The organism is Pseudomonas sp. YL2 (assembly GCF_023063025.1).
Lineage (GTDB): Bacteria > Pseudomonadota > Gammaproteobacteria > Pseudomonadales > Pseudomonadaceae > Aquipseudomonas > Aquipseudomonas putida_A.
In genome coordinates this window covers 191,390-249,060 of record NZ_JAJSLU010000007.1, presented here as the reverse complement: position 1 = coordinate 249,060, position 57,671 = coordinate 191,390, and the positions used below count along the sequence as shown (strand labels likewise).

Annotated in this window: 43 protein-coding genes and 1 other RNA gene (1 of these 44 cut by a window edge); 25 read left to right on the top strand and 19 right to left on the bottom strand. The window is 61.3% G+C overall.

Annotated features, from left to right (window positions below; translation table 11 throughout):
- From ppsA to LVD08_RS13280, 8 genes are all read left to right on the top strand, one after another.
- A protein-coding gene (ppsA, locus tag LVD08_RS13315) for a phosphoenolpyruvate synthase (protein ID WP_096797095.1) crosses the window boundary here: on the top strand, nucleotides 1-163 show its 3' portion. Its footprint begins 2,213 nt before the window's first position; only the last 163 of its 2,376 coding nucleotides appear in the window; its start codon lies off the left edge, out of view; it ends in the stop codon at nucleotides 161-163.
- A 187-nt stretch (nucleotides 164-350) separates the two neighbouring features.
- Complete coding sequence (locus tag LVD08_RS13310; protein WP_027613293.1) at nucleotides 351-1,340, top strand: alpha/beta fold hydrolase; 990 nt, start codon at nucleotides 351-353, stop codon at nucleotides 1,338-1,340.
- Between the two features lie 226 nt (nucleotides 1,341-1,566).
- A complete protein-coding gene (gene rraA / locus LVD08_RS13305) occupies nucleotides 1,567-2,058 on the top strand; it encodes a ribonuclease E activity regulator RraA (protein ID WP_098967958.1) in 492 nt (163 codons plus the stop codon).
- A 22-nt stretch (nucleotides 2,059-2,080) separates the two neighbouring features.
- Nucleotides 2,081-3,076 carry a zinc transporter ZntB gene (locus tag LVD08_RS13300; protein WP_027613291.1) on the top strand — a complete coding sequence of 332 codons (996 nt, stop codon included), beginning with the start codon at nucleotides 2,081-2,083 and terminating at the stop codon, nucleotides 3,074-3,076.
- A 63-nt stretch (nucleotides 3,077-3,139) separates the two neighbouring features.
- A complete protein-coding gene (locus LVD08_RS13295) occupies nucleotides 3,140-3,388 on the top strand; it encodes a hypothetical protein (RefSeq protein ID WP_003223293.1) in 249 nt (82 codons plus the stop codon).
- A gap of 2 nt (nucleotides 3,389-3,390) precedes the next feature.
- Nucleotides 3,391-4,215 carry a mechanosensitive ion channel family protein gene (locus LVD08_RS13290; protein WP_007916401.1) on the top strand — a complete coding sequence of 275 codons (825 nt, stop codon included), beginning with the start codon at nucleotides 3,391-3,393 and terminating at the stop codon, nucleotides 4,213-4,215.
- Between the two features lie 87 nt (nucleotides 4,216-4,302).
- Nucleotides 4,303-4,893, top strand: coding sequence for an RNA polymerase sigma factor SigX (sigX, locus tag LVD08_RS13285; RefSeq protein ID WP_011333251.1), 591 nt, complete (start codon nucleotides 4,303-4,305; stop codon nucleotides 4,891-4,893).
- A 107-nt stretch (nucleotides 4,894-5,000) separates the two neighbouring features.
- The gene (locus LVD08_RS13280) at nucleotides 5,001-6,050 is read left to right on the top strand and encodes an OmpA family protein (protein WP_027613290.1); all 1,050 of its coding nucleotides are present in this window, start codon (nucleotides 5,001-5,003) and stop codon (nucleotides 6,048-6,050) included.
- Nucleotides 6,051-6,120: 70 nt separating this feature from the next.
- Here the strand turns inward: LVD08_RS13280 and cobA are convergent, their stop codons facing one another.
- From cobA to LVD08_RS13240, 8 genes are all read right to left on the bottom strand, one after another.
- Nucleotides 6,121-6,909 (bottom strand): uroporphyrinogen-III C-methyltransferase, encoded by a 789-nt coding sequence (cobA, locus tag LVD08_RS13275; protein ID WP_247268362.1) that lies wholly within the window; start codon nucleotides 6,907-6,909, stop codon nucleotides 6,121-6,123.
- A gap of 13 nt (nucleotides 6,910-6,922) precedes the next feature.
- Complete coding sequence (locus LVD08_RS13270; protein ID WP_247268361.1) at nucleotides 6,923-9,634, bottom strand: nitrate reductase; 2,712 nt, start codon at nucleotides 9,632-9,634, stop codon at nucleotides 6,923-6,925.
- Nucleotides 9,634-9,951 (bottom strand): nitrite reductase small subunit NirD, encoded by a 318-nt coding sequence (gene nirD, locus LVD08_RS13265; protein WP_027613287.1) that lies wholly within the window; start codon nucleotides 9,949-9,951, stop codon nucleotides 9,634-9,636. The genes LVD08_RS13270 and nirD overlap by 1 nt, the downstream gene beginning before the upstream one ends.
- Nucleotides 9,948-12,401, bottom strand: coding sequence for a nitrite reductase large subunit NirB (gene nirB, locus LVD08_RS13260; RefSeq protein WP_247268360.1), 2,454 nt, complete (start codon nucleotides 12,399-12,401; stop codon nucleotides 9,948-9,950). Before nirB ends, nirD begins: the two co-directional genes overlap by 4 nt.
- Nucleotides 12,402-12,820: 419 nt before the next feature.
- Nucleotides 12,821-14,491 (bottom strand): bifunctional protein-serine/threonine kinase/phosphatase, encoded by a 1,671-nt coding sequence (locus LVD08_RS13255; protein WP_247268359.1) that lies wholly within the window; start codon nucleotides 14,489-14,491, stop codon nucleotides 12,821-12,823.
- Between the two features lie 7 nt (nucleotides 14,492-14,498).
- Nucleotides 14,499-15,710, bottom strand: a complete 1,212-nt coding sequence (locus LVD08_RS13250; protein ID WP_027613284.1) for a nitrate/nitrite transporter — start codon at nucleotides 15,708-15,710, stop codon at nucleotides 14,499-14,501.
- 363 nt (nucleotides 15,711-16,073) lie between these two features.
- The gene (locus tag LVD08_RS13245) at nucleotides 16,074-16,649 is read right to left on the bottom strand and encodes an ANTAR domain-containing response regulator (protein ID WP_027613283.1); all 576 of its coding nucleotides are present in this window, start codon (nucleotides 16,647-16,649) and stop codon (nucleotides 16,074-16,076) included.
- A gap of 15 nt (nucleotides 16,650-16,664) precedes the next feature.
- Complete coding sequence (locus LVD08_RS13240) at nucleotides 16,665-17,876, bottom strand: CmpA/NrtA family ABC transporter substrate-binding protein (RefSeq protein ID WP_247268358.1); 1,212 nt, start codon at nucleotides 17,874-17,876, stop codon at nucleotides 16,665-16,667.
- Nucleotides 17,877-18,099: 223 nt separating this feature from the next.
- On the opposite strand from LVD08_RS13240, the gene LVD08_RS13235 reads away from it, so the two are divergent.
- On the top strand, nucleotides 18,100-19,119 hold the full coding sequence (locus tag LVD08_RS13235; RefSeq protein ID WP_064586767.1) for a quinone-dependent dihydroorotate dehydrogenase: 1,020 nt from the start codon (nucleotides 18,100-18,102) through the stop codon (nucleotides 19,117-19,119).
- 240 nt (nucleotides 19,120-19,359) lie between these two features.
- Here LVD08_RS13235 and rmf read toward each other — a convergent pair whose 3' ends face one another.
- Complete coding sequence (gene rmf / locus LVD08_RS13230; RefSeq protein WP_003223300.1) at nucleotides 19,360-19,575, bottom strand: ribosome modulation factor; 216 nt, start codon at nucleotides 19,573-19,575, stop codon at nucleotides 19,360-19,362.
- Nucleotides 19,576-20,107: 532 nt separating this feature from the next.
- On the opposite strand from rmf, the gene rlmKL reads away from it, so the two are divergent.
- On the top strand, nucleotides 20,108-22,378 hold the full coding sequence (gene rlmKL / locus LVD08_RS13225) for a bifunctional 23S rRNA (guanine(2069)-N(7))-methyltransferase RlmK/23S rRNA (guanine(2445)-N(2))-methyltransferase RlmL (protein WP_247268357.1): 2,271 nt from the start codon (nucleotides 20,108-20,110) through the stop codon (nucleotides 22,376-22,378).
- Nucleotides 22,379-22,526: 148 nt separating this feature from the next.
- Complete coding sequence (locus tag LVD08_RS13220; RefSeq protein ID WP_247268356.1) at nucleotides 22,527-24,914, top strand: sensor domain-containing diguanylate cyclase; 2,388 nt, start codon at nucleotides 22,527-22,529, stop codon at nucleotides 24,912-24,914.
- Nucleotides 24,915-25,039: 125 nt separating this feature from the next.
- On the opposite strand, the gene dacB is transcribed toward LVD08_RS13220, so the two are convergent.
- Entirely contained in the window at nucleotides 25,040-26,500 is a 1,461-nt protein-coding gene (dacB, locus tag LVD08_RS13215) for a D-alanyl-D-alanine carboxypeptidase/D-alanyl-D-alanine endopeptidase (protein ID WP_115990326.1), read from the bottom strand.
- Between the two features lie 235 nt (nucleotides 26,501-26,735).
- On the opposite strand from dacB, the gene LVD08_RS13210 reads away from it, so the two are divergent.
- Complete coding sequence (locus tag LVD08_RS13210; protein ID WP_003223308.1) at nucleotides 26,736-27,080, top strand: YggL family protein; 345 nt, start codon at nucleotides 26,736-26,738, stop codon at nucleotides 27,078-27,080.
- Nucleotides 27,081-27,117: 37 nt separating this feature from the next.
- On the opposite strand, the gene LVD08_RS13205 is transcribed toward LVD08_RS13210, so the two are convergent.
- Nucleotides 27,118-28,314: a benzoate/H(+) symporter BenE family transporter gene (locus LVD08_RS13205; protein ID WP_097087620.1), complete on the bottom strand. Its 1,197-nt coding sequence runs from the start codon at nucleotides 28,312-28,314 to the stop codon at nucleotides 27,118-27,120.
- 358 nt (nucleotides 28,315-28,672) lie between these two features.
- Between LVD08_RS13205 and LVD08_RS13200 the strand changes: the two genes are divergently transcribed.
- On the top strand, nucleotides 28,673-29,437 hold the full coding sequence (locus LVD08_RS13200; RefSeq protein ID WP_083366480.1) for a GntR family transcriptional regulator: 765 nt from the start codon (nucleotides 28,673-28,675) through the stop codon (nucleotides 29,435-29,437).
- A 157-nt stretch (nucleotides 29,438-29,594) separates the two neighbouring features.
- Here LVD08_RS13200 and guaD read toward each other — a convergent pair whose 3' ends face one another.
- The 4 genes from guaD to xdhA all read right to left on the bottom strand — a co-directional run bounded on the left by guaD (nucleotide 29,595) and on the right by xdhA (nucleotide 35,736).
- Entirely contained in the window at nucleotides 29,595-30,899 is a 1,305-nt protein-coding gene (guaD, locus tag LVD08_RS13195; RefSeq protein ID WP_247268355.1) for a guanine deaminase, read from the bottom strand.
- A 13-nt stretch (nucleotides 30,900-30,912) separates the two neighbouring features.
- A complete protein-coding gene (gene xdhC, locus LVD08_RS13190; protein WP_097087624.1) occupies nucleotides 30,913-31,770 on the bottom strand; it encodes a xanthine dehydrogenase accessory protein XdhC in 858 nt (285 codons plus the stop codon).
- Between the two features lie 119 nt (nucleotides 31,771-31,889).
- Entirely contained in the window at nucleotides 31,890-34,289 is a 2,400-nt protein-coding gene (gene xdhB / locus LVD08_RS13185) for a xanthine dehydrogenase molybdopterin binding subunit (protein WP_247268354.1), read from the bottom strand.
- A complete protein-coding gene (xdhA, locus tag LVD08_RS13180; RefSeq protein ID WP_247268353.1) occupies nucleotides 34,282-35,736 on the bottom strand; it encodes a xanthine dehydrogenase small subunit in 1,455 nt (484 codons plus the stop codon). Before xdhA ends, xdhB begins: the two co-directional genes overlap by 8 nt.
- Nucleotides 35,737-36,003: 267 nt before the next feature.
- On the opposite strand from xdhA, the gene LVD08_RS13175 reads away from it, so the two are divergent.
- The 7 genes from LVD08_RS13175 (at nucleotide 36,004) to LVD08_RS13145 (ending at nucleotide 47,624) form a co-directional block, all read left to right on the top strand.
- The gene (locus LVD08_RS13175; protein WP_007961062.1) at nucleotides 36,004-36,663 is read left to right on the top strand and encodes a GntR family transcriptional regulator; all 660 of its coding nucleotides are present in this window, start codon (nucleotides 36,004-36,006) and stop codon (nucleotides 36,661-36,663) included.
- A 2-nt stretch (nucleotides 36,664-36,665) separates the two neighbouring features.
- Complete coding sequence (gene smc, locus LVD08_RS13170) at nucleotides 36,666-40,154, top strand: chromosome segregation protein SMC (RefSeq protein WP_247268352.1); 3,489 nt, start codon at nucleotides 36,666-36,668, stop codon at nucleotides 40,152-40,154.
- 259 nt (nucleotides 40,155-40,413) lie between these two features.
- Nucleotides 40,414-41,277 (top strand): cell division protein ZipA, encoded by an 864-nt coding sequence (gene zipA, locus LVD08_RS13165; RefSeq protein WP_027613270.1) that lies wholly within the window; start codon nucleotides 40,414-40,416, stop codon nucleotides 41,275-41,277.
- Between the two features lie 184 nt (nucleotides 41,278-41,461).
- Nucleotides 41,462-43,819, top strand: coding sequence for an NAD-dependent DNA ligase LigA (gene ligA / locus LVD08_RS13160; RefSeq protein ID WP_247268351.1), 2,358 nt, complete (start codon nucleotides 41,462-41,464; stop codon nucleotides 43,817-43,819).
- A gap of 252 nt (nucleotides 43,820-44,071) precedes the next feature.
- The gene (locus LVD08_RS13155; RefSeq protein ID WP_247268350.1) at nucleotides 44,072-45,238 is read left to right on the top strand and encodes a zinc-binding metallopeptidase family protein; all 1,167 of its coding nucleotides are present in this window, start codon (nucleotides 44,072-44,074) and stop codon (nucleotides 45,236-45,238) included.
- A 111-nt stretch (nucleotides 45,239-45,349) separates the two neighbouring features.
- Nucleotides 45,350-45,446, top strand: an RNA gene (gene ffs, locus LVD08_RS13150) — signal recognition particle sRNA small type.
- 228 nt (nucleotides 45,447-45,674) lie between these two features.
- Nucleotides 45,675-47,624, top strand: coding sequence for a hypothetical protein (locus tag LVD08_RS13145; protein ID WP_247268349.1), 1,950 nt, complete (start codon nucleotides 45,675-45,677; stop codon nucleotides 47,622-47,624).
- A gap of 121 nt (nucleotides 47,625-47,745) precedes the next feature.
- Here LVD08_RS13145 and LVD08_RS13140 read toward each other — a convergent pair whose 3' ends face one another.
- Entirely contained in the window at nucleotides 47,746-48,495 is a 750-nt protein-coding gene (locus tag LVD08_RS13140; protein ID WP_027613266.1) for a substrate-binding periplasmic protein, read from the bottom strand.
- Between the two features lie 143 nt (nucleotides 48,496-48,638).
- Between LVD08_RS13140 and dnaX the strand changes: the two genes are divergently transcribed.
- The 5 genes from dnaX to LVD08_RS13115 all read left to right on the top strand — a co-directional run bounded on the left by dnaX (nucleotide 48,639) and on the right by LVD08_RS13115 (nucleotide 54,442).
- Complete coding sequence (gene dnaX / locus LVD08_RS13135) at nucleotides 48,639-50,726, top strand: DNA polymerase III subunit gamma/tau (protein WP_247268348.1); 2,088 nt, start codon at nucleotides 48,639-48,641, stop codon at nucleotides 50,724-50,726.
- A gap of 67 nt (nucleotides 50,727-50,793) precedes the next feature.
- Nucleotides 50,794-51,132, top strand: a complete 339-nt coding sequence (locus LVD08_RS13130) for a YbaB/EbfC family nucleoid-associated protein (RefSeq protein ID WP_003223337.1) — start codon at nucleotides 50,794-50,796, stop codon at nucleotides 51,130-51,132.
- Nucleotides 51,133-51,396: 264 nt separating this feature from the next.
- On the top strand, nucleotides 51,397-52,431 hold the full coding sequence (locus LVD08_RS13125; RefSeq protein ID WP_247268347.1) for an NADP-dependent oxidoreductase: 1,035 nt from the start codon (nucleotides 51,397-51,399) through the stop codon (nucleotides 52,429-52,431).
- Nucleotides 52,432-52,497: 66 nt separating this feature from the next.
- Nucleotides 52,498-53,100, top strand: a complete 603-nt coding sequence (gene recR, locus LVD08_RS13120) for a recombination mediator RecR (RefSeq protein WP_003223341.1) — start codon at nucleotides 52,498-52,500, stop codon at nucleotides 53,098-53,100.
- A gap of 193 nt (nucleotides 53,101-53,293) precedes the next feature.
- A complete protein-coding gene (locus LVD08_RS13115; protein ID WP_247268346.1) occupies nucleotides 53,294-54,442 on the top strand; it encodes an acyl-CoA dehydrogenase family protein in 1,149 nt (382 codons plus the stop codon).
- Nucleotides 54,443-54,552: 110 nt separating this feature from the next.
- Here LVD08_RS13115 and LVD08_RS13110 read toward each other — a convergent pair whose 3' ends face one another.
- The 3 genes from LVD08_RS13110 to hemN form a co-directional block, all read right to left on the bottom strand.
- Nucleotides 54,553-55,101 (bottom strand): adenine phosphoribosyltransferase, encoded by a 549-nt coding sequence (locus LVD08_RS13110; RefSeq protein ID WP_003223345.1) that lies wholly within the window; start codon nucleotides 55,099-55,101, stop codon nucleotides 54,553-54,555.
- A gap of 78 nt (nucleotides 55,102-55,179) precedes the next feature.
- The gene (gene fnr, locus LVD08_RS13105) at nucleotides 55,180-55,914 is read right to left on the bottom strand and encodes a fumarate/nitrate reduction transcriptional regulator Fnr (RefSeq protein ID WP_003223347.1); all 735 of its coding nucleotides are present in this window, start codon (nucleotides 55,912-55,914) and stop codon (nucleotides 55,180-55,182) included.
- 159 nt (nucleotides 55,915-56,073) lie between these two features.
- Nucleotides 56,074-57,456 carry an oxygen-independent coproporphyrinogen III oxidase gene (gene hemN, locus LVD08_RS13100; RefSeq protein WP_247268345.1) on the bottom strand — a complete coding sequence of 461 codons (1,383 nt, stop codon included), beginning with the start codon at nucleotides 57,454-57,456 and terminating at the stop codon, nucleotides 56,074-56,076.
- Between the last annotated feature and the right edge of the window lie 215 nt (nucleotides 57,457-57,671).

Below are 57,671 nucleotides of genomic sequence, written 5' to 3'. Positions count from 1 at the left end.
CAACAAGGCCGGCAAGTACATCGGCATCTGCGGTCAGGGCCCTTCGGACCACCCGGATCTGGCCAAGTGGCTGATGGAGCAGGGCATCGAAAGCGTGTCGCTGAACCCGGACTCCGTGCTGGAAACCTGGTTCTTCCTCGCCGAAGGTCAGGCCCAGGCTTGATCCATATGTGAACGGCCATCCTCCCCTGTGGGAGCGGGCTTGCTCGCGAAGACGGAATAAGATCCGCCACAAATGTTGGCTGATATACCGCTTTCGCGAGCAAGCCCGCTCCCACAAAGGTCGGGGGCTTTGAGATTGAAGTAGGGCGGGCTCCTGTAGATGCCGCCCTTTTTTGTGCAAGAGCATTATGCAAAGCAGCAGCAACCTGTTTCCTGTCGCCCTGATCAGCGCCGAACGACGCGGTGATCTGAGCGAAGACGTGTATCGACTCAAACCCGGCAACAGTCCCGACTGGTCCGTGGAAATCGCCGTTACCCGTTTGGGCATGGCCGACGATACGACACCACGCGGCGTGCCGGTGATTTTGCTGCACGGCAGCTTTTCCAACCGGCGCTTTTGGTTTTCCCCCAAGGGCCTGGGGCTGGGCGCGTACCTGACCCGTCTGGGCTTCGACGTGTGGATCCCGGAGATGCGCGGTCACGGCCTGTCGCAGCGCAACGAGGACTACCGGCGCAACCGCGTGGCCGACTACGCTCGTTACGATCTGCCGGCGATTGCCGCGTTCGTCCGCGAGCAGAGCGGGCAGGTGCCGCACTGGATCGGCCATTCGCTGGGCGGCATCACGCTGGCGGCGGCGCTGGGTGGCGAATACCTCGGCGAGCCGGCCGTGGCCTCGGCGGCGTTTTTCGGCACGCAGGTCAGCCGCACGTACTGGCCGCTGAAAATTCCACCGGTGGAGTGGAGCGGGCGCTTCATTCTCAAGCGTTTCGCGCAATTGTCCGGCTCACGCCTCAAGCGCGGCCCGGAAGACGAGCCGATCGGGCTGGCGCTGGAAAGCATGCGCTGGTACGGCTTGTTCGGGCGTTTTGGCGACAAGGACAAGGACTGGTGGGCCGGCCTGGCCGAGGTTCAGGTGCCGGTGCTGGCAGTGACCGCGGCGGGCGATCATCAGGATCCGGCATGGGCCTGTCGCAAACTGTTCGAGCAGATCGGCTCCGAGCACAAACAGTTCGTCAATCTGGGGCGCGAGCAGGGTTTCAGCGACAACTTCGGGCATGTCGAGATGTTGGTGAGCAAGGCGGCGCAGGCCGAGGTCTGGCCGCTAGTGGCGCGCTGGCTGAATGATCAGCAGACGCCGTTGCTCGGCGACAAGCCGGATCTTGCCGCTGCGGTCTGAGTCCGAGGCTCTGAAAAGGGCATTTCGTTCAGGTCGGCTTGCGGCTAAGATATGACGCATTGTGCGGTTCTGGTCATATTTGGTGGGTGTTTAGCTATTACGTTTCAGCGTTTGTTCAGGTTCGTTCAGCGACCATTGCATGAACTAAGGTAAACAGCGACCGCCGGGACTCGTTTCAAAAGAGTGCGACATCCTAGATCGTCTTCCTTTTTACAGGAGTTTTTCGATGAACCATTACCTCACGCCTGACCTGTGCGACGCCTATCCGGAGCTGGTGCAGGTGCTGGAACCGATGTTCAGCAATTTCGGCGGCCGTGATTCCTTCGGCGGCGAAATCGTGACCATCAAATGTTTCGAAGACAACTCGCTGGTCAAAGAGCAAGCCGAACTCAAGGGTAACGGCAAGGTGCTGGTGGTCGATGGCGGCGGTTCGCTGCGGCGCGCGCTGCTGGGCGACATGATCGCCGAGAAAGCCGCAAAAAACGGCTGGGAAGGGATGGTCATCTACGGTTGTATCCGTGACGTCGACGTTATTGCCCAGACCGATCTCGGCGTTCAGGCGTTGGCCAGCCATCCGATGAAAACCGAAAAGCGCGGTATCGGCGATCTCAACGTACCGGTGACTTTCGCCGGCGTGACGTTCCACCCGGGCCACTACATCTATGCGGACAACAACGGCGTGATCGTTTCGCCAAGTCCGCTGCAGATGCCTGAATAAGTTTTTCGACAAAGGGATGCGGATGTTCGAGGAAGAAAACGCGCAGTGGGGGCTGGTGCATGCCCTGGTGCTGGACGGTAAAGGCGGTGCGCGTTCGATTGCCCGGACTGAGCTCGACGATCTGCAACTGCAGGCCCATGAGAGCCTGTGGTTGCACTGGGATCGCAGCCATCCGCAAACCCAGACCTGGCTGCGCAAATCCAGCGGCCTGAATGAATTTGCCTGCGACCTGCTGCTGGAAGAAAACACTCGGCCGCGCCTGTTGCCGTTGCCGGATGCCGAACTGTTGCTGTTTCTGCGCGGGGTCAACCTCAACCCCGGCGCCGAGCCGGAAGACATGGTCTCGGTGCGGATTTTCGCGTCGGCGCAACGGGTCATCTCGCTGCGTTTGCGTCCGCTGCGTGCCACCGATGAGCTGCTGGCGCTGCTAAGCGAAGGCAAAGGCCCGAAAACCTCATCTGAACTGATCCTGTATCTGGCGCAATTCCTCACCAACAAGGTGCAGGATCTGGTCACCTGCCTGTCGGAACTGGTCGATGAAGAGGAAGAAAAACTGGATGCCGACGAACGGTATACCCCCGAGCATGGCTCGATTTTGCACATCCGCCGCCGGGCGGCCGGACTGAAGCGTTTTCTGGCACCGCAGCGGGATATTTTCGGACAACTGACCCGGATAAAACTGCCGTGGTTTGTCGACGATGACGCTGACTACTGGAACGAATTGAACAACAGCCTGACGCGCTATCTCGAAGAGCTGGAATTGACCCGAGAGCGCATGGGGCTTGTGCTGGAGGCCGAAGACCGGCGTTTGAACGTGCGCATGAATCGCACGATGTACCGCTTCGGCATCATCACCTGCATCTTTTTGCCGATGAGTTTTCTCACCGGCCTGCTGGGCATCAATGTGGGCGGCATTCCGTTCTCGAGCAGCCCTTATGGTTTCCTGATTGCCTGTCTGACGGTGCTGGCGATGGCCTTCGGTCAATGGTGGTTATTCCGCCGTTTGCGCTGGGTGTGAAGATGCAACATGTGACCCGACCAAATTTGCCCGCGTCTTTCACAGACATCACGAGAGGTGCGTATGCACGATCCGTTTGAACAGTCTTTGCGCGACATGCTCAACGCCTCGCCGTCCAGCCGTGACGACGATGCATGCCTGGGTCGCGTACTCAAAACCGCCAACCGCCAGGTGGGCGCCGGTGATCTGTTCAGCCTGCTGGGCCGCTGGCTGCCCGCGCTGATGATCGCCCTGAATAACGGATCGGCCCACGTCTCGCCGGTTTCCCGTCTTCGTAAAACTACTGCACGCACTGCTGATAAGGCTGATTGAATATGGAACTTGATCTCTGGACTCAGAGCCTCGTCACTGCAATGACTGCGTTGTGGACCAAAGTCGCCAACTTCATCCCGAACCTGTTCGGCGCACTGGTGGTGCTGCTGTTGGGTTTCGTGGTGGCCAAGCTGCTCGATACCTTGCTGTCCAAATTGCTCGCCAAACTGGGCCTTGATCGCCTGATGGGCGGCACCGGTCTGACCAAGTTGATGTCGCGGGCCGGCCTGCAAGTGCCGATCTCAACCTTGATCGGGAAGATTGTTTACTGGTTCGTTCTGCTGATTTTCCTGGTTTCTGCAGCAGAGTCCCTTGGACTTGAGCGAGTTTCAGCTACGCTGGACATGCTGGCGTTGTATTTGCCGAAAGTTTTCGGCGCCGCGCTGGTGTTGCTGGTCGGTGTTTTGCTCGCGCAATTGGCCAACGGCCTGGTGCGCGGAGCGGCAGAAGGCGTAGGGCTGGACTACGCTTCGGGTTTGGGCCGAATCGCCCAGGGGTTGGTGATCATCATCAGTATCTCGGTCGCGATCAGCCAGCTCGAGGTCAAGACTGACCTGCTGAACCATGTGATTGTCATCGTATTGATTACCGTTGGTCTGGCTGTTGCGCTGGCCATGGGTTTGGGAAGCCGGGAAATTGCCGGTCAGATTCTTGCGGGAATCTATGTGCGTGAGTTGTATCAGGTTGGGCAACAAGTGCGTGTTGGCGAGGTCGAAGGCCAGATCGAAGAGATCGGCACGGTTAAAACCACATTGCTGACCGATGAGGGTGAGCTAGTCTCACTCTCCAATCGGATCCTGCTGGAACAGCATGTGAGTAGCCGCTAACCCGGCAAACCCTGCTAATGTATGCCGCCGCAAAATGCCCTGAGAGGGGTGCGGCGGACATTGACCTGACTGTCGGCACGACTTGTTTTGAATAAAGCCCAAACGCTATCCACGCGCTATGACCCCCGTGAGCTCTCTGATGAGGAGTTGGTCGCGCGCTCGCATACCGAGCTGTTTCACGTGACGCGCGCCTATGAAGAGCTGATGCGGCGTTACCAGCGAACATTATTTAACGTTTGTGCGAGATATCTTGGGAACGATCGCGACGCAGACGATGTCTGTCAGGAAGTGATGCTTAAGGTGCTGTACGGCCTGAAGAACTTCGAGGGGAAATCGAAGTTCAAAACCTGGCTCTACAGCATCACGTATAACGAATGCATCACGCAGTATCGGAAGGAACGGCGAAAGCGTCGCTTGATGGACGCCTTGAGTCTGGACCCGCTGGAAGAAGCGTCGGAAGAAAAGGCGCCGAAACCCGAGGAGAAGGGCGGACTCGATCGCTGGCTGGTGTATGTGAACCCGATTGACCGTGAAATTCTGGTGCTACGATTTGTCGCAGAGCTGGAGTTTCAGGAGATCGCAGACATCATGCACATGGGTTTGAGTGCGACAAAAATGCGGTACAAACGTGCTCTAGACAAATTGCGTGAGAAATTTGCAGGCATTGCTGAAACTTAGTTCAGCGCAAATATCTCTTACGTGTAGGCAAGTTCTGATAGACTTGCCGCCGAGTTGTCCCCCGGTTTGCGGGACTGCTTCACAATCACCAGATGGGGATTTAACGGATGAAACTGAAAAACACCTTGGGCTTGGCCATTGGTTCTCTTATTGCCGCTACTTCGTTCGGCGCACTGGCACAAGGCCAAGGCGCAGTTGAAGGCGAGATCAACTACAAGAAGCAGTACAACGACAGCATTGATCATGTCGAAGACGGCTTCAACCCAGGCGCCAAAATCGGTTACTTCCTGACCGACGACGTCTCGATCAACTTCGGCTGGGATCGTAACAACCACACCCGTTCGAACGACGGTACCGGTAGCCAGAAACTGCGCGGTGACAACTTCGGTCTGACCGCTCAGTACCACTTCAACAACGCTGGCGACGCTCTGCGTCCTTACGTTGAAGGTGGTGTTAAGCACGGCAACCTGACCAACGTAGCTGCTGACGGCCACACCGGTCGCGACCAGTCGACTTTCCTGACTGCTGGCGCTGGCGTTAAGTACTACTTCGCTGAAAACTTCTTCGCCCGTGCTGGCGTAGAAGCTGACTACAAACTGGACAACGGCCGTTGGGACTACGCTCCATCGGTTGGTCTGGGTGTGAACTTCGGTGGCGGCGGCAAGCCAGCTGCTGCTCCAGTTCCAGCTCCGGCTGAAGTCTGCTCCGACAGCGACAACGATGGCGTTTGCGACAACGTTGACAAGTGCCCGGACACCCCAGCCAACGTAACTGTTGACGCTGATGGCTGCCCAGCAGTTGCTGAAGTTGTTCGTGTAGAGCTGGACGTGAAGTTCGACTTCGACAAGTCGGTCGTCAAGCCAAACAGCTACGCTGACATCAAGAACCTGGCTGACTTCATGAAGCAGTACCCAGCCACTCACACCACTGTTGAAGGTCACACTGACTCCGTCGGTCCTGACGCTTACAACCAGAAACTGTCCGAGCGTCGTGCAAACGCCGTTAAGCAGGTTCTGACCCAGCAGTACGGTGTTGAGTCGTCCCGCGTTCAGTCGATCGGCTACGGCGAATCCCGCCCAGTTGCTGACAACAAAACTGAAGCTGGTCGCGCTGTTAACCGTCGCGTAGAAGCGCAGGTTGAAGCTCAAGCTAAGTAATTAGCTGCCGCTACGAGAAAAGCCCGGCTCAGGCCGGGCTTTTCTTTGCCTGCGATTTGGCTTTGAAGCTCTAAAGATCGCAGCCTGCGGCAGCTCCTACACGCGGTCTGCTCCTGTAGGAGTTGCCGAAGGCTGCGATCTTTAGATTTTCTGCGACAGCCGCAACAACCCCAACCACCAGAATCGCCGGACTCTTCAAGCCAAACCCCACTGCATCCTCTTCCATGGCCATCAGATCACTACGGCACTCACGCTGTTCTGGCAGAGAGGCATTCTCGATCATCGCCACCGGCGTATCTGCCGCCATCCCGCCGGCCAATAGCTGATCGCGAATCTCGCCAAGCTTGGCCACCCCCATATAAATCACCAGTGTTGTCCCACCTCGCGCCAACGCCTGCCAGTTCAATTGACTGTCGTCCTGAGTGTGCGCGGTCACCAGCGTCACCCCGCGCGCCACCCCGCGCAACGTCAGCGGAATATCGCATTGCGTCGCGCCGGCGAGTCCGGCGGTAATACCGTTGACCAACTCGACCTCAATCCCACGTTCGCGTAACCACTGCGCCTCTTCGCCGCCACGACCGAAAATGCACGGGTCACCGCCCTTGAGCCGCACCACGCAGTTGCCTTGGCGCGCATAACGCAACATCAGCCGATGGATGAACGCCTGCGGTGTCGAGCGACAGCCGCCGCGTTTGCCCACGGCAATGATTCGCGCGGTGGGGCAATGCTCCAGCACCGCGGCATTGACCAGATCGTCAATCAACACCACCTGCGCTTCACGCAATGCGCGCACCGCTTTGAGCGTCAGCAGTTCGGGATCACCGGGACCTGCCCCCGCCAGCCAGACTTTTGCATTCATGGTGTTTTCCTTATCAGCTGGATACCGGCTGCAGATCGGCCGCCAGCAATCGTTTGATTTCCGGGACGCACGAACCGCATTGCGTGCCGCATCCCAGTTGTTGTTTGAGGCCTTGCAGATCGAGACCCTGGCGAATCCCGGCACATACCGCGCTGTGGCTGACGTTTTGGCAGTTGCATAGGGTTTTTCCCGGATTGGCCTGCAAACTGGCACTGCCCGGCGGCGCACTCATCGGCGCCAGCAGCCAGCGTCGCAGTTGTTCATCGGCGCGGCCCTCCAGCCATAGCCCCTGCAGCCAATGCCGGGCCAGGGTTTCGCCGGCCAAGCGGATCGCGGTGATGCGGCCGTTTTCGATGCGTACCCGTTTGCCGATGGCGCGACGCGCGTCGTCGTAGGCCAGTACCGGCCCGTCGAGCAGCGCCAGACACTGATCGATATCGCGCAGCAGTTGCGGCTCCGGCGCCGTGGCGCTGGCAGCGCGTATCAGCAGCGCGGGCCGTTCACGTCCGGCAAGGCTGAGGCTGACGTAGGAAAACGCCTCACACAGGGGTCGTAGTGTCTCGAAATGCCGTTGAACATCGCCCTCGATGAGTGCAAACAAGTGCCATGGCAGATTCACCGGTTCCAGACGCACGCCGCTGTGCTTGAGTTCGGGCTGCTTTGACAAAGGATCGAAAGCCGGCAAGGTCAGCCTGTTAACCCCGCCCTTGAGAAAACGCTCGCCCCAGTGCATCGGCAAAAAAGCCTGACCCGGACGCACGCCGTCGTCGCTGCCGACAGCCACAATCACCGCACCGCGTCGACTCTTCAGATTGACCAGATCTCCCGGCTGCAAACGATGACGGCGCATTTCGTCCGGATGCAGGCTCAACAGCGCTTCGCTGACATGCCCGAACAATTGCGCTGCGGTGCCGGTGCGGCTCATGCCGTGCCATTGATCGCGCAGACGGCCGGTGATCAGGGTCAGCGGAAACCGTGCATCGCGTTGTTCTTTGGCCGCGCGATAAGGATCGGCAACGAATTGCGCACGACCGTTGGCCGTGGGAAAAATCCCGTCGCCATACAAACGCGCGGTGCCTTGTCGGGCGCCGGTGGGGAAGGGCCACTGCTGCGGTCCCAGTTCATCGATCAATTGATGGCTGATGCCCGACAGGTCCAGATCGCGTCCACGGGTCAGTTGTTTGTATTCGTCGAACAACTGCGCCGGATGCTCGAAAGCAAACAGGCTTGGTTGTTGCGGACGCAGACGTTGCTCCAGCCGTTGTGCGAAATCCACGGTGATCGCCCAGTCCGGCCGCGCTTCACCGGGTGGGAGAATGGCCTGGCGCACGTGGGAAATGCGCCTTTCGGAGTTGGTCACCGAGCCTTCCTTTTCGCCCCAGCTGGCAGCGGGTAACAACAGGTCGGCGAAGGCGGCGGTTTCGGTGGTGCGGAAGGCTTCTTGCAACACCACGAACGGGCAGGCCTGCAGCGCCTCGCGAACCGCGTTTTGATCGGGCATGGACTGTGCGGGGTTGGTGCAGGCAATCCACAGCGCCTTGATCTGGCCGCTGCGCATCCGCTCGAACAGCTCGATGGCGCTCAGTCCAATGTTTTCAGGCAGTTGATCGACGCCCCAATAGGCTGCCACTTCGGCGCGGTGTTCGGGGTTGGCTGCCTCCCGGTGACCGGGCAGCAAATTGGACAGGCTGCCGGTTTCCCGCCCGCCCATGGCATTTGGCTGACCGGTCAGCGAGAAAGGTCCTGCGCCTGGCCGGCCGATCTGCCCGGTGGCCAGGTGCAGATTGATCAGCGCGCTGTTTTTCGCGCTGCCAGCGGTGGACTGATTCAGGCCCATGCACCAAAGCGACAGGAAACTTGGCGCCGTGCCCACCCATTCCGCGCACTGCTGCAATTGCTCGACACTGATCCCGCACAGTTGCGCGACCATTTGCGGGGTGTAATCGCGCACCCGATTTTTCAGTTCAGGCAAACCGTCGGTGTGCGCCTTGATGAAGTCGCGGTCGATCCAGTCTTCCCACAGCAGCAGATGCAAAATCCCATGGAACAGAGCGACATCGGTGCCGGGCAAAATCGCCAGATGCAGGTCCGCCAACTCACAGGTGTCGGTGCGTCGGGGATCGATGACGATGACCTTCATCTGCGGTCGGCGCGATTTTGCCTCTTCAAGGCGTCGGAAAAGAACCGGGTGGGCGTAGGCCATGTTACTGCCGGCGATCATCACGCAATCGCTGAGCTCCAGATCTTCATAGCTGCACGGCGGCGCATCGGCGCCGAGGCTGCGCTTGTAACCGACCACCGCTGACGACATGCACAGTCGGGAATTGCTGTCGATGTTGTTGGTCCCGACCAGCGCTCGCGCCAATTTGTTGAAGGCGTAATAGTCCTCGGTCAGCAACTGCCCGGAAATGTAAAACGCCACGCTGTCCGGGCCGTGTTCGGCGATGGTCTCGGCAAAAACCTGGGTCGCGTGATCCAGCGCCGTATCCCAGTCGCAACGGCTGCGGGCCAGGCTTTTGCCCAGACGCAGCTCCGGGTACAGCGCCCGGGCGGCCAGGTCGCCGGTCAGGTGCAGGGTCGAGCCTTTGCTGCACAATTTGCCGAAGTTGGCCGGGTGCGCCGGATCGCCGCTGACGCCGAGAATGCGCTCGCCGTCATGCTCGATCAGCACGCCGCAGCCGACCCCGCAATAACAGCAGGTCGAGGCGGTCGTCTGGCGGTTCATCAGACCGCATCCCGCAGTGCCAGCTGCACGCGGCCGTTTTCGACCCGCGCCGGATGATGGTGCGCGCAGCCGATGTCCGGCGCCTGGGCTTCACCGGTTTGCAGGTCGATCTGCCAGTTGTGCAGCGGGCAGGCCACACGTTTGCCGTAGATCAAACCCTGTGACAACGGCCCGCCCTTGTGCGGGCAGCGATCGTCGAGGGCGAAAACTTCGTCGTCGCTTGTACGAAAAATCGCGATGTCGCCTTTCGGCCCTGCAATGATCCGCGAACCGAGGGCATTGATCTCTTCCAGGGCACAGATATCGAGCCAATTCATGCCGGCACCTCCAGGTTTTTCACGGGGATCACCTCGAATTCTTTCTTCAGTTGCGGCTGCGCCAGACGCTCTTTCCACGGGTCCTGTTCGAACGACAGGGAGAACTGCAGACGCTCGTTCAGGGCCTTGCGCCGCTCCGGATCTTCAAGCACGGCTTGCTTGATGTGCTCCATGCCGACCCGTTGCAGGTAGTGCACGGTGCGTTCGAGGTAAAAGGCTTCTTCGCGATACAGCTGCAGGAACGCGCCGTTGTATTCACGAACTTCCTCGGCGGTTTTCAGCTTGACGAAGAACTCGGCGACTTCGGTCTTGATCCCGCCGTTGCCGCCGATGTACATCTCCCAGCCGGAGTCGACACCGATGATTCCTACGTCCTTGATCCCCGCTTCCGAGCAGTTGCGTGGGCATCCGGAGACAGCGAGTTTCACTTTGTGCGGCGACCACATGTTGAACAGGTCGTGCTCAAGCTCAATGCCCAACTGCGTCGAGTTCTGCGTGCCGAAGCGGCAGAACTCGCTGCCGACGCAGGTTTTCACGGTGCGGATGGATTTGCCGTAGGCGTGGCCGGACGGCATGTCGAGGTCTTTCCAGACGCCCGGCAAGTCCTGCTTCTTGATCCCCAGCAGGTCGATGCGCTGACCGCCGGTGACCTTGACCATCGGTACGTTGTACTTGTCAGCCACGTCGGCAATCCGGCGCAATTCCGAGGGATTGGTCACGCCGCCCCACATCCGTGGCACCACCGAATAGGTGCCGTCCTTCTGAATGTTGGCGTGGGCGCGTTCGTTGATCAGGCGCGATTGCGGATCGTCCCTGGCTTCGCCGGGCCAGGTGGAAATCAGGTAGTAGTTCAGCGCCGGCCGGCAGGTGGCACAGCCGTTCGGGGTGCGCCAGTTGAGGTAGCTCATGGTGTCGGCGATGGTCAGCAGATGCTGTTCGCGGATCGCCTGGCGGATCTGCCCGTGGTTGAGGTCGCTGCAACCGCAGATGGCTTTTTCGCTTTTCGGTTTGACGTCCGCCGCGCCGCCGACGGTGTTGATCAGGATCTGCTCGACCAGCCCGGCGCAGGAGCCGCAGGAACTGGCAGCCTTGGTGTGCTTTTTCACGTCATCGACGCTGAACAGGCCGTGTTCCTGAATCGCCTTGACGATGGTGCCTTTGCACACGCCGTTGCAGCCGCAGACTTCGGCGTTGTCGGCCATGCTCATGGCTTTGTCCTGGCCCTGATGTCCTACGTCGCCGATAGAATTTTCACCAAACATCAGGTGATCGCGGATCTCGCCAATGGCGTGATTCTCACGAATCTGTCGGAAATACCAACCGCCATCTGCCGTATCTCCGTACAGACAGGCGCCGACCAGCACGTCATCCTTGATCACCAGTTTTTTATACACGCCGCCGATCGGATCGGAGAGGGTGATGGTTTCGGTGCCTTCGCCGCCCATGAAATCACCGGCGGAAAACAGGTCGATGCCGGTGACTTTCAATTTGGTCGAGGTCACCGAGCCCTGATAGCGGGCGAAACCCAGTTGTGCGAGGTGATTGGCGCAGACCTTGGCCTGTTCGAACAGCGGCGCCACCAGGCCATAGGCGATGCCGCGATGGCTGGCGCACTCGCCGATGGCATAGATGCGCGGATCGTAGGTTTGCAGGGTGTCGTTGACCAGAATCCCGCGATTGCAGGGGATGCCGGCGCGTTCCGCCAGTTCGGTATTGGGGCGGATGCCGGCGGCCATCACCACCAGATCGGCGGGGATGATCTCGCCGTTCTTGAACTGTACCGAGCCGACCCGGCCGTTGCCTGCGTCGTGCAGGGCCTGGGTCTGTTCGCACAGGCGAAAATGCAGGCCACGGGCTTCGAGCGCCGTTTGCAGCAGTTGGCCGCTGGTCTTGTCCAGTTGTCGCTCCAGCAGCCATTCGCCGATGTGCACCACGGTGACGTGCATGCCGCGCAGCATCAGGCCGTTGGCGGCTTCGAGGCCGAGCAGGCCGCCGCCGATGACCACCGCGTGCTTGTGGGTTTTGGCGGTGTCGATCATCGCCTGGGTGTCGGCGATGTCGCGGTAACCGATCACACCCTGCAAGGTGTTGCCGGGGATCGGCAGGATGAACGGCGTCGAACCGGTGGCGATCAGCAGGCGATCATACTCAGCCTCGGTGCCGTCCTCGGCGATCACCCGGCGTTTGACCCGGTCGATCTGCACCACCTTGCGGTTGAGCAGCAACTTGATGTGGTTTTCCAGGTACCAGTCGAGGTCGTTGAGCACGATCTCTTCGAAGGTCTGCTCACCGGCCAGCACCGGCGACAGCAGGATGCGGTTGTAGTTGGTGTGCGGTTCGGCGCCGAAGACCGTGATGTCGTACAGCTCGTTGCTCAGCTTGAGCAGTTCTTCCAGGGTGCGAACCCCAGCCATGCCATTGCCGATCATCACCAGTTTGAGTTTTTTCATCAGGTTCTCCGGGGAGCGGTGGCTGGCCTCTTGTGGGCAGTCAGGCCGTGCTCGACAAATGTTGCGCAAACAAAAAAAGGCGTCCCGCTAGTTGCCTAGCGAGGACGCCTTTGTCCTGGTCCCGTTCTCTCGGGAAGCGCAGCCTTCGTCGTTGAAGGTTGGGCTTTATGTATGGTGAAACGGGTAATGCAGTGGTTGTGCCAAGTGTGGGGGTGGCGGGTTTATTGCGTTTTGTCGGCGTTCATCATGGTTTTTTGCACCTTATCGAAGCGGGCTGCCCATTCGTGGAGCGTTCAAACAGAAGGATTTGTAGTGATTGGACGGACGCCTTCGCGAGCAAGCCCGCTCCCACAGTGGAACCGAGTCGTTCACAAATCCCCTGTGGGAGCGGGCTTGCTCGCGAAGGGCGCGACGCGGTATCAACGATGAAACAACACCACCAGCAGCACCAGATTCCCCAGCAAAGCCAGCAATGCTACCGTCCGCCAGACCGTCAACGGCTCACGCTCCAGCAAAGGCCTGGGTCGCACACTCAAACTGCGCCGCTCACCTTGTTCCAGCACCAGCAACCATTCCTCAGCCGTTTCAAAGCGCTGTTGCGGATCCGCCGCCACGCCACGCTCCAGACTCTGCGCAATCCATTCCGGCACGTCCGGGCGGTAGCGGCCAGCACTCCCCGGCACGCTGAATCGTGGCCGTTGAAAGGCTTCGATCTCGCCATAGGGAAAGTGCCCGGTCAGCAGGAAAAACAGGGTCACGCCCACCGCGTACAGATCCTGTTGCGCACTCGGTGGCTCGCCGCGAAAGGCTTCCGGGGCGATATAGCTGGGCGTTCCCGGCAGCGTTGACGGTGCGTCTTCGGACAGACCGGAGCAGTACGCCAGACCGAAATCCAGCAGGCGCAACTCGCCATCGTCGCCCAGATGCAGGTTTTCCGGCTTGATGTCGCGATGCAGAATCTGCCGCCGATGCAGCAGGCCTACCGCCCGCAGCAAACGCTCGGCAATGTCCTGCCACTGCGCCAACGGCAACGGGTTGCTGTGTTGAAACAGCTGCGCCAGAGTCATCCCGGAATATTCGCGCATCACGTAGTACAAATGCTGACGCTGGGTACCGCTGTGGACCTCAGGAAAATGCCGCCCGGCGACACGCCTGAGGAACCATTCTTCCGACAACAAGGCTTGCGCGGCCTGGTGATCATCGGCCAGCCGCGCCGGCAGGGTTTTCAACAACCAGCCCCGACCTTGGCCATCCAGCACTCGATACAGCAGCGATTGCTGGCTCTGAGCGACAACGCCCTGCACCTGCCAGCCTTCGAACATCTGCCCGGTTTTCAGCGCTGGCGGCAGCGGCCACTGCTGTAAGTGAATCAGCGCATCGCCGATGTTCGCTTCGCCGAGCGCATCGACCCGCACCAGCAGCGCACTGGCATTATCCTGACTGCCGGCCAGATGCGCAGCGTTGACCAACGTGTGTGCGGCGCTTTCGAGATCCGGTTGATCGCGCAGAATCGCTGCGATTGTGGTATCGCCCAAGGTCGACCACACGCCATCGCTGAGCAGCACGAAACATTCGCCCTCGCGTAATTCACCGTCGAGAAAATCCAGTACCAGATGCTGATCCAGCCCCAGCGCGCGTTTGAGCACGTGCTGCATGCCCGGCTGCTCCCAGACATGGTCCTGCGAAATCCGCTGCAAAGCGTCAGCCTGCCAGCGATAGACCCGGCAATCGCCGACGTGGGCCAGGGTGAAACGCCGACCGCGCAGGACCAGCGCGCTGACCGTGGTCAGCAACGGTTGCCCGCCGCCATTGGCCTGTAACCAGCGATTTTGTGCGAGCAGCAGGCGATCAAGCGCCTGGGCCACGCTCCAGGTTTGCGGCGTGGCGTAGTAGTCCAGCGCCAGTGCCTGCAGGGTCGAGCGTGCGGCCAGGCCGCCGTCGGCGCATTGGCTTACGCCGTCGGCAATGGCGACCAGATAGCCTTTGCTGGCGGCCAGCGCCGGGGCGGGCGTCACCAGGCGCAGGGCGTCCTGATTTTCCGCGCGCGGGCCGGTGGCGCTGGCCTGGGCAAAGCTCAGTTGCAGGGGCATCGACGCCTCAGACTCGCGCAGCGGTGACCGCCGCCGAACCCCAGGTGGTTCTCCAGCGACGTTTGACCCCGTGCAGACCGAACCACGCCAGCACGCCGAGGCTGGCGAACAACCACAGCGCCAGTTGATAGCTGCCGGTGCTTTGCTTGATCGCGCCCATGCCGGCCGCCAGGGCAAAGCCGCCGATGCCGCCGGCCATGCCGATCAGCCCGGTCATCACGCCGATCTCCAGGCGAAAACGTTGCGGCACCAACTGGAACACCGCGCCGTTGCCGGCACCGAGACCGAGCATGGTGCAGACGAACAGCGCCAGTGCGGCGTAGGAGCTGGGCAGGTTGAAACCGACGGCGGCGATGCAGATTGCCGCTACGGTGTACATCGCCAACAAGGTGCGGATGCCACCGAAGCGATCTGCCAACGCGCCACCCAGCGGACGCATCAGGCTGCCACCGAACACGCAGGCAGCGGTGTAGTAACCCGCCGTGACAGGACTCAGGCCGTATTGGTCGTTGAAGTAGCCGGGCAGGGCGCTGGCCAGGCCGATGAAGCCGCCGAAGGTCACGCTGTAGAAAAACATGAACCACCAACTGTCGCGGTCGCCAAGGGCCTTGAAGTAGTCGGCCATGGCTTTGGCCTTGGGCCGCTGCGGGGCGTTTTTTGCCAGCCAGGCGAACAGCACCAGCGTCAGGATCAATGGAATCAGGGCGAAACCGAAGACGTTGCTCCAGCCGAACGCCGCAGCCAGCACCGGGGCAATCAGTGCGGCAAACACGGTGCCGGAGTTACCGGCGCCGGCGATGCCCATGGCCTTGCCCTGATGCTGCGGCGGATACCATTGCGAGGCCAGCGGCAGGGCCACAGCAAACGAAGCACCGGCCATGCCGAGGAACAGTCCCAGAATCAGCGCCTGTTCATAACTGTGGATGCCGAGTTTCCACGCGCCGAACAACGCGCAGATCACGATCACCTGACCGATCAGGCCAGCGGTTTTCGGCGACAGACGATCGGCCAGCATGCCCATCACAAAGCGCAGCACCGCACCCGCCAGAATCGGCGTCGCCACCACCAGACCACGTTGTTGCGTGGTCAGGTGCAGGTCGGCGGCGATCTGCACCGCTAACGGGCCGAGCAGGTACCAGACCATGAAGCTCAGGTCGAAATACAGGAACGCTGCGAACAGGGTCGGGGTGTGGCCGGATTTCCAGAAGCTTGAATTCATCGCGCACCTCAGCTGAAAAGAGTCTCGAAAGGAGTCACAGCAGGTGGAGCGCCGCCACGGCCGCACCACCGGCCCCGAGCTGTGGGGCCAAAACGCAAAAACGCCGCCACCTGATACGCCGGTTGGGCGAACGGGTGAGCGACGTCTTTGTCGTGGGTGGGGCAACCGCCGTTGGTTACCTGTGCTGAATGCTTAGCCAGATTTGTGCCAATAAGTGAAACCGCGTCGCGGCCTTCGCGAGCAAGCCCGCTCCCACAGGGAATGCCTTTCAAAGTGGAATCCCGACCTGCTTCACAGGGGAATGCGTTCCAAATGTGGGAGCGGGCTTGCTCGCGAAGGGGCCGGGAAAGCCAGCGCAGGCCTTCAGCCCAGCAACTCACTCATGGCAATGATCTGCTCCGCCACCTGAATCAGCTTCTGCTGGCGACTCATGGCCTGTCGGCGCATCAGGGTGTAGGCCTCTTCTTCATTGCAGTCCTTCATCTTCATCAGCAGCCCTTTGGCCAGTTCGATGCGTTTGCGCTCCGCCAGTTGCTGATCGCGGGCCAGCAGTTGCGCGCGCAAGGCCTGATCGCTTTCGAAGCGCGCCATGGCCACATCGAGAATCGGCTGCAGGCGCTGGGCGTGAATGCCCTCGACGATGTAGGCACTGACCCCGGACTTGATCGCCTGACGCATCACCCCCGGGTCATGTTCGTCGGTGAACATCACGATCGGCCGGGGCTGGTCGCGGCTGACCAGCACGACTTGCTCCATGACATCGCGGCTCGGTGACTCGGTATCGATCAGAATCACGTCCGGGCGCACTGTTTCGACGCGTGCCGGCAGGTCGATGGTCAGGCCGGACTCATCGATGACCTCGAAACCGGCCTCGGTCAGCGCGGCCTTCAGGCGCCCGACTTTTTTCGCGGTGTCGTTGATCAGCAGAATGCGCAGCATGTTGGCGGTCTCCTGTCAGCGGCGGGCGAGAAGGGCAGTGCTGTCGCTCAGGGCGTGCAGCTTGAAACTGCGGGCGTAACCAGCCGGATCGCTGCCGTCCCAGACTTTGCCATCAAGCAACTGGCTGCTGCGCATCTCCTTGCCCCACGCGGCGACCCCGACGGCGGTGGCTGCTTCGCGGTAAATGTCCAGTTGCTGAACCTGGCGGGCCACCGCGAGGTAGTCGGGATCCTCGCGTAACAGGCCCCAACGGCGGAATTGGGTCATGAACCACATGCCGTCGGACAGGTACGGCAGATTCACCTCGCCGTTGCCGTGAAAGCGCAAGGCGTGCGGGTCCTGCCAGCGATTGCCGAGGCCATCGGCGTAATCACCGAGAAAACGCGGTTCGATGCAGGACAGCGGGGCGTCGAGGTATTCCGGGGCGCTCAGCAGCTGCGCGGTGCTGCGGCGGTTTTCCGGGTTTTGCTCGATGAAGCGGCTGGCCTCGAGGATCGCCATCACCAGCGCCCGTGCGGTGTTAGGGTATTGCTCGACGAATGCGCGGGTGCAGCCAAGGACTTTTTCCGGGTGGTCAGGCCAGATGCTCTGGCTGGTAGCGAGGGTGAACCCCAGATCCTGTTGCACGGCGCTGGCCGCCCACGGTTCACCGACGCAGAAGCCATCGATGCGCCCGGCTTGCAGGTGAGCGACCATTTGCGGCGGCGGTACCACTACGCTGTCGACGTCCTGCAACGGATGAATGCCCTGACTCGCCAGCCAGTAATACAGCCACATCGCATGGGTGCCGGTGGGAAAGGTCTGGGCGAAGGTCAGTTTTGCGCGGGTTTGGTGCGCCTGCCGATCGAGTGCTTCAGGACTGGTCACGCCCAGTTGCTGCAAACCGTGGGACAGGTTGAGGCTCTGGCCGTTCTGGTTCAGCCCCATCAGCACCGCCATGTCGCTCGGCGCCACGCCACCGATACCCAGATGCACCGCGTAAATCAGCCCATACAGGCTGTGGGCCATATCCAGTTCGCCGCTGACCAGTTTGTCGCGCAAGGTCGCCCAGGACGCCTGGCGCTTGAGGTTGATCGTCAGGCCGTAGGGCTGGGCGAAGCCCTGTGTCGCGGCCACGACCACCGAAGCGCAATCGCTCAGGGCCATGAAGCCGAGGTTGATCACGCTTTTTTCCGGAGCATCACTGCCGTTGACCCAGGCCAGCGGCCCGACGGATGAATCACTCATATAAAGCCACCCTCAAAAAAAACGCCGTCCCAGGCTTTGCTAAGGCAAAACCTCCGAACGACGCCATTGTCCGTACCCGCACGCCGCCATTGGCCTGTGGGCTGATACCCCTGAAAGTGCAAGGCATATGCCAGTCAGGCTGATTTACCTGTGTGCCTCGCGCCGGGGGACGTTGCCCGGCTATAATCGCCGCCTCTTTTCGCCGCCCGAGTCATCGCCGCCCATGTACACCCTGGCCCGTCAGCTGTTGTTCAAACTTTCCCCGGAAACCTCCCACGATCTGTCGCTGGATCTGATCGGCGCGGGTGGGCGTTTGGGCCTCAACGGCATGCTGTGCAAGAAGCCGGCGAATGTGCCGGTGACGGTCATGGGCCTGGACTTCCCGAACCCGGTGGGTCTGGCGGCCGGTCTGGACAAGAATGGCGCGGCCATCGACGGTTTCTCGCAACTGGGTTTCGGTTTCGTCGAAATCGGCACCGTGACCCCGCGTCCGCAGCCGGGCAACCCGAAACCACGGATCTTCCGTCTGCCGGAAGCCGAGGCGATCATCAATCGCATGGGCTTCAACAACCTCGGTGTGGATAACCTGCTGGCGCGGGTCGCGGCGGCCAAATACAAGGGCGTGCTGGGGATCAACATCGGCAAGAACTTCGACACTCCGGTCGAGCGCGCGGTGGACGACTATCTGATTTGCCTGGACAAGGTGTATGCCCACGCCAGCTATGTCACGGTCAACGTCAGCTCGCCGAACACCCCGGGCCTGCGCAGTCTGCAGTTCGGTGATTCGCTCAAGCAGTTGCTGGCGGATCTGGCCACGCGCCGCGCCGAACTGGCCCTGCGCCACGGCAAACATGTGCCGCTGGCGATCAAGATCGCCCCGGACATGACTGACGAAGAGACCGCGCAGGTCGCGCAGGCATTGATCGAAACCGGGATGGACGCGGTGATCGCCACCAACACCACCCTGAGTCGCGTTGGCGTCGAAGGCATGGAGCACGGTGACGAGGCCGGTGGTCTGTCCGGCGCCCCGGTGCGTGACAAGAGCACGCATACCGTGAAGGTGTTGGCGGCGGAGCTGGGTGGTCGGTTGCCGATCATCGCGGCCGGTGGCATCACCGAAGGCAAGCATGCGGCCGAGAAGATCACGGCGGGTGCGAGCCTGGTGCAGATTTACTCGGGCTTCATCTATAAGGGCCCGGCGCTGATTCGTGAATCGGTAGACGCGATCGCCGCCTTGCGCTGATCCCATTGTGGGAGCGGGCTTGCTCGCGAAAGCGCTATTTCAGTCAACATTTGCGGTGGCTGACACGACGCTTTCGCGAGCAAGCCCGCTCCCACAGGTTATGTGTGCAGTTCAAATGATTTGCGGGCATAAAAAAGGGCTCCTCGAAGGAGCCCCTGGGCCGTAGCCCGCCGTCCGGGAAGGACGTGCATGGTAAGTCGCTAGAAATTCAGATTGTCGTGTTGCAATAAGTGCCCTGTGTCAGCCGACGGCGTGAAGTTCGTTGAGTCTGTGGATTCCCGCAGTGCCGGTCATACCGTCCCAGTTGTCGCCGCGTCCTTCTCGCCAGCCGTTGATCCAGGCTTGGCGTACCGACGGTAGAGTAAATGGGCAAAGCTCGCGGGATTTGCCACCAACGCCATATTGATATCCGCGCAAAAATGCTCTTTCCAACGGATCACGCTTAAGTCTTCTCATAGGGTGTTTCCCTCACTTGTTGACTGTTTTCGTCGCGTTGACCTCAACCGAGGTCTGGCAGAAAAAACTCTGCCGTTGGGCGGCTCGCTGCCGGCGTGGCGAGCCAAGGTGTTGACGCCGTTGCGACGTCAACCTGTGGTCAGTTCTAACCAATGAGTCACACCGAGGGAATGATCGTTTTGTCATAAGGACGTAACGAAAATAGTGCTACAGCCATAAGTAACGACGGGTTTCATGAACGTTTTTTCAGCAAACCCCGGTATGATCGGCCCCGCACTGGATGATGGGGTTAATCCTTTAGTGAGAATGACCAACGTTTACGCTGGGGTAATATTCGACGAAGGGTTGCTTTGAGTCATTTTGTTTCATCAACTTTAATACCTGTCCTTGCATCTAAGCTCTTTTAACCCGAGCAGCGGGGATGGAACGGCACACCTTCGTGCCACGCGGGCGCTCTTTTAGAAAAGCGCCTGATTGAAAACCGGATCGGCAATGCGTTGCCGGTTCACTAGCCAAAGGCTCTGGAAATACCATGTCCGACCGTTTCGAACTCTTCCTCACTTGCCCCAAAGGCCTTGAAGGCCTGCTCATCGAGGAAGCCGTCGGGCTTGGCCTTGAAGACGCCCGCGAGCACACCTCCGCCGTGCGTGGCATGGCGACCATGGAAACCGCTTATCGCCTGTGCCTGTGGTCGCGTCTGGCCAACCGGGTGTTGCTGGTGCTCAAGCGCTTCCCGATGAAAGACGCTGAAGACCTGTACCACGGCGTGCTTGACGTCGAGTGGCAGGATCACATGCTCGCCGACGGCACTCTGGCCGTCGAATTCAGCGGCCACGGCTCGGGCATCGACAACACCCACTTCGGTGCGCTGAAAGTCAAAGACGCCATCGTCGACAAACTGCGTACCCCGCAAGGAGACCGTCCGTCGATCGACAAGCTCAACCCGGATCTGCGCATTCACCTGCGCCTGGATCGCGGCGAAGCGATCCTGTCCCTCGACCTTTCCGGCCACAGCCTGCATCAGCGCGGTTACCGCCTGCAGCAGGGCGCGGCGCCGCTGAAGGAAAACCTCGCGGCAGCGATCCTGATCCGTTCCGGCTGGCCGCGCATTGCGGCCGAAGGCGGCGCGCTGGCTGACCCGATGTGCGGTGTCGGTACGTTCCTCGTCGAAGCCGGGATGATCGCCGCCGACATGGCGCCGAACCTGCGCCGCGAGCAGTGGGGCTTTACCGCCTGGCTCGGCCACGTTCCGGCGCTGTGGAAAAAACTCCATGAAGAAGCGGTCGAACGCGCCGCTGCCGGTCTGGCCAAGCCGCCGCTGTGGATTCGCGGTTACGAAGCCGACCCGCGCCTGATTCAGCCGGGCCGCAATAACGTCGAACGCGCTGGTCTGAGCGAGTGGATCAAGATCTATCAGGGCGAAGTCGCGACCTTCGAGCCGCGTCCGGACCAGAACCAGAAAGGTCTGGTGATCTGCAACCCGCCGTACGGCGAGCGTCTGGGTGACGAAGCCAGCCTGCTCTATCTCTACCAGAACCTCGGCGAGCGCCTGCGGCAGGCCTGCCTGAACTGGGAAGCGGCGGTATTCACCGGCGCCCCGGATCTGGGCAAGCGCATGGGCATTCGCAGCCACAAACAGTATTCGTTCTGGAACGGCGCGCTGCCGTGCAAACTGCTGCTGATCAAGATGCTGCCGGACCAGTTCGTCACCGGCGAGCGGCGGACTCCGGAACAGCGTCAGGCCGAGCGCGAGCAAGCAGCCTACGATCAGACCCCGAACGAGCCGCAAGAGCGCAAGTTCAACAAGAACGGCAACCCGATCAAACCGACGCCAGCCCCGGCGCCAGTGGTCGAGCAGCCGCGCCTGAGCGAAGGCGGGCAGATGTTTGCCAACCGCCTGCAGAAAAACCTCAAGGCGATGAGCAAGTGGGTCAAGCGCGAAGGCATCGACTGCTACCGCGTCTACGATGCCGACATGCCGGAATACGCCATGGCCATCGACCTGTACCACGACTGGGTGCACGTGCAGGAATACGCCGCGCCGAAGTCGATCGATCCGGAAAAGGCCTCGGCGCGCATGTTCGATGCCCTGGCGGCGATCCCGCAGGCGCTGAACGTCGACAAGAGCCGCGTGGTGGTCAAACGCCGCGAGCGTCAGAGCGGCACCAAGCAATACGAGCGTCAGGCGGCGCAAGGCAAGTTCAATGAGGTCAGCGAAGGTGGCGTCAAGCTGCTGGTGAACCTCACCGACTACCTCGACACCGGGCTGTTCCTCGATCACCGGCCAATGCGCATGCGCATTCAGAAAGAGGCGGCCGGCAAGCGCTTCCTCAATCTGTTCTGCTACACCGCGACCGCCAGTGTGCACGCGGCCAAGGGCGGCGCGCGCAGCACCACCAGCGTCGACCTGTCGAAGACTTACCTCGACTGGGCGCGGCGCAACCTGTCGCTGAACGGCTTCTCCGACAAGAACCGTCTGGAGCAGGGCGACGTGATGGCCTGGCTGGAAAGCAGCCGCGACGAGTACGACCTGATCTTCATCGACCCGCCGACCTTCTCCAACTCCAAGCGCATGGAAGGTATCTTCGACGTGCAGCGTGATCAGGTGCAGTTGATCGACCTGGCCATGGCACGTCTGGCCCCGGGGGGCGTGCTGTATTTCTCCAACAACTTCCGCAAGTTCCAGTTGGAGGAGAACCTGGCCGAGCGTTACGCGGTCGAGGAAATCAGCGCGCAGACCATCGATCCGGATTTTGCGCGTAACACCAAGATCCACCGCGCCTGGAAAATCACGGCTCGTTGACGCTTGGGCGGGTTGGATCCACAGAGCCTTGATTTTTAAAGGCTCTTGGATCCGATCAGCGCTAGCCAAATTAATGGCTAATAGCTATAACTCAACTCATGGCCAATGGGGTTTTCCCCCCGAAACAATGGCGTCGTGAGTTGCCCCTATGTCGTTGCACCCCGTGCGCCCAAAGATTCTGGGTTTTATCAGCGAAGACGTCTCGGCCTGGCTGGTCGCGCTGCTGGTATTGCTCGCCGGCGGGATTCTCACGGGGCTGCTCGCCTGGGCCACCCTCAATCAGTTTCACCATCAACTGCGCCAACGCTTCCAACTGCTGGCCAATGAGCGTTACAGCCGCATCGAAGAACGTTTCCAGGATCAGGAACAGCGTCTCGACGGCCTGCGCCGTTTCTTCGCCAACTCCGATTCGGTCTCACGCAGCGAATTCGACGGCTATGCCAAACCGCTTCTATTACGCACCCAGGCCTATTCCTATGCGCCGCGGGTCAGCCGTGCCGAACGCCCGGCGGTCGAACAGGCCGTGCGTAACGAAGGCTTCAGCACTTTTACCTTTCGTGAACTGAACGCTGACGATCAGTTGCAGACCGCCGCTGATCGCCCCGAATACGTACCGGTGATCTACACCCAGAGCCTCAGCCGCTTGCCCACACCGCTGGGTTACGACTTGCTGGCGCAGCCGCTGCGCCGGGCGACGCTGGAACGCGCCGACCGCACCGGGCACATGGTGGTGTCGCAGCCATTGCATCTGGTGGGGATTGATCCGGCGTATGCCCGGGGCGTCTTGCTGCTGGCGCCGGTCACCCGTGAAGGGGCGCCGAAAGGGCCGCCGCAAGGCTATGTGATGGCGGTGATCAGCATGCAGCAGTTGCTGGCCGACGGACTGCCGGAGGAGCACCAGGATTTCCTCAATGTACGCATTCTCGACCTGTCCACCGATGAACAGCATGAAGTGCTCTACGAGTCCGCCAACCAGGCCGGGGCCAGTGATCTGTCCGCCACACGTCTGTTGCGCATGGCCGACCATGACTATCAAGTGGACATGCAGCCCAGCGAAGCCTTTCTGCAGGCCAACCATTCGTCGATCAGCAGCCTGGTGGTGCTGGGGGCGCTGCTGAGTCTGTTGCTCAGCGCACTGCTTTACGTGCTGGTCAGTCAACGCCAGCGCGCCTTGCGCATGGTCGAGCTGCGCACGCAGGAACTGCACGCCCGCGAGCAGGAATTGCGCGGCACCCACGGTCAGTTGCGCGGGGTACTGAATGCCGCGACCCAGGTGGCAATCATCGCCACCGACCTGCGCGGGGTGATCAATACCTTCAACCCTGGTGCGGAACAGATGCTTGGTTACAGCAGCGCCGATGTGGTCGGGCACATGACCCTGGAAAACCTGCATCTGCCGCGAGAACTGGCCGCGCGTTCGGCGGAGTTGAGTGCGCGTTACGGCAAGAGCATTCCGACCTGCCACGCGATGTTGGTCGAGGGTGGCGAGGTCGGCGGTCATGAGGCGCGCGAATGGACGCTGGTGCGCAGCGACGGCAGTCATCTGCCGGTGAACATGCTCGCCACCCCGGTGCTCGATGAGCAGGGTTTGTGGGTCGGGCATCTGGCGATCTGCATCGACATCACCGAGCGCAAGCGCGTGCACGAAGCGCTGGCGGCGCGGGATGTATTGCTGAAAAAACTCAGCGCCCATGTGCCCGGCGGCATCTACCAATTCAAGATGGAGTTCGACGGGCGCTTCAGCGTGATCTACGCCAGCGACGGCATCCGCGAGATCTACGAGCTGGAGCCGGACGTGCTGCTGCTCAATGCCGAGGCGATTTTCACCCGCATCCATCCACAAGACGTCTCGCGAGTGCGCAGCTCGATCCGTGCTTCGGCAGACAGCCTCAGCCCATGGCGCGAGGAGTACCGTGTGCAGTTGCCCGAGCGTGGCCTGCGCTGGGTGCGCGGCGAGGCGACGCCGGAAGAGCTGCCGGGCGGCGGCGTGCTGTGGCACGGCTACATCTCGGACATTTCCGACTTGAAACGGGTGGAGGAGGAACTGCGGGCGCTGTCGGTCACCGACTCGCTGACCGGCATCCATAACCGCCGCTACTTCCAGGAACGCCTGACCACCGAAATGGCCCGGGTCGAGCGCGGCGGCGGTGAGCTGTCGGTGATCATGCTCGACATCGACCACTTCAAACGCATCAACGACCAGTACGGCCATGCCGTGGGCGACCGGGTGCTGCAGGCGGTGTGCGAGCGCATCGGCCATCGTTTACGGCGGACTGATGTGTTCTGTCGTCTCGGTGGTGAAGAGTTCATGGTGCTGTGCCCGGACATCGACGGCGAGCATGCGTACATGCTGGCGGTGGAGTTGTGGCAAGGCCTGCGCAGTGCGCCGGTGGATGTGGTCGGGGTGGTGACGGCCAGTTTCGGCATCGCCAGCTGGCGCCCGGGGGAGGGCGCGGATGCGCTGCTGCTGCGGGCGGATTCGGGGGTGTATGCGGCGAAGCAGGGCGGGCGCGATCGGGTCGAGCAGATGAGCTGAGCCTTGGCACGATCTACCTGTGGGAGCGGGCTTGCTCGCGAAAGCGGTGTGTCATCCAGCAAAAATACTGACTGATCTGACGCCTTCGCGAGCAAGCCCGCTCCCACATGAGAGCGGCTGTGTTTTTACAGGGCTGAAGCCGTCTGCGGCAGGCGCGGCTGCTTGTACAGGTCCAGCAGCACCTGATCCAGCACCGACGACGCGCCGAACGGCGCCTTGTCGTTGAGGATCGCCACCACCGCCCAGGTATTGCCGTTGACGTCGCGGCTGAAGCCGGCGATGGCGCGCACGGTGTTCAGGGTGCCGGTCTTGACGTGGGCCTCGCCGCGCATCGCGGTGGTCTTCAGGCGTTTGCGCATGGTGCCGTCGGTGCCGGCAATCGGCAGCGAGCTGATGTACTCGGCAGCGTATGGGCTGTGCCAGGCGGCTTGCAGCATGTTGGCCATCTCGCGGGCGCTGACGCGTTCGGCGCGCGACAGCCCGGAGCCGTTCTCCATCACCAGGTGCGGCGCGGTGATGCCTTTCTTCGCCAGCCACTGGCGGACTACGCGTTGTGCGGCCTTGGCGTCGTCACCGTCGGCTTCGTTGCGGTACTTCTGCCCGAGGCTCAGGAACAGCTGCTGAGCCATGGTGTTGTTACTGTATTTGTTGATGTCGCGGATGATTTCCGCCAGATCCGGCGAGTAGGCGCGAGCCAGCAGTTTGGCGCTGCTCGGGGTCGCGGCGAGGCGATCCTTGCCCTGGATGCTGCCGCCCAGTTCTTTCCAGATCGCGCGCACGGCACCGGCGGTGTAGGTCGCATGGTCGAGCAGCGACAGGTAAGTCTGCGAGCTGCAGCCTTCGCCCAGCTGACCGGCGACAGTCACGGTCACACTGCCATCAGGCTGGGTTACCGGGTTGTAGCGCACGCCACCGGTGCACTGCTTGGAGTTGAGCGCCTTGACCGTGTTTTCGATGCGCACGCTGGCAATCGGCGGCTCCACCGAGATCAGCACCCGGCCCCCGTCGTTACGCGCGACGAAGCGCAGGGCCTTGAGGTTGACCAGCAGCGAGTCCGGTTTGACCAGGAACGGCTTGTTCTCGTCGTTGCCGTCGTCGTTGAATTCCGGCAGTTGCGGCTGGATGAAGAAGCCGCGGTCGAGGATCAGATCGCCGGTGACCTGGGTCACGCCATTGGCGCGCAGGTCGCGCATCAGCAGCCAGAGTTTTTCCATGTTCAGCTTCGGATCGCCGCCACCCTTGAGGTACAGGTTGCCGTTGAGAATGCCGCCACTGAGGTCGCCGTCGGTGTAGAACTCGGTTTTCCACTGATGGTTGGGGCCGAGCATTTCCAGCGAGGCGTAGGTGGTGACCAGTTTCATGGTCGAAGCCGGGTTGACCGAGACGTCGGCGTTATACACGGTCGGATTGCCCGGGCCGTCGAGCGGAATCATCACCAGCGACAGCGCAGTCGGCTGCAGCTTGCTGGCCTTGAGGGCTTTTTCGACGTTAGGGGTGAGGGCGGTGTTGATGGTGGCAGCGGCAACCGGCAGGGCCAGGGGCAGAAGAAGGCCGGCAAGAAACAGAGGACGCAACGATTTGATCATATGAAATAAAACCCTGCAGAAGAGGGGAAAAATAACGAGGGCATGGATGAAAAAGCCCTCAGTGGTCATGAAAGTGTCGGCATTATGCCCCAAGGTGTAACAGCTTGTGCCTTGCCCGGGGCGGCCATTTCGTTATTTTTTTTACAGGCGGTCGGCCACCGTACCCAGAGAGTCGGGCAATTGACCGCTTAAACTGGTAAAGTGCCGGCCGTTATTACTTAAGAGGATTGTTCCAATGGCGACTAACCGTTCCCAGCGTCTGCGCAAAAAACTGTGCGTTGATGAATTCCAAGAGCTGGGTTTCGAACTGAACCTGGACTTCAAAGAAGACTTGTCCGAAGAAGCCATTGACGCTTTCCTCGAAGCATTCATCAAAGAAGCCATGGAAGCCAACGGTCTGGGTTATGTTGGCGGCGATGACTTCGGTCTGGTTTGCCTGCAGAAGCGTGGCTCGGTCAACGAAGAGCAGCGCGCTGCCGTTGAAGCCTGGCTGAAAAACCGTAGCGAACTGACCGGCATGACTGTCAGCCCGCTGCTGGACGTCTGGTATCCGGAAAAGCCGATCAACGCGGCCAAGTGATACTGAAAAAAACGGCGACCTGAGGGTCGCCGTTTTTTTATGCCTGGGCTTTACGCCAATTCAAAATCAGTAACGTCAAAACCCCCGCGACAATCCCCCAGAACGCCGACCCAATGGAAAACAGCGTCAGCCCCGACGCCGTGACCATAAAGGTAATCAACGCCGCCTCACGCTCTTTCACCTCGGTCATTGCAATGCTCAGGCCATTGATGATCGAACCGAACAGCGCCAGCGCGGCAATCGACAGCACCAGTTCTTTTGGCAACGCGGCAAACAGCGCCGCCAACGTAGCGCCGAATACGCCGGCAATCCCGTAAAAAATCCCGCACCAGACGGCGGCGGTGTAGCGTTTGTTGCGATCTTCATGGGCGTGCGGCCCGGTACAGATCGCCGCGCTGATCGCCGCGAGGTTGATGCCGTGGGAGCCGAATGGCGCCAGCAACAGCGAGGCGATGCCGGTGCTGGTGATCAGTGGCGAGGCGGGCACGTTGTAGCCGTCGGCGCGCAGTACGGCGATGCCGGGCATGTTCTGCGAAGTCATCGCCACCACGAACAACGGAATGCCGATGCTGATGGTTGCGGCCAGCGAGAAGTGCGGCGTGGTCCAGACTGGCGTCGCCAGTTCCAGATGGAAACCGCTGAAATCCAGCAGCCCCATGAAACCTGACAGCGCAGTGCCGATCAGTAGCGCAGCCAGTACCGCGTAACGCGGTGACAGGCGTTTGACCAGCAGATAAGTGAAGAACATCCCCAGCACCAGCCCCGTGCGATGTTGCGCGGCGACGAAGATTTCGCTGCCGATCTTGAACAGAATCCCCGCCAGCAACGCTGCCGCCAGCGACGCCGGGATCTTCTTCACCAAGCGTTCGAAGCTGCCGGTCAGCCCGCAAATCGTCACCAGCACCGCGCAGGTGATGTAGGCGCCAATGGCCTCGCCGTAGCTGACGCCACCGAGGCTGGTGATCAACAACGCCGCGCCGGGCGTCGACCAGGCGATGGTGATTGGCGTGCGATAGCGCAGCGACAGGCCGATCGAGCACACCGCCATGCCAATCGAGATCGCCCAGATCCACGAGGAAATCTGCCCGCTGCTCAAACCCGCCGCTTGCCCGGCCTGGAACATCAACACCAGCGAACTGGTGTAGCCGGTCATCATCGCGATAAAACCGGCGACGATCGCCGAAGGCGAAGTATCGGCGAGGGGGCGTAGGCGGGTGTAGGTGGCGTCGTTCATGACGGCGGTGTTCCTTATACAGATGAAGATGTCCGCAGTTACCTTAACCCCTGTGGGAGCGGGCTTGCTCGCGAAAGCGCTGGGCCAGTAAAAGCAGATGTGGTCTGACACACCGCTTTCGCGAGCAAGCCCGCTCCCACAGGAGAGTTGTGTTCTGGCTGCGGATTCTGCGATCAAGCCTAAACTCAATCGTAACGGATCGTTGCAATACAGCCGTGGTCACAAACAGCCGTACAGTCGTGTTGCCACCATTCATTGTGTACAATCGCGTTGTTTTTTACGCGATACTTGCCAGCGACCTACTGTGCCGTATTACAGTCACGGTCTATTCGCCGCAGTTCTCCCGACTCGAGTGCCCATGAACGAACAGTTGCAACCCCTCAAGAAACAACCGCGAGCAGGCAAAGCCGGCCGCAGCGGAACCCAGGACGATATTGTCTACGCGCATATCTTCGAGGCCATCCTCGAACAGCGTCTGGCGCCCGGTACAAAATTGAGCGAAGAAGCGCTGGGGGAAATCTTCGGGGTCAGCCGCACCATCATTCGCCGCGCGCTGTCGCGTCTGGCCCATGAAGGCGTGGTGCTGTTGCGGCCGAATCGTGGCGCCGTTGTCGCCAGCCCGAGCGTTGAAGAAGCGCGTCAGGTGTTCATGGCCCGCCGTCTGGTGGAGCGCGCGATCACCGAACTGGCCGTGCAGCACGCCACCGCCGAGCAGATCGCCGAACTGCGTCAGATGGTCAACGACGAGCGCGACAGTTTCTCCCGTGGCGATCGCGGCGCCGGTATCCGTCTGTCGGGCGAATTCCATCTGAAACTGGCCGAAGCGGCGAAGAACGCGCCACTGATCAGCTTCCAGCGCAGTCTGGTCTCGCAGACCTCGCTGATCATCGCCCAGTACGAAAGCGGCAACCGCTCGCATTGCTCCTACGACGAGCACACCCAATTGATCGACGCCATCGAAGCACGCAACGGTGAGCTGGCGGTGGACCTGATGATGCATCACATGGATCACATCGACAGCAAGCTCAACCTCGATGAGGAAAGTGCGTCGGATGATCTGCATGCGGTGTTCTCGCATTTGCTGCAGACCAAGAAGCCTGGGCGTCCAAGCGCCAAGCTCTGAGCTGACACCGAGTCGACCCCATCGCGAGCAGGCTCACTCCTGCATTTGAAATGCGTTCACTTGTAGGAGTGAGCCTGCTCGCGATAGCTTTTTGACAGGCAACAAAAAATCCCCCGGGGCTAACACCACCGGGGGATTTTTTATGCCTCGGAAAAACTCAGCGCTGATGCACCAGCGCACCCGCCGCATACGTCTGCTGCACCGTGCGGTCATCCCCGAGCGTCATCAGCACAAACAACGTTTCGGCAATGTTGTTAGCCTGTTTCAGGCGATAGCTGAGCAGCGGCGTGGCGTTGTAATCCAGCACTAGGAAGTCGGCGTCTGAACCCGGCTGCAGGTTGCCGATCTTGTCTTCCAGGCGCAGTGCCCGCGCACCGCCCAGCGTCGCCAGGTACAGCGACTTGAACGGACTCAGCCGCGCACCCTGCAGTTGCATGACTTTGTAGGCTTCGTTCAGCGTTTGCAGCAGCGAGAAACTGGTGCCGCCGCCGACGTCAGTGCCGAGACCGACGTTGAGCTTGTGCTTCTCGGCCATCGGCAGATTGAACAAACCACTGCCGAGGAAGAAGTTCGAGGTCGGGCAGAACGAGATCGCCGAGCCGGTTTCCGCCAGTCGCGCACATTCGTCGTCGCACAGGTGCACGCCGTGGGCGAACACCGAGCGTTCGCCGAGCAGCTTGTAGTGATCGTAAACGTCGAGGTAACCCTTGCGCTCCGGGAACAGTTCCTTGACCCACTCGATTTCCTTGAGGTTTTCGCTGATGTGGGTCTGCATGTACAGATCCGGGTATTCGGTCAACAGTTGGCCGGCGAGGGTCAGTTGCTCCGGGGTGCTGGTAGGAGCGAAACGCGGGGTGACCGCGTAGTGCAGGCGGCCCTTGCCATGCCAGCGTTCGATCAGCGCCTTGCTCTCGACGTAGCTGGATTCGGCGGTGTCGGTCAGATAGTCCGGCGCGTTGCGGTCCATCATCACCTTGCCGGCGATCATCCGCAGGTCGAGCTTCTCGGCGGCTTCGAAGAACGAATTCACCGATTGCGGGTGCACACTGCCGAACACCAGCGCGGTGGTGGTGCCGTTGCGCAGCAGCTCCTTGATAAAGATATCGGCCACGTCGTCGGCGTGGGCCTTGTCACCGAACTGGCTTTCGCACGGGAAGGTGTAGGTGTTGAGCCAGTCCAGCAGTTGCTCGCCGTAGGCCCCGACCATGCCGGTTTGCGGCAGGTGGATGTGGGTGTCGATGAAGCCCGGGGTGATCAGCGCGTTCTGATAGTGGGTGATCTCGATGTCCGCCGGCAGGGTCGGCAGCAATTCACTGGCGTGGCCGAGGGCGCTGATCTTGCCGCCATCGACCACCAGCAGGCCGTCCTCGAAATATTCGTAGGAGGCTTCGATCCCGACTTCGGCGGGGTCGGCGATGCTGTGCAGGATGGCGGCGCGGTAGGCTTTGCGAGTCAGAGGCATGAGGGTTCTCTAATCAGTTTGAGGCTTTGAGTTTGGCGGCCTGACTGCGCCGCGAAACCGGCAGCAGTCTGGCAATCGGTTCGGCGCTGGCGCTGTGCTGGCCGAAATTGGCGTTATAGGTGGCGATGATTTCGCCGGCGATGGAGATGGCGATTTCCACAGGCAGTTTGCCTTTGACGTCGCCAATGCCCATCGGGCAGCGCATGCGTTGCACGACGCCGCTGTCGAAGCCGCGATCACGCAGGCGATGTTCGAACTTGGCCCGTTTGGTCTTGGAGCCGATCAGGCCGAAGTAGGCAAAGTCGTTGCGCTTGAGGATCGCGGCAGTGAGTTCCAGGTCGAGTTGATGGTTGTGGGTCATGACGATGCAGTAGCTGCCGGCGGGCAGGTCGTCAATTTCATCCACAGGCTCTTCGGCGACGATTTTACGCACGCCATGGGGGATCTGTTCGGGGAATTCCTCTTCCCGCGAATCGATCCAGCGCACCCGGCACGGCAGGCTGGCGAGCAACGGCACCAACGCGCGGCCGACATGCCCGGCGCCGAACACCGCGATCTGCGCCTGCACCTGGCCCATCGGTTCGAACAGCAGCACGGTGGCGCCGCCGCAGCACTGGCCGAGGCTGGCACCCAGGCTGAAGCGCTCCAGATGGGTGTCCTGCTTGCCGCTGGCGAGCATCTCGCGGGCGATCTGCATGGCTTTGTATTCCAGATGCCCGCCACCGATGGTGTCGAAGGTCTGTCTTGCGCTGACGACCATTTTCGAGCCGGCATTGCGCGGGGTCGAGCCGAGTTCTTCAATGATCGTCACCAGAACACAGGGTTCGCCCTGGTTCTGCAGGTCGGCGAGGGCGTCGATCCAGTTGTACATAGTTCACCCCTACAACATCGTTGTCTGTTCGGGCCTCATCGCGAGCAGGCTCACTCCTACATTTGGAATGCGTTCCCCTGTAGGAGTGAGCCCTGCTCGCGATAGCCGCGCCTCGGTCTTTAGAGCGGAGCCAGCTCGGTTTCAGCTTCGACCGCTTTTACAGTCTTGAGCTGGCGCATCTGCTCACAGCCCCACAACACCCGCTCCGGGGTCGCCGGCGCATCGATCTGCGGCTGATGCTTATAGTCACCGAGGCTCGCCACCGCGTCCTTGATCGCGCACCACGCGGCAATCCCGAGCATGAACGGCGGCTCACCCACAGCCTTGGAATGGAACACCGTGTCTTCCGGGTTCTTGCGGTTCTCCACCAGCTTCACCCGCAGGTCCAGCGGGATGTCCGCCACGGCCGGGATCTTGTAGCTGGCCGGGCCGTTGGTCATCAGCTTGCCCTTGTTGTTCCAGACCAGCTCCTCCATGGTCAGCCAGCCCATGCCTTGGACGAAACCGCCCTCGACCTGACCGATGTCGATCGCCGGGTTCAGCGAGGCGCCGACGTCGTGGAGGATGTCGGTACGGAGCATCTTGTACTCGCCGGTCAGGGTGTCGACGATCACTTCGCAGCACGCCGCGCCGAAGGCGAAGTAGTAGAACGGCCGACCCCGGGCCTGGCTGCGGTCGTAGTAGATTTTCGGGGTCTTGTAGAACCCGGTGCTCGACAGCGAGACCTGATTGAAATACGCCAGTTGAATCAGCGCCTCGAAGGTCATGATGTGGTCACGCACGCGCACATGGCCGTTGTGGAATTCCACGTCTTCTTCGCTGACCTTGTAGTGCCGCGCGGCGAATTCCACCAGACGCTGCTTGATGATCTCGGCGGCGTTCTGCGCAGCCTTGCCGTTGAGGTCAGCGCCGCTGGAGGCCGCAGTCGGCGAGGTGTTCGGCACTTTGTCGGTGTTGGTCGCGGTGATCTGCACCCGATCCATTTCCACCTGGAACACTTCGGCCACCACCTGCGCGACTTTGGTGTTGAGGCCCTGGCCCATTTCCGTGCCGCCGTGGTTCAGGTGGATGCTGCCGTCGGTGTAGACGTGGATCAGCGCGCCGGCCTGATTGAGGAAACTGGCGGTGAAGGAAATGCCGAACTTCACCGGGGTCAGCGCCAGGCCTTTTTTCAGGATCGGGCTGTTGGCGTTGTAGCGGCGGATCGCTTCGCGGCGCTCGGCGTACTGGCTGCTTTCTTCCAGTTCGGCAGTCATCTCTTCGAGCATGTTGTGCTCGACGGTCTGGTAGTAGTGAGTGACGTTGCGCTCGGTCTTGCCATAGTAGTTGGCCTTGCGCACGGCCAATGGATCGAGGTTGAGGTGGCGGGCAATCGCGTCCATCACTTCTTCGATGGCGACCATCCCTTGCGGGCCGCCGAAACCCCGGTAGGCGGTGTTCGACGCGGTGTTGGTCTTGCAGCGGTGACCATTGATGGTCGCGTCCCCAAGGTAGTACGAGTTGTCCGAGTGAAACATCGCCCGGTCAACGATCGACGCCGACAGGTCCGGTGAGCAGCCGCAGTTGCCGGCCAGGTCCATGTTGATCCCGTGCAGACGTCCGCTGCTGTCGAAGCCGACGTCGTACTCGACATAGAACGGGTGGCGCTTGCCGGTCATCAGCATGTCTTCGACCCGTGGCAGGCGCATCTTGGTCGGCTGACCGGTGAGGTGCGCGATCACCGCGCACAGGCACGCCGGACTGGCAGCCTGGGTTTCCTTGCCGCCGAAACCACCGCCCATGCGGCGCATGTCGACGACGATCTTGTTCATCGACACGTCGAGCACTTCGGCCACCAGCTTCTGCACTTCGGTGGGGTTCTGCGTCGAGCAGTAGACGATCATGCCGCCGTCTTCGGTGGGCATTACCGAGGAGATCTGGGTTTCCAGATAAAAGTGTTCCTGGCCGCCGATGTGCAGCGTGCCTTGAATGCGGTGTTCAGCCGTCGCCAGCGCCGAGGCCGAATCGCCACGCTGGTGGGTGTGGCTGTCGAGCACGAAGTGGCGTTTGCGCAAGGCTTCGACCACGTCCAGCACCGGCTCGAGATCTTCGTATTCGATGATCGCCGCCATCGCCGCTTTGCGTGCGGTTTCCAGGTCTTTCGCCGCCACGGCCAGTACCGGTTGCCCGACGAACTGCACGTCATCAATCGCCAGCAGCGGATCGCCCGGCAGCAACGGGCCGATGTCTTTCAGGCCCGGCACGTCTTCGTGGGTGATCGCAATGCGCACGCCTTCGAAGGCGTAGCAGGGCTTGGTGTCGATGCTGATGATTTTCGCGTGGGCGCGGTCCGACAGCCGTGCGTAAACGTGCAGTTGATTGGGAAATTCCAGACGATCATCGATGTACTGCGCTTCACCGGACACATGCTTGGCGGCGCTGTCGTGCTTGACGCTGCGGCCGACGCCGGTGGTCAGGTCCTTGGCGAACAGTTCCGCCAGTTCGGCTTGAGTCTTCTCTACGGCGTGATGGTTAGACATAAGCGGTCACCCGAGTCTCGATGTGCGGTGTTTGCAGTTCGATGAAGTATTTGCGCAGCAGGTTCTGTGCGCTGAGCAGGCGATATTCCTTGCTGGCGCGGAAGTCCGAGAGCGGCGTGAAGTCTTCGGCCAGCGCAGCGCAGGCGCGTTCGATCACGGCGTTGTTGAACGGCTGGCCGAGCAGCACGGCTTCGCAGTGGGCGGCGCGTTTCGGAATCGCGGCCATGCCGCCGAACGCCATGCGCGCATCGCTGATCACGCCGTTTTCCACGCGCAGATTGAATGCGGCGCAGACGGCGGAGATGTCATCGTCCAGACGCTTGGAAACCTTGTAGGCGCGGAAACGCTGTTCGGCGGTGGCGCGCGGGACGACGATTTTTTCGATGAATTCGCTTTCCTGACGGGCGGTGACCTTGTAGTCGATGAAGTAATCTTCCAGGTTCAGCGTGCGCCGGGTTTCGCCTTTGCACAGCACCACCTGCGCGCCGAGGGCGATCAGCAGCGGTGGCGAGTCACCGATCGGCGAGGCGTTGCCGATGTTGCCGCCGAGGGTGCCCTGGTTGCGGATCTGCAGCGAGGCGAAGCGGTGCAGCAGTTCGCCGAAGTCCGGGTATTCGGCGGTCAGCGCTTCGTAGCAGTCGGAGAGGGCGGTGGCGGCGCCGATTTCGATGCGGTCGTCGAAGGTTTCGATGCGCTTCATTTCGGCGACGTTGCCGACGTAGATCATCACCGGCAGGGTGCGATGGAACTGGGTGACTTCCAGCGCCAGATCGGTGCCGCCGGCCAGCAGCCGCGCTTGTGGGTAAGCGTCATACAGATCGGCCAGATCGGCGACGGTCAGCGGCACCAGGCAGCGCTTGTCGCCGCTGTTGAGTTCGCCGATATCGGTCGGGGCAATGGCTTTGAGGCGGGCGATGGTCTCCGCTTCGCGGGCATCAAACTGATCCGGTTGCTTGCCACAGCAGGTTTGTTCGGCGGCGGCGAGGATCGGCCGGTAGCCGGTGCAGCGGCAGAGGTTGCCGGCCAGCGCTTCGTGCGCCTTGGCCTGATCCGGTGCATCGCTGTTCTTCTGCAGGGCGAACAGCGACATGACGAAGCCGGGGGTGCAGAAGCCGCACTGCGAGCCGTGGCACTCGACCATGGCTTGCTGCACGCTGTGCAGTTCGCCCTGGTGCTTGAGGTCTTCGACGCTGATCAGTTGTTTGCCGTGCAGCGACGACACAAAGGTCAGGCATGAGTTGAGGCTGCGATAGCGAATGTGTTCGCGGCCGGCGTCATCCGTTTGCAACTCGCCGACCACCACGGTGCAGGCGCCACAGTCGCCGCTGGCGCAGCCTTCTTTGGTGCCGGATTTGCCCACGTGTTCGCGCAGGTAATTGAGCACGGTCAGATTCGGGTCCAGGGCGTGCTCGCTACGGAGTTCCTGGTTAAGTAAAAACTGGATCACGGAAGGCCTCGCAGACTCATTATTGTTGTTAACCGACTTGAGCCGAATTTAGCAGGTCTGACTTTTCGGTCAATGGTTTTCTGACTTAAAGGTCAGGAAAAGCGGTTTTGTCGATTAACGCGTGCTCTATTGAGTATTGACCCTGAGCGGATTCACTGCCTTTTTGCTTGAATCGTGCCAAAAAGCGCCGTGCGGGCACTCCGCCATGCACCTGCATTTGCGCTACACTGCGCCGCTTGTGCAGATCGAAGAGTTTGAAGGACAACCATGACGTTCAAGGCGCCGGACAGCCTCGCCGAGCAAATCGCTCACCACCTCGCCGAACGCATCATTCGCGGCGAAATGAAGCCGGGAGAGCGCATTCAGGAACAGAAGGTCACGCTGGCCCTCAATGTCAGCCGCGGATCGGTCCGCGAAGCCCTGCTGATCCTCGAACGCCGTCACCTGATCGCGATCCTGCCGCGACGTGGCGCCCATGTCACCGAACTCACCGCGCACAAGGTGCAGAGCCTGTGCACGCTGATGAGCGAGCTGTACATCCTGCTCGGCAATGCAGTCGCCAATGGCTGGCAGACTCAGGCCGACATGGCGCCGTTCGTGCAAATTCAGCAGCGTCTGACCGCCAGCTACGAGCGTCAGGACATCCGCACCTTCGTCGACGACAGCTTCGCCGTGATGCGCGCCGCGTACCCGTTCGCCAACAATCCGTACCTGCAAGAGACCGTCGAGAACCTGCAGCCGGCCATGAGCCGCGCCTACTTCCTCGCCCTCGAACAGCGCAAGGCCGAAATGAGCGAGTTCCTCGAACTGTTCGAGCGCCTGCTGGCCGCTGTGCTCGCCCGTGATTTGCCGCAGATCCGCATCGTGCTGACGGCTTACGCCCAGCGCAGCTGCGATCTGGTGGTCTCCGCCCTGACGGTTGCCTGAGCGTGCGGCTGAAGTGCATCAAACTGGCGGGGTTCAAGTCCTTCGTCGACCCGACCACGGTGAACTTCCCCAGTAACATGGCGGCGGTCGTCGGGCCGAACGGTTGCGGCAAGTCGAACATCATCGACGCCGTACGCTGGGTGATGGGCGAGAGTTCGGCGAAGAACCTGCGTGGCGAGTCGATGACCGACGTCATCTTCAACGGCTCGACCAGCCGTAAACCGGTGAGCCAGGCGAGCATTGAACTGGTGTTCGACAACTCCGACGGCACGCTGGTCGGCGAGTATGCGGCTTATGCCGAGATCTCCATTCGCCGCAAAGTCACCCGCGACAGCCAGAACAGCTATTTCCTCAACGGCGCCAAATGCCGCCGTCGCGACATCACCGACATCTTCCTCGGCACCGGCCTCGGCCCGCGCAGCTACTCGATCATCGAGCAGGGGATGATCTCCAAGCTGATCGAAGCCAAACCGGAAGACCTGCGCAACTTCATCGAAGAAGCGGCGGGGATCTCCAAGTACAAGGAGCGCCGGCGCGAGACCGAAAACCGCATCCGCCGCACCCACGAAAACCTTGCGCGTCTGACCGACCTGCGTGAAGAGCTTGAGCGTCAGCTCGAGCGCTTGCACCGTCAGGCCGAGTCCGCGAAGAAGTATCAGGAATACAAATCCGAAGAGCGCCAGCTCAAGGCGCAACTGTCGGCCCTGCGCTGGCAGGATCTGAACGATCAGGTCGGCCAGCGCGAGTCGATCATCGGCACCCAGGAAGTCAGTTTCGAAGCGCTGGTCGCCGAGCAGCGCAATGCCGATGCGGCTATCGAGCGGCTGCGCGACGGGCACCACGAACTGTCCGAGCGCTTCAATCTGGTGCAGGGACGCTTCTATTCGGTCGGCGGCGACATTGCCCGGGTCGAGCAGAGCATCCAGCACGGCCAGCAGCGCTTGCGCCAGTTGCAGGACGATCTGAAAGAAGCCGAGCGCGCGCGTCTGGAAACCGAATCGCACCTGGGCCACGACCGCACGCTGCTGCTGACCCTCGGCGAAGAGCTGGACATGCTCATTCCCGAGCAGGAAGTCACCAGCGCCGCCGCCGAAGAAGCCGCCGCTGCGCTGGAAGATTCCGAAAGCGTCATGCACGGCTGGCAGGAGCAGTGGGACACTTTCAACCTGACCGCTGCCGAACCCCGGCGCCAGGCCGAAGTGCAGCAGTCGCGGATCCAGCAGCTGGAAACCAGCATGGAGCGTCTGGCTGATCGGCAGAAGCGTCTGGCCGAGGAGCGCGATCTGCTTTCCGCCGACCCGGAAGACGCGGCGATCATGGCGCTCAACGAGCAACTCGCCGAATCCGAAGCGACCCTCGAAGATTTGCAGACCAGCGAAGAAGCGCAGGTCGAAAAACTGGAACAACTGCGTCAGGAATTGCAGCAGGCACTGACCGCGCAGCAGCAGGCGCAGGGCGATTTGCAGCGCCTCAACGGGCGACTGGCGTCGCTGGAAGCCTTGCAGCAAGCCGCGCTCGACCCGGGCACCGGCACTGCCGAATGGCTGCGCGAACAGAATCTCGCCGAGCGCCCGCGTCTGGCCGAAGGGCTGAAGGTCGAGGCTGGTTGGGAGCTGGCGGTGGAAACCGTGCTCGGCGCCGACCTGCAAGCGGTACTGGTGGATGACTTCAGCGGCTTCGATCTGTCCGGGTTCACCCAAGGTGATCTGCGCCTGCTCAGCCCCGCCAGCGATGGTGTGCGGGTAGCGGGCAGCCTGCTGGATAAAGTCGAGGCGCAGATCGATCTGTCGCCGTGGCTCGGCCAGGTCAAACCGGTCGACAGCCTTGAGCAGGCCTTGGCCTTGCGCAGCCAGTTGAGTGCCGGGCAGAGCCTGATCAGTCGCGACGGTTACTGGGTCGGTCGGCACTTCCTGCGGGTGCGTCGCGCCAGTGAAGCGGAGAGCGGCATGCTCGCCCGTGGCCAGGAAATCGAGACGCTGCAGGTCGAACGCGAAGAGCGCGAAGCCACGGTCGAAGCCATGGAAACCCGTCTGCAAACCCTGCGGGCGCAACAGCGGCAGCAGGAAAACGGTCGTGAGCATTTGCGCCGTTTGCTGCAGGACGAAGCCCGCTCCCAAGGTGAATTGAAAGCCCAGTTGTCCGCCGGTAAAGCCAAGGCTGAACAGCTGACGCTGCGCCGCACCCGACTCGATGAGGAGCTGATCGAACTCGGCGAGCAACGCGAACTGGAACACGAACAGATCGGCGAAGCGCGCATGCAATTGCAGGAAGCGCTCGATGCCATGGCGCTGGACACCGAGCAGCGCGAGTTGCTGCTGGCTCAGCGTGACAGCCTGCGCGAACGCCTTGATCGCGTGCGCCAGGAAGCCCGTCAGCACAAGGATCACGCCCATCAACTGGCGGTGCGTCTCGGCTCGTTGCGCGCGCAGCACGATTCCACGCGCCAGGCGTTGGAACGTCTGGAGATGCAGGCCGAGCGCCTGACCGAAAAACGCGAACAGTTGAGTCTGAATCTGGAGGAGGGCGAGGCACCGCTGGAAGAGCTGCGCCTGAAACTCGAAGAGCTGCTCGACAAACGCATGACCGTCGACGAAGAACTGAAGACTGCGCAGATTGCGCTGGAAGACGCCGACCGCGAACTGCGCGAGGCGGAAAAGCGCCGGACCCAGGCCGAGCAGCAATCGCAACTGATCCGTGGCCAGCTCGAACAGCAGCGCATGGAATGGCAAGCGCTGACCGTGCGGCGTAAGGCGTTGCAGGATCAATTGCTCGAAGACGGCTACGATCTCAATGGCGTGCTCGCGACGTTGACCCCCGAGGCCAGTGAACGCGCCGCCGAAGAAGAACTCGAACGGATCAATGCGCGGATTCAGCGCCTGGGTGCGATCAACCTCGCGGCCATCGACGAATACACGCAACAATCCGAGCGTAAACGTTATCTGGATGCGCAGGACGCCGATCTGGTCGAAGCATTGGAGACCCTGGAAAACGTCATTCGCAAGATCGACAAGGAAACCCGTAACCGCTTCAAAGATACCTTTGATCAGATCAATGGCGGATTACAGGCGCTTTTCCCGAAAGTTTTCGGTGGTGGCAGCGCGTATTTGGAACTGACGGGCGAAGATCTACTCGATACAGGGGTGACGATCATGGCGCGGCCGCCAGGAAAGAAGAACAGCACCATCCATTTGCTCTCTGGCGGGGAAAAAGCCCTGACCGCACTGGCACTGGTTTTTGCGATCTTCAAATTGAATCCGGCGCCGTTCTGCATGCTCGATGAAGTTGACGCGCCACTGGATGACGCTAACGTTGGACGCTACGCACGATTGGTTAAAGAGATGTCGCAGACCGTGCAGTTCATCTATATCACCCACAACAAGATCGCCATGGAAATGGCTGATCAACTGATGGGCGTGACGATGCACGAGCCGGGTTGTTCGCGATTGGTTGCAGTGGATGTCGAGGAGGCGATGGCGATGGTGGACGCCTGAGTCAGCGTGGTGTCGGAAGGGTATGAGTAGTCTGTAGGACTTTTTTACCGACTTCGACTTGCTGGCCAATCGACATATTCGCGCAAGCCAATGTGACAGACGGTGTAAAGTTGTCTTTGGTCGTGCTAGTTTAATGTCAATTTTTCGTATACGTGGGCAAAACGCCTGTCAGAACATAGAGTTGGCGCCACGTTTTAAAGCGGTTTGCACAATGTAAACCCCTTATTTTTCAGCATTTTTTATAGAGGCACGGGATTACATGGAAATCGGTCTGCGCGAGTGGCTGATCGTCATCGGCATCATTGTGATAGCCGGTATTCTTTTCGATGGCTGGCGCCGTATGCGCGGCGGCAAGGGAAAACTGAAATTCCGTCTTGACCGAAGTCTGTCCAACCTGCCGGACGAGGACACCAGTGCTGAGCTGTTGGGCCCGGCCCGCGTGCTGGATACGCATAAAGAGCCGCAACTGGACGAACACGATCTGCCGTCGGTGAGCATGCCGGCCCGCGAAGCACGCGAGCCTCGCGAATCCGGTTCGAAACGTGGCAAGCGCGGCAGCAACGGTCCGGCCCAGGGCGACCTGAACCTCGACCTGGACCTGGACGGCGGCCCGAGCTTCAGCAGCCGTGATGATGACTTCGTCGACGACAGCAAGCCTGCGCCAGCGGTGGCCGACAAGGATCAGCCGCAAGCCGAAGAAGTCCTGGTGATCAGCGTGATCTGCCGCGACGCCGCCGGCTTCAAAGGCCCGGCCCTGCTGCAGAACATTCTGGAAAGCGGTCTGCGTTTCGGCGAGATGGATATTTTCCACCGCCACGAAAGCATGGCCGGCAACGGTGAAGTGCTGTTCTCCATGGCCAATGCGGTCAAGCCGGGTATCTTCGATCTGGACGACATCGACCATTTCAGCACCCCGGCGGTGAGCTTCTTCCTCGGCCTGCCAGGCCCGCGTCATCCGAAGCAGGCCTTCGACGTGATGGTGGCGGCAGCGCGCAAGCTGTCCCAAGAGCTGAACGGCGAGCTGAAAGACGACCAGCGCAGCGTGCTGACCGCGCAAACCATCGAGCATTACCGTCAGCGCATCGTCGAATTCGAACGCCGCGCCCTGACCCAGAAGCGCTAAGGCCAGAGCGCAGTTGTGGCGAGGGAGCTTGCTCCCGCTCGGTGGCGAAGCCGCCGTGATTTTGGGGCTGCTGCGCAGCCCAGCGGGAGCGAGCTCCCTCGCCACAATGTCCATAGCCTTGAGCTATTGTGATTTAGAAGATTGAGCAGCCTCGGCTGCTCTTTTGCTTTATGAGAGAACACCCATGACCGCCGCCAAAAACCGCATTCTAGAGCTGCGCGCTGAACTCGATCAGCACAACTACCGTTACCACGTCCTCGACGAGCCGAGCATTCCGGACGCCGAGTACGACCGGTTGTTCCACGAGCTCAAGGCGCTGGAAGCGGCCAATCCGGAATTGATCACCAGTGACTCGCCTACCCAGCGTGTCGGCAGTGTGGCGCTGACCGCGTTCACCCAGGTGCGTCACGAAGTACCGATGCTCAGCCTCGGCAACGCCTTCGAAGAAACCGACATGCGCGAATTCGACCGCCGGGTGACCGAAGGTCTGGATCTGCCGGCCGGTGATCTGTTCGGTGGCGGCGCGGCGGTGGAATACAGCTGCGAGCCGAAACTCGATGGCCTGGCGGTCAGCCTGCTGTATCAGGACGGCGTGCTGGTGCGCGGCGCCACCCGTGGCGACGGCACCACCGGTGAAGACATCAGCGTCAACGTGCGCACCGTGCGCAACATCCCGTTGAAGCTGCACGGCACAGGCTGGCCGGCGACCCTCGAAGTGCGCGGGGAAGTGTTCATGTCCAAGGCCGGTTTCGAGCGCCTCAACGGCTCGCAACTGGAAGTCGGCGGCAAGACCTTCGCCAACCCGCGCAACGCCGCTGCCGGCAGCCTGCGTCAGCTGGATTCGAAGATCACCGCCAACCGCCCGCTGGAATTCTGCTGCTACGGCATCGGTCAGGTCTCCCACGATATATCCGACACTCACATCGGCAACCTCAAGCAATTGCAGAAGTGGGGCATGCCGATCAGCCACGAGCTGAAACTGGCCAAAGGCATCGGCGAGTGCCTGGATTACTACCGCGACATCGGTGAGCGGCGTAACGCGCTGGCCTACGAAATCGACGGCGTGGTGTTCAAGGTCAACAGCATCGCCGATCAGCGCGAGCTGGGCTTCCGTGCCCGCGAACCGCGCTGGGCGATCGCGCACAAATTCCCCGCCATGGAAGAACTCACCGAACTGCTCGACGTGGAATTCCAGGTTGGCCGTACCGGCGCCGTCACTCCGGTGGCACGACTGAAACCGGTCAAGGTCGCCGGCGTCACCGTCGCCAACGCGACCCTGCACAACATGGATGAAGTGGCGCGCCTGGGCCTTATGATTGGTGACACCGTGATCATCCGCCGTGCCGGTGATGTGATCCCGCAGGTGGTGCAAGTGGTCACCGAACGTCGCCCGGAGAATGCTCGTCCTGTAGCGATTCCAGAGAATTGTCCGGTCTGCGGCTCCCATGTCGAGCGCACGCAACTGGTCAAGCGCAGCAAGGGCAAGGAGACCATCAGCGAAGGCGCGGTGTACCGCTGCGTTGGCCGTCTGGCCTGCGGTGCGCAACTGAAGCAGGCGATCATTCATTTCGTCTCGCGCCGGGCGATGGATATCGAAGGCCTTGGTGACAAAAGCGTCGAGCAACTGGTCGATGAAGGTCTGGTCAGCTCGCCGGCCGATCTGTACGCGCTGAAGTTCGATGACATTGTCGATCTGGAAGGCTTTGCCGAGGTCTCCAGCAACAAGCTGCTGGCGGCGATTGAAGACAGCAAGCAACCGGGACTGGCGCGGTTCATTTATGCGCTGGGCATTCCCGATGTCGGTGAGGAAACGGCCAAGGTGTTGGCGCGCTCGCTGGGTTCGCTGGAGCGCGTGCAGCAGGCGTTGCCGCAAGTGCTGACCTACCTGCCGGACATCGGCCTGGAAGTGGCTCACGAGATTCACAGCTTCTTTGAAGATGCACACAACCAGCAGGTGATCACCGAGTTGTTGGGGCATGGCCTGCAGATTCAGGATCAGGGTGAACTCGGCGCCGAGTTCGCCGCCAGCACCACGCTCGGCGGTCTGCTCGACAAGCTGCACATTCCCTTTGTCGGCCCGGGCGGCGCGCAGAAACTGGCGGACAGGTTCGGTTCGCTGGAGGCGGTGATGAATGCCGACTGGCTGGACATGCGTCAGGCGCTGCCGGAGAAGCAGGCCAATTCGGTGCGCGAGTTTTTTGCTGTGCCCGAGCATCGGCAGATCGCCGAGGCCGCCGAGAAACAGCTGCGGGATTTCGGCATGCACTGGCTGAGCGAGAAGAAAGTCGTTGAGGGCCTGCCGCTGTCCGGCGAAACCTGGGTGCTTACCGGCAAGGTCGAGTTGATGAGCCGCGATGTGGCCAAAGAACACCTGGAAAGCCTCGGCGCCAAGGTTGCTGGCTCGGTCTCGGCGAAAACGCATTGTGTGGTCGCAGGGCCCGGTGCCGGCTCGAAACTGACCAAGGCCAATGAGCTGGGGGTGAAGGTGATGGACGAAGAGGCGTTTATCGCGTTCCTCAAAACCCATGGCATTTCTGCCTGATACAGTTTTGTTCGGCAGTCTGCTTTTGTGGCGAGGGAGCTTGCTCCCGCTCGGCGACGAAGTCGTCGCAAAACCACCATCCTCGGTATTTCAGGGTAAATGAGGTCGCATGGTTTTGGGGGCTGCTTCGCAACCCAGCGGGAGCAAGCTCCCTCGCCACATCGGCAGTGTCACTCAGTAGCTGCGTTGTATTCGGGAACATTGTTGACTTCAGGATGATCTAGTCTTGGCAAGCCCCAGGGAGAGATCGCCATGTACCGCTTTTTCGAGCAGCTCAGTTCTCGCATCGTCGCGCCGTTCATGGGCGAATCTTCACGCAACAGCAAAATCTGGCCGTGCCGCTGCGGCCAGTCGCTGTTCTTTCGCAACAGTCAGTGTCTGGCTTGCAACGCCATGTTGGGCTATCAGCCTGAAGAAAGTCGCCTGACCTCGTTGCAGCCCGGGCCACAGGACGGCAGTTGGACACTCGATGCCGATCCCGGCGCCGGATTGTTTCGTCGCTGTGCCAACCTCGATACTCCCGCCGCGTGCAACTGGCTGCTGCCGGATAACGGCCACGACAGCCTGTGCATCGCCTGCAGCCTCAACCGCACCATCCCCGACCTCTCAGTGCCGGAAAACCCCGAACGCTGGCGCAAAGTCGAAATCGCCAAGCGCCGGCTGGTGGCGCAACTGATCACCCTCGGCCTGCCGGTCATCCCGAAAACCGTGGATGAGGCCACCGGTCTGGCCTTCGACTTCATCGGCGTCGACCTCGAAGGCAACGCGCCAATGACCGGCCACGCCAACGGTCTGATCACCCTCGATATCAAAGAAGCCGACGACGCCCATCGCGAGCAGGTGCGGGCGGCAATGCATGAACCCTATCGCACGCTGCTCGGGCATTTCCGGCATGAGGTCGGGCATTATTATTGGGATCGTCTGATCGCCAATGGGCCGTGGCTTGAACCTTTCCGCAACCTGTTCGGCGACGAGCGCGCCAGTTACGCCGAAGCGCTCGACCGTCATTATCAACAGGGCGCACCGCTGGACTGGCCGCAACACTACGTCAGCGCCTACGCGACCATGCACCCATGGGAAGACTGGGCGGAAACCTGGGCGCATTACCTGCACATGATGGACGCGGTGGATACCGCGCTGGGTTTCGGCATGAGCGCGCGGGAAATGGACTTCGACTACCAGCCGTTCCCGTCCAGCACGCTGTACGACCCGGAGCACCCCGGCGGCGCGGCGTTCCTATCGTTCGTCAATGCGTGGATCGAACTGGCGGGCATGCTCAACGAGCTGTCACGCAGTATGGGCCAGCCGGATTTCTACCCGTTCGTGCTGCCGGCGGCGGCGATTGCCAAGTTGCACTTCATCCATCTAGTGATCCAGCAGGCGGGCGGCAAGGCGGACGAGGTGTTGCAGGCGCAATAGCAAGTGCTTGAAGCCCTTCATATTTTTAATCTGAAACCAACGGTTGTAACTTCGCTTCAGATAGGTACAATGGCGCGGCTCGCCGACAGGTGAGTGTCGTTATGGTGACCCCATCGGTCCCCCCGCAACGATTACCCGTGAACCTGGTCAGAGCCGGAAGGCAGCAGCCACAGCGGGAACATTGTGTGCCGGGGTGTGGCTGGTGGGGTTACCACCTTAACGAACGAAGAACGCTTCAACAGAACTGCATGGGTTTCGCCCACTGCGGTTTTTTTATGCCCGCGATTTGGGCTTTCACGCCAGCCCCTGTGGGAGCGAGCCTGCTCGCGAAGGCTGCCCCCCGATGCCTGTTCAGTCACCAAGGTTGAACAGTGGCATACTCCACCGTCTTGCTGCGCGCGTCGTTGACAAGTTCGCGCCCTGGCTACGAGGTTGTATGCACCCGGAACATCACGATTTATCCACCGCCGTGTACTTGCCCGTGACGGATGAGACCTGCGCCAGCCTGTTGCAGCCCGATGGCGCAAAAAACCTCGGCGAGTTGACGGATGCGCAGCTGGCCGCCGTGCTGGTCATCCAGAATCTGGCTCAGGCCACCGAAAAGGATCTCACCGCCGCAGCGGCGGAGAAGGTGCTGGCGCGCCTGATCGCCTGGGCGGTCGATGGCGGGGCAGGGCTGCTGTCCGAGGCGCAACGGCTGTTCGACCCGCGCCAGTTGTACTTCGGCCTGAACGCCATCAGGGGATTGAACCTGCGATTGCTGTTGGCCGAAGAGGTGTCGGCGCAGGATTACCTGCTGCCCGATGGCAAGTGGGATGACGAGTTCAAGGCGCGCCACCACGCGATCAACAATCCGTTCAGCCAGCAGATGATCAGCCCCGCGCACCGCGAGCGCTGGCTCAGCGCCGCGCAGGACAAACTGGTCAGAACCTTCCGCGCCAACCTCGATGAAGACCTGCATGTGCAAGGCTATGCCGGGATCGGCAAGAGCCACCTGGTCGGTGCCTTGACCGAGTGCCTGGACCCCGGGAAAACCCTGTTGCTGGCACGCACCCCGGAAAAACTCGCGACCCTGTGCCAGCGCATGGGTGTTGCCAGTGAACGCAAGCCCGGCATCACCTTTGAGGCGTTCGCGCGCGGGCTGATTTATGGGCGCAAGCCACAGCCGGCAAGCGCCGCCGGCCGAGTCGCGAGCAAACAGAGTCTGGCGCAGGAGCTGAACATCCTCGGCTTTCGCGAGCATGACGCGCAACGCACCCTGAACGTCTGCCTGGAAACCCTCGAGCGCTATTGCCACTCCCGGGACTACAGCCTGTCGGCGCATCATTTGCCGTATTTCAAACTGTCCTTGTCCGGTCTTGAGTCCAAAGTGCTGCTGGAATATTCGAGCCGCGTCTGGACTTACCTTGAGGCCAATCCGGCGTGGGGCCGGCAGAGCGGCTTTGAAGCCTTGTTGCTGATCAAGCGGGCAAGCCTTGCGGGCTGCGTGGTGCCGCCGCGTTATACACACGTGCTGATTGACGAGAGTCAGGACATTCCCGCTTCGCTGCTGCAGATAATCGAGCGTGGCCGACAGGTGCTGATCACGCTGGGCGATGAGTACCAGCACGCCGAGCGCGATCTGGTGAAAAGAAAGCGTGAAGTGCGTCAGAGCGATATCACCTACTCGGTGCGTTCGGGACGAAACGTCGAGCGTCTGGTCAATCCGCTGATTTCCCGGCACTCGGAAAAGAGCAAGGTGCCGTTCGAAGGTGCGCGTGAGGCGGACGTCGGCATCGAGTTTTATCCGCAGGGCTTTGTCCCGCCGGAAGGTTGCGTGGTGCTGACGGCGTCCCCTTGGGACACCATGAAGTGGGCCATGCAACTGCACGATGCCAATTGCCTGTTCAGCTTTGCCGACATGACAGCGCAGCGCGACCTCGAGCACTTCATGACCAGCGCCATCGAGTTGTTCAAGGTCGATTATTACAGTTCCACGCACAGCGAGAAGGGCCCGCATCGCTATTTCAGCGATCTGCCCAAGTGGCAGCAGGTGCGCGATGCCAACCAGTTCGACGAAGCGTTTTTGTGGGTCGAGGCCGAGCTGGAGAAAGGCTTCAAGGTCGCTGATCTGACCCGGCTCAACCGGATGATCGGCGGCCCCGGCAAAAGCTGCCTGCTGATGCAGGCGCACGAGGCGGGCGGCATGGAGTTCGACCGCGTTCTGCTGACGCCCGAGCTGCTGACCAACGTGCAGTTCAAGGACGCCTACGCGTTCGATCAGCGGATCTGCGCCGTGTACATCGCCATCTCCCGCGCCCGGCAGCAGCTTTACCTGCCGTACGATGTGGTCGAATGGATCGAATTTCACGACTACCAGAAATTCCGTGAGTCGCACGGCTACTGAATAATTCTCTGTCGGAAATGTCCCCCTGAGGGAGCGGGCTTGCTCGCGAAGGCGGTGTGCCAGTTAACGAATCAGGTGACTGACACACCGTCTTTACGAGCAAGCCCGTTCCCACAATGGGTTATGGGGTGGCTTCAGCGGACCCGGTATACAACCGGATGATGTCATCAATCTCCCCCGACATTTTCATCCGCAACAACGTGCGCAAGATTCGCTGCACCGGCACCTGAGGGTCATTCCTCACGTAGCAGCCCACATGCTGCTCCTGCAGCACCGCGACGCCGTGCAGTTGCTGCCCGGGCAGCAGACGCTGATTGAACCAGTCGAGTGTCCATTGATTGCTCACCGCATAGCGGTAGCGGCCGGCCAGGAGTTTTTCCAGCACTTGTTCCTGATTACGCGCGTCCTCGCGTTGCAGGCGATCGGCGTCGAACAGCGGTTGCAGGGTCGGATAGGTATAGCCGAGCACGGTGCCGATCGATTGGCGGGGCAGATCGGCAGGGTCGACGCGGGGCGGCTGAGCGTCGCGGCTGATCAGCAAATCGCGCTGGAACAGCAGCGGAAGGCTCCAGATATAGTCCCCGGACTGATTCGGCAGCCACGATTGTGCGGCATAGCAGCGCACGTCGACTTCGCCGTGCTCCATGGCGTTCTGCACCCGGGCGCGCGGCAGGACGTGGAATTCGGCCGGCACGCCGACCTGCGTCGCAAGGCTGAGCATGATGTCGTGGAGGATGCCCTGGGTCGGGCGGCCGTGGTCGATCTGCACCATCGGCATCGCCCAGCTGTCGGCCACGACGAAGCGCAGCGGCGGTTCGGCCGCGCTCACGCTCAGACTGATCCCCAACAAAGCTCCCAAGGCCCAACGCATAAATGCTCCGATGAGTCCCGATCACGAGCGAAATTTCCCCGCCAACAGCAGCTTAGCCAGATTAGACGAGCACACCGGATGCAATTTTGCCCTTGCTCCGCTAGCATTAGCCGCTTCAGCTTCCTTCGTTGCGACGGTTTTCGATGAGTTATCAGGTTCTTGCACGTAAATGGCGTCCGCGCTCGTTCCGCGAAATGGTCGGCCAGACCCATGTGCTCAAGGCTCTGATCAATGCCTTGGACAGCCAGCGGCTGCACCACGCGTACCTGTTCACCGGTACCCGCGGGGTCGGTAAGACCACCATTGCGCGGATCATTGCCAAATGCCTGAACTGTGAGACAGGTATCACTTCCAGCCCTTGCGGCGAGTGTTCGGTGTGCCGCGAGATCGATGAAGGGCGCTTCGTCGACCTGATCGAGATCGACGCCGCGAGCCGGACCAAGGTCGAGGACACTCGCGAGCTGCTGGACAACGTGCAGTACGCGCCAAGCCGTGGGCGCTTCAAGGTCTACCTGATCGACGAAGTGCACATGCTCTCCAGCCATTCCTTCAATGCGCTGCTGAAAACCCTCGAAGAGCCGCCGCCATACGTCAAGTTCATCCTGGCGACCACCGACCCGCAGAAACTTCCGGCAACGATTTTGTCGCGTTGCCTGCAGTTCTCGCTGAAGAACATGACGCCCGAGCGTGTGGTCGAGCATCTGACCCACGTGCTCGGCGCCGAAAACGTGCCGTTCGAAGACGACGCGCTGTGGTTGCTGGGCCGCGCCGCTGACGGCTCGATGCGTGACGCCATGAGCCTGACCGACCAGGCCATCGCCTTCGGTGAAGGCAAGGTATTGGCCGCCGATGTGCGAGCGATGCTCGGCACGCTGGATCACGGCCAGGTCTTCGACGTGCTGCACGCGCTGATCGAGGGTGACGCCAAGGCGTTGCTCGAAGCCGTGCGCCACCTGGCCGAGCAAGGCCCGGACTGGAACGGCGTGCTCTCGGAAATTCTCAACGTGCTGCACCGCGTCGCCATCGCCCAGGCCTTGCCTGAAGGTGTCGACAACGGTCATGGCGACCGTGACCGCGTATTGGCATTGGCTCAGGCGCTGCCGGCCGAAGACGTGCAGTTCTATTACCAGATGGGCCTGATCGGTCGCCGCGACTTGCCGCTGGCGCCGGATCCCCGTGGTGGCTTTGAAATGGTCCTGCTGCGGATGCTGGCCTTCCGGCCGGCGGATACGGCGGACGCCCCGAGGCAACCGCTAAAGCCAGTGGGGATCAGCCAGGCCACAGTTGATTCCGCAAACTCAGTGGCTGCCGCGCCCAAGCCTGCGCCGGTAGTCGCTGCGGCTGTTGCGCCTGCACCGGTTGTTGTTCCAGCACCAACGCCGGCTCCAGAGCCTGTGGTGGTGGCTGCGCCGGCACCCGCGCCAGAAGCAGAACCTGAACCGGTCGTCGCCGAAGCGCTGGTCGACCTGCCGTGGAACGACCCGGTCGAACCCGAGCCAGAACCTGAGCCGGTGCAGCAACCAGCCGTCGAGCCGGTGCTGGAAACCGCCAGCGAGCAGCCCGAGTTGCCGCCGATGCCGCTGCCGACCCCGGACAGCGTGGTGCCGGATGCGCCGGAGTGGGCCGCTGCGCCGATTCCCGAGCCGTCGGTCGCCGACGTCGATGCCGCCACTCCAGGCATGGACCTCGACGACGAGCCGCCGTTGGACGAAGACTACATCGAGCCGGACATGGATTCGGCCTACAGCTACCTCGACGATCTGGCCAGCGAACACACCGCCGAGCCGGCCCCGGAACCCGAGCCGGAGCCTGCCGCCGCGCCGGCCACCGGTCTGGCGTTGCAATGGCTGGAGCTGTTCCCGCAACTGCCGATCTCCGGCATGACCGGCAGCATCGCCGCCAACTGCACGCTGATCGCAATCGATGGCGACCACTGGTTGATGCACCTGGACCCGGCGCACAGCGCGCTGTTCAACGCCACACAACAGCGGCGCCTGAACGATGCGTTGAACCAGTTCCACGGTCGCACGCTGACCCTGACCATCGAACTGATCAAGTCCGAGCAGGAAACCCCGGCGCAGGCCGCGTCCCGTCGCCGGGCCAACCGTCAGCGCGAGGCGGAGGAATCGATCCACGGGGATCCGTTCATCCAGCAGATGGTCCAGCAGTTCGGTGCAGTGGTGCGACACGATACTATTGAACCTGTCGACGCCTTGGTCGCCCAAGGCTAATTACTGAGGGCGTTCGGCGTTAAGTGCCGGGCGCTGTTTTGATCCAAGTACTTTTGAGGTGATTCCCATGATGAAAGGTGGCATGGCCGGCCTGATGAAGCAGGCACAGCAGATGCAGGAAAAAATGGCCAAGATGCAGGAAGAACTGGCCAACGCCGAAGTCACCGGCAAGGCTGGTGGCGATATGGTCACCGTGGTAATGACCGGTCGTCACGACGTGAAAAGCGTCAGCATCGACCCAAGCCTGGTTGAAGGCCTGAGCGAAGACGATAAGGAAATGCTCGAAGCCGTGGTCGCCGCCGCCGTCAACGATGCCGTGCGCAAGATCGAAGCCAACAGCCAGGAAAAAATGGGCAGCATGACCGCCGGCATGAACCTGCCAGCAGGTATGAAACTGCCATTCTGATTCGCCATCGCGAGTTGGATGAGCTACACAAAATGCCAGGCATCGCGCCTGGCATTTTTGTTTTTGCCTGAGTGTCATGTGTTGGCAGAGCTGACGCTTTCGCGAGCAAGCCCGCTCCCACATTTGGAATGCGTTCTTCCTGTGGGAGCGGGCTTGCTCGCGAAGGCGTCGGCTCGGACCAACTGAAGAAACATCGAACCCACCACCGCCGCCAAAGGTCTGCTCCCTATACCGCCGAATTCATCATTCACAGGAGACGCTGACATGTCCGACCCTCTGACCCTCAACCAACGCTTCGTCCTCGCCTCGCGCCCTGTCGGTGCGCCGACTCCGGAAAACTTCCGTCTGGAGCGCGAAGCGTTGCCGGATCTCGAAGACGGCCAGGTGCTGCTGAAAACCCTGTACCTGTCGCTGGACCCGTACATGCGCGGACGCATGAGTGACGCGCCGTCCTACGCCGCGCCGGTACAAATCGGCGAAGTGATGACCGGTGGCGCTGTCAGCCGTGTCGAGAATTCCCGTCATCCGAAATTCCACCAGGGCGATCTGGTGGTCGGCCTCACTGGCTGGCAGAGCCACAGCATCAGTGACGGTCGTAACATCATGCCGATTCCGTCCGGCCTGCCGAGCCCGTCGATGGCGCTCGGCGTGTTGGGCATGCCGGGGATGACCGCGTACATGGGGCTGATCGACATCGGTCAGCCGAAAGAAGGCGAAACCCTGGTGGTGGCTGCAGCGTCCGGTGCGGTCGGTTCAGTGGTCGGTCAGGTGGCGAAGATCAAGGGCCTGCGCGCCGTGGGTGTGGCCGGTGGAGCCGACAAATGCAAATACGTGGTCGAGGAACTGGGGTTTGATGCCTGCATCGATCACAAGGCGCCGGACTTTGCCGAACAACTGGCCAAGGCTTGCCCGAAAGGCATCGACATCTATTACGAGAACGTCGGCGGGCATGTGTTCGATGCCGTGGTGCCGTTGCTCAACCCCAAGGCGCGGATCCCGCTGTGCGGGCTGATCGCCGGTTACAACGCCACTGAAGCGCCGCAAGGCCCGGATCGTCTGCCGATGCTGCAGCGTACGTTGCTGACCAAGCGCGTGCGGATTCAGGGCTTTATCGTGTTTGATGACTACGGCGACCGTCAGCCGGAATTCATCAGCCACATGGTGCCGTGGGTGCGCGACGGCAAGGTCAAATTCCGCGAAGACGTGGTGGAAGGTCTGGAGCAGGCACCCGAGGCGTTCATCGGTCTGCTGGAGGGGCGCAACTTCGGCAAACTGGTGGTGAAGGTTACCCAGGACTGAGCATTTGACGCTGGCCAGAGGCGCGGGTATAAACCGCGTCTCGTTGTTTTGTCGGACTTTTTACCCATGAGCTTCAGCCCTTTGATTCGCCAACTGATCGACGCCCTGCGCACTTTGCCGGGCGTGGGCCAGAAAACCGCCCAGCGCATGGCGTTGCAGTTGCTCGAGCGTGATCGCAGCGGCGGCACGCGCCTGGCCCAGGCCTTGAGCCAGGCCATGGAAGGGGTGGGTCACTGCCGTCAGTGCCGCACGCTGACCGAAGACGATCTGTGCCCGCAATGCGCCGACACGCGCCGCGACGACACGCTGCTGTGCGTGGTGGAAGGGCCGATGGACGTGTATGCGGTGGAGCAAACGGGTTTCCGTGGGCGCTACTTCGTGCTCAAGGGCCACCTGTCGCCGCTCGACGGTCTCGGGCCGGAAGCCATCGGTATTCCGCAGTTGATGGCGCGTATTGAAGAGGCGGGCACGTTTACTGAAGTCATCCTCGCCACCAACCCGACGGTGGAAGGTGAGGCGACCGCGCATTACATCGCCCAACTGCTCAGCAACAAAGGCCTGATCGCCTCGCGGATTGCCCACGGTGTGCCGCTGGGTGGTGAGCTGGAGTTGGTGGATGGCGGGACGCTGGCGCATTCGTTTGCCGGGCGTAAACCCATCTCTCTTTAAGTGATGCAGTGTCTGATTTGACGCCTTCGCGAGCAGGCTCGCTCCCACATTGGCTTTGGGCCATTCACAAATCCCCTGTGGGAGCGAGCCTGCTCGCGAATGGCGCACCTCGGTCTGACTGATTCACACAAACTTATTGAAAACCAAGCAAGCGCTCGGTTAACGTCGGCCAACCCTTCGATGGAGTTCGCCGATGCCTGCCTTCCAGGAATACTTCGACCCCAGCCACCAAATGGTCCGCGACAGCGTCAGACGTTTCGTCGAGCGCGAGATCCTGCCGGACATCGATGCGTGGGAAGAAGCCGAAAGCTTTCCCCGAGAGCTGTATCTGAAGGCCGGGGCGGCAGGGATTCTCGGCATCGGTTATCCCGAAGTGCTGGGCGGCAGCCACGAAGGTGATGTGTTCGCCAAGGTCGCCGCCAGCGAAGAGCTGATGCGCTGCGGCTCCGGTGGTCTGGTCGCGGGCCTCGGTTCGCTGGATATCGGCCTGCCACCGATCGTCAAATGGGCCCGGCCCGAGGTGCGCGAGCGCGTCGTGCCGCAGGTGCTCAGCGGCGAGAAGATCTGCGCGTTGGCGATTACCGAACCCGGCGGCGGTTCCGACGTCGCCAACCTTCAGACCCGCGCCGTGCGTGACGGCGAATTCTACCGGGTCAGCGGCAGCAAAACCTTTATCACCAGCGGCGTGCGTGCCGATTTCTACACCGTCGCGGTGCGCACCGGAGCGCCGGGTTTCGGCGGCATCAGTCTGTTGCTGATCGAGAAGGGCACCCCAGGCTTCACCGTAGGCCGCCAGCTGAAGAAAATGGGCTGGTGGGCCTCGGACACCGCTGAGCTGTTCTTCGACGATTGCAGGGTGCCCGTGGGCAATCTGATCGGCGCCGAGAACATGGGCTTCGCCTGCATCATGGGCAATTTCCAGAGTGAACGGCTGGCGCTGGCACTGATGGCCAACATGACCTCGCAGCTCGCGCTCGAAGAGGCGCTGAAGTGGGCGCGCGAGCGTGAGGCGTTTGGTAAACCGATCGGCAAGTTCCAGGTGATCAAGCATCGGCTGGCCGAAATGGCCACCGCACTGGAAGTATCGCGCGAGTTCACCTACCGCCAGGCGGCGAAGATGGCGGCGGGGCAGAGCGTGATCAAGGAGATTTCCATGGCCAAGAACGTTGCCACGGACACCTCGGATCGAATCACCAGCGAAGCGGTGCAGATTCTTGGCGGCCTGGGTTACATGCGCGAGAGTCTGGTGGAGCGGCTGTATCGGGATAACCGCATTCTGTCGATTGGCGGCGGGACGCGGGAGGTGATGAACGAAATCATCAGCAAGCAGATGGGGCTTTAGGTTCTGCGTTGAGGCGGCCGACGCCTTCGCGAGCAGGCTCGCCCCCACAGGAGAATGCATTCCAAATGTGGGAGCGAGCCTGCTCGCGAAAGCGGTCTGACAGGCGCTACTTACTTATCAGTCAGGGCAAACTGCGTCAGGCAGAAGGTAGGGATGCCCATATCTTCCAGACGCTGCGAACCCCCCAGCTCCGGCAGATCGATAATCGCCGCCGCTTCATGCACCCGCGCGCCCATGCGGCGGATCAGGTTGGCCGCGGCGATCAGCGTGCCACCGGTGGCAATCAGGTCATCGAACATCACCACCGAATCGCCTTCGCACAGGCTGTCGGCGTGGACTTCGAGGAACGCTTCGCCGTACTCGGTTGCGTAACCTTCGGCCAGCACGTCCGCGGGCAGTTTGCCTTGCTTGCGGAACAGCACCAGCGGCTTGTTCAGTTGGTAGGCCAGCACCGAACCGATCAGGAAACCGCGCGCATCCATCGCGCCGATGTGGGTGAAATCGGCTTCCACATAACGGTGGGCGAAGCTGTCCATCACCAGGCGCAGGGCCTTGGGCGACTGGAACAGCGGGGTGATGTCGCGAAAGATCACGCCCGGTTTCGGGAAGTCGATCACGGGGCGGATCAGGGATTTGATGTCGAAGGAGTCGAAGACCATCGTCGAGGTGTCCTGGCAGGGCTGCAAACGGCGCAGTATACCCGCGGCTGAAACGCTTCGCTCAACCGCGGATCGAGATCAGCCTTCGAGCGAGCCGCCGGCCAGGGCGCAGAGCTGGATCGGGTCGAGGATGTGGATCTCTTTGCCCTCGGCGGCGATCAGTTCGTTCTGCTGGAAGCGGGTGAACACCCGTGACACGGTTTCCACCGCCAGGCCCAGGTAATTGCCGATCTCATTGCGCGACATGCTCAGGCGGAACTGGTTGGCCGAGAACCCGCGAGCACGGAAGCGGGCCGACAGATTGACCAGGAACGTGGCGATGCGCTCGTCGGCGGTTTTTTTCGACAACAGCAGCATCATCTGCTGGTCGTCACGGATCTCGCGGCTCATCACCCGCATCAACTGACGGCGCAGCTGCGGCAGTTGCAGGGCCAGTTCATCAAGGCGTTCGAAAGGAATTTCACAGACCGAGGTGGTCTCCAGGGCCTGGGCCGACACCGGGTGTTTCTCGGTGTCCATGCCGGACAGACCAACCAGTTCGCTCGGCAAGTGGAAACCGGTCAGTTGTTCTTCGCCGCTGTCGCTCAGGCTGAAGGTCTTCAGGGCGCCGGAGCGTACTGCATAGACAGAATCGAAGGTGTCGCCCTGACGGAACAGGAACTCACCCTTTTTCAACGGGCGGCCACGTTTAACGATTTCGTCCAGCGCATCCATGTCTTCCAGATTCAGAGAAAGTGGCAGGCAGAGAGGAGCCAGGCTGCAATCCTTGCAATGGGCCTGGTTGTGAGCGCGCAGTTTGACTGGCTCGGACATTTCTTAAATCCTTGTGGGAAAACACACATAAGCCGTAAGGGTAACCCACGGGAGGACATTCAGGCCAGTCTGCGGCGAGTTTGTCCCACGGGCATAAGGCCGCAGGGCAAACAAAAACACGGGGCGTTCGAGATACATCGGTTTCATAAGCAGGGCGTTTCAGATCACCCGCGAGAAGCGCTGGCGGTTCTGCTGTTCCAGATACGCGTCGAACACCATGCACACCGAACGCACCAGCAGGCGCCCGGCCGGCAACACTTCGATCCGCTCGCGTTCCAGATTGATCAGCCCATCGTTGGCCATGCCTTGCAGTTGCGGCCACAGCGCGCCGAAGTAACCCTGAAAATCGATGTTGAACGCCTGCTCGATTTCGGCGAAATCCAGGCTGAAATTGCAGATCAGTTGCTGGATCACCGCGCGGCGCAGGCGGTCGTCGGCATTGCACACCAGGCCACGGCTGGTCGCCAGTTGCGCAGCGGCGAGGGTGTTCTGGTACTGGTTCAGATCGCTGTTGTTCTGGCAGTAGAGGTCGCCGATCTGGCTGATCGCCGACACCCCAAGACCAATCAGGTCGCAATGACCGTGGGTGGTGTAGCCCTGAAAGTTGCGCTGCAGGGTCTGCTCTTCCTGGGCAATCGCCAGCTCGTCGTCGGGCAGGGCGAAGTGATCCATGCCGATGTAACGGTAGCCGGCGGCAGTCAGTTGTTCGATGGTGCGCTGAAGCATTTCCAGTTTTTGCGCAGGGCTCGGCAGCTCGTGGCTGTTGATCCGCCGCTGCGGCATGAAGCGCTCCGGCAAGTGCGCATAATTGAACACCGAGAGCCGGTCCGGTTGCAGGCTGATGACTTCCTCGACGGTGCGCGCAAAGTTCTCCGGGGTCTGCTTCGGCAGGCCGTAGATCAGGTCGATGTTGATCGAGCGAAATTGCAGGGTGCGCGCGGCGTCGATCACCGCGCGGGTTTCTTCCAGGCTTTGCAGGCGATTGACCGCCCGTTGCACCGCCGGGTCGAGGTCTTGCAGGCCGATGCTGACCCGGTTGAAGCCGAGTTCGCGCAACAGACCCATGGTCGACCAGTCGGCCTCGCGTGGGTCGATCTCGATGCCGTAATCGCCGGAATCGTCATCCAGCAGATTGAAGTGTTTGCGCAGGTGCGCCATCAACTGGCGCAGTTCGTCATGGCTGAGAAAAGTCGGGGTGCCGCCGCCGAAGTGCAGTTGCTCGACTTTCTGCGCCGGTTCCAGGTGGCAGGCGATCAACTGGATTTCCTGCTCCAGCCGTTGCAGATACGGCTGCGCTCGCCCGCGATCCTTGGTGATGACCTTGTTGCAGGCGCAGTAGTAGCAAATGTTCGCGCAGAACGGCACGTGCACGTACAGCGACAATGGGCGCAACGCCTTGCGGCTGTCGCGCAGGGCATGGAACAGGTCGAAGGTGCCGACCTGGCTGTTGAATTGCACGGCCGTCGGGTACGAGGTGTAGCGCGGCCCCGCCAGGTCGTAGCGGCGGATCAGATCAGTGTCCCAACGAATGGCGTCGAGCATGCGGGCATTCCCCCGGATAGGCTGGCAGTGTGGCGAGTCTAGGGGAGGGCGCGGCGGGGCATCTTGATTTGTATCAACGGGGAGGATTCGTATAAGTCACGCGGCCCCATCGCGAGCAGGCTCGCCCCCCCAGGGGATTTGGGGCGGACACAAAACCCGTGGGAGCGGGCCGGCTCGCGGAGGGCCCGCCGCCCGGCAGTGGCCCATCCGCCAGT

Coding starts and splice junctions, on each gene's coding strand:
- recR (WP_003223341.1), top strand. CDS start 52,498: ATGAGCTTCAGCCCTTTGATTCGCCAACTGATCGACGCCCTGCGCACT.
- LVD08_RS13240 (WP_247268358.1), bottom strand. CDS start 17,876: ATGAGTGATTCATCCGTCGGGCCGCTGGCCTGGGTCAACGGCAGTGAT.
- LVD08_RS13300 (WP_027613291.1), top strand. CDS start 2,081: ATGTTCGAGGAAGAAAACGCGCAGTGGGGGCTGGTGCATGCCCTGGTG.
- LVD08_RS13270 (WP_247268361.1), bottom strand. CDS start 9,634: ATGAACCGCCAGACGACCGCCTCGACCTGCTGTTATTGCGGGGTCGGC.
- dacB (WP_115990326.1), bottom strand. CDS start 26,500: ATGATCAAATCGTTGCGTCCTCTGTTTCTTGCCGGCCTTCTTCTGCCC.
- LVD08_RS13125 (WP_247268347.1), top strand. CDS start 51,397: ATGTCCGACCCTCTGACCCTCAACCAACGCTTCGTCCTCGCCTCGCGC.
- xdhC (WP_097087624.1), bottom strand. CDS start 31,770: ATGTACAACTGGATCGACGCCCTCGCCGACCTGCAGAACCAGGGCGAA.
- LVD08_RS13280 (WP_027613290.1), top strand. CDS start 5,001: ATGAAACTGAAAAACACCTTGGGCTTGGCCATTGGTTCTCTTATTGCC.
- LVD08_RS13255 (WP_247268359.1), bottom strand. CDS start 14,491: ATGCCCCTGCAACTGAGCTTTGCCCAGGCCAGCGCCACCGGCCCGCGC.
- LVD08_RS13205 (WP_097087620.1), bottom strand. CDS start 28,314: ATGAACGACGCCACCTACACCCGCCTACGCCCCCTCGCCGATACTTCG.
- LVD08_RS13245 (WP_027613283.1), bottom strand. CDS start 16,649: ATGCTGCGCATTCTGCTGATCAACGACACCGCGAAAAAAGTCGGGCGC.
- nirD (WP_027613287.1), bottom strand. CDS start 9,951: ATGAATTGGCTCGATATCTGTGCCCTGGAAGAGATCAATGCCCTCGGT.
- LVD08_RS13130 (WP_003223337.1), top strand. CDS start 50,794: ATGATGAAAGGTGGCATGGCCGGCCTGATGAAGCAGGCACAGCAGATG.
- rlmKL (WP_247268357.1), top strand. CDS start 20,108: ATGTCCGACCGTTTCGAACTCTTCCTCACTTGCCCCAAAGGCCTTGAA.
- LVD08_RS13110 (WP_003223345.1), bottom strand. CDS start 55,101: ATGGTCTTCGACTCCTTCGACATCAAATCCCTGATCCGCCCCGTGATC.
- LVD08_RS13210 (WP_003223308.1), top strand. CDS start 26,736: ATGGCGACTAACCGTTCCCAGCGTCTGCGCAAAAAACTGTGCGTTGAT.
- dnaX (WP_247268348.1), top strand. CDS start 48,639: ATGAGTTATCAGGTTCTTGCACGTAAATGGCGTCCGCGCTCGTTCCGC.
- nirB (WP_247268360.1), bottom strand. CDS start 12,401: ATGAAAAAACTCAAACTGGTGATGATCGGCAATGGCATGGCTGGGGTT.
- LVD08_RS13175 (WP_007961062.1), top strand. CDS start 36,004: ATGACGTTCAAGGCGCCGGACAGCCTCGCCGAGCAAATCGCTCACCAC.
- hemN (WP_247268345.1), bottom strand. CDS start 57,456: ATGCTCGACGCCATTCGTTGGGACACTGATCTGATCCGCCGCTACGAC.
- fnr (WP_003223347.1), bottom strand. CDS start 55,914: ATGTCCGAGCCAGTCAAACTGCGCGCTCACAACCAGGCCCATTGCAAG.
- LVD08_RS13310 (WP_027613293.1), top strand. CDS start 351: ATGCAAAGCAGCAGCAACCTGTTTCCTGTCGCCCTGATCAGCGCCGAA.
- cobA (WP_247268362.1), bottom strand. CDS start 6,909: ATGAATGCAAAAGTCTGGCTGGCGGGGGCAGGTCCCGGTGATCCCGAA.
- LVD08_RS13200 (WP_083366480.1), top strand. CDS start 28,673: ATGAACGAACAGTTGCAACCCCTCAAGAAACAACCGCGAGCAGGCAAA.
- LVD08_RS13235 (WP_064586767.1), top strand. CDS start 18,100: ATGTACACCCTGGCCCGTCAGCTGTTGTTCAAACTTTCCCCGGAAACC.
- rmf (WP_003223300.1), bottom strand. CDS start 19,575: ATGAGAAGACTTAAGCGTGATCCGTTGGAAAGAGCATTTTTGCGCGGA.
- LVD08_RS13290 (WP_007916401.1), top strand. CDS start 3,391: ATGGAACTTGATCTCTGGACTCAGAGCCTCGTCACTGCAATGACTGCG.
- LVD08_RS13295 (WP_003223293.1), top strand. CDS start 3,140: ATGCACGATCCGTTTGAACAGTCTTTGCGCGACATGCTCAACGCCTCG.
- guaD (WP_247268355.1), bottom strand. CDS start 30,899: ATGCCTCTGACTCGCAAAGCCTACCGCGCCGCCATCCTGCACAGCATC.
- xdhB (WP_247268354.1), bottom strand. CDS start 34,289: ATGTCTAACCATCACGCCGTAGAGAAGACTCAAGCCGAACTGGCGGAA.
- zipA (WP_027613270.1), top strand. CDS start 40,414: ATGGAAATCGGTCTGCGCGAGTGGCTGATCGTCATCGGCATCATTGTG.
- LVD08_RS13155 (WP_247268350.1), top strand. CDS start 44,072: ATGTACCGCTTTTTCGAGCAGCTCAGTTCTCGCATCGTCGCGCCGTTC.
- LVD08_RS13140 (WP_027613266.1), bottom strand. CDS start 48,495: ATGCGTTGGGCCTTGGGAGCTTTGTTGGGGATCAGTCTGAGCGTGAGC.
- rraA (WP_098967958.1), top strand. CDS start 1,567: ATGAACCATTACCTCACGCCTGACCTGTGCGACGCCTATCCGGAGCTG.
- LVD08_RS13145 (WP_247268349.1), top strand. CDS start 45,675: ATGCACCCGGAACATCACGATTTATCCACCGCCGTGTACTTGCCCGTG.
- LVD08_RS13115 (WP_247268346.1), top strand. CDS start 53,294: ATGCCTGCCTTCCAGGAATACTTCGACCCCAGCCACCAAATGGTCCGC.
- LVD08_RS13250 (WP_027613284.1), bottom strand. CDS start 15,710: ATGAATTCAAGCTTCTGGAAATCCGGCCACACCCCGACCCTGTTCGCA.
- LVD08_RS13220 (WP_247268356.1), top strand. CDS start 22,527: ATGTCGTTGCACCCCGTGCGCCCAAAGATTCTGGGTTTTATCAGCGAA.
- ligA (WP_247268351.1), top strand. CDS start 41,462: ATGACCGCCGCCAAAAACCGCATTCTAGAGCTGCGCGCTGAACTCGAT.